The 55,473-nt window shown below is 71.7% G+C and carries 54 protein-coding genes (2 of these 54 cut by a window edge); 30 read left to right on the top strand and 24 right to left on the bottom strand.

The genetic code is table 11. The features are described from left to right. Together ACZ4TW_RS03620 and ACZ4TW_RS03615 are read right to left on the bottom strand one after the other, a co-directional pair. Positions 1 to 249, bottom strand: the 5' portion of a protein-coding gene (locus ACZ4TW_RS03620) for an SHOCT domain-containing protein (protein WP_465540205.1). The gene continues 102 nt to the left of window position 1, outside the view; the window shows 249 of its 351 coding nt (coding positions 1-249); it begins with the start codon at positions 247 to 249; the stop codon falls past the left edge of the window. Between the two features lie 11 nt (positions 250 to 260). Then, positions 261 to 692 (bottom strand): DUF6325 family protein, encoded by a 432-nt coding sequence (locus ACZ4TW_RS03615; RefSeq protein ID WP_465540203.1) that lies wholly within the window; start codon positions 690 to 692, stop codon positions 261 to 263. 179 nt (positions 693 to 871) lie between these two features. Between ACZ4TW_RS03615 and ACZ4TW_RS03610 the strand changes: the two genes are divergently transcribed. Then, positions 872 to 1,270: an SHOCT domain-containing protein gene (locus ACZ4TW_RS03610; protein ID WP_465540200.1), complete on the top strand. Its 399-nt coding sequence runs from the start codon at positions 872 to 874 to the stop codon at positions 1,268 to 1,270. A gap of 51 nt (positions 1,271 to 1,321) precedes the next feature. On the opposite strand, the gene ACZ4TW_RS03605 is transcribed toward ACZ4TW_RS03610, so the two are convergent. From ACZ4TW_RS03605 to ACZ4TW_RS03580, 6 genes are all read right to left on the bottom strand, one after another. Then, on the bottom strand, positions 1,322 to 2,431 hold the full coding sequence (locus ACZ4TW_RS03605) for a hypothetical protein (RefSeq protein ID WP_465540198.1): 1,110 nt from the start codon (positions 2,429 to 2,431) through the stop codon (positions 1,322 to 1,324). A gap of 73 nt (positions 2,432 to 2,504) precedes the next feature. Further along, positions 2,505 to 3,002, bottom strand: a complete 498-nt coding sequence (locus ACZ4TW_RS03600; protein WP_465540195.1) for a DUF2017 family protein — start codon at positions 3,000 to 3,002, stop codon at positions 2,505 to 2,507. Continuing rightward, positions 2,999 to 3,295 carry an ATP-dependent Clp protease adapter ClpS gene (clpS, locus tag ACZ4TW_RS03595; protein WP_465540193.1) on the bottom strand — a complete coding sequence of 99 codons (297 nt, stop codon included), beginning with the start codon at positions 3,293 to 3,295 and terminating at the stop codon, positions 2,999 to 3,001. The genes ACZ4TW_RS03600 and clpS overlap by 4 nt, the downstream gene beginning before the upstream one ends. 65 nt (positions 3,296 to 3,360) lie before the next feature. Beyond that, positions 3,361 to 6,006: a winged helix-turn-helix domain-containing protein gene (locus tag ACZ4TW_RS03590; RefSeq protein WP_465540192.1), complete on the bottom strand. Its 2,646-nt coding sequence runs from the start codon at positions 6,004 to 6,006 to the stop codon at positions 3,361 to 3,363. Between the two features lie 8 nt (positions 6,007 to 6,014). Beyond that, positions 6,015 to 7,154, bottom strand: a complete 1,140-nt coding sequence (locus ACZ4TW_RS03585; RefSeq protein WP_465540190.1) for a class I SAM-dependent methyltransferase — start codon at positions 7,152 to 7,154, stop codon at positions 6,015 to 6,017. 1 nt (position 7,155) lies between these two features. Next, a complete protein-coding gene (locus ACZ4TW_RS03580; protein ID WP_465540188.1) occupies positions 7,156 to 7,542 on the bottom strand; it encodes a hypothetical protein in 387 nt (128 codons plus the stop codon). A gap of 134 nt (positions 7,543 to 7,676) precedes the next feature. Between ACZ4TW_RS03580 and ACZ4TW_RS03575 the strand changes: the two genes are divergently transcribed. The 5 genes from ACZ4TW_RS03575 to ACZ4TW_RS03555 all read left to right on the top strand — a co-directional run bounded on the left by ACZ4TW_RS03575 (position 7,677) and on the right by ACZ4TW_RS03555 (position 11,140). Further along, entirely contained in the window at positions 7,677 to 8,147 is a 471-nt protein-coding gene (locus ACZ4TW_RS03575) for a DUF4383 domain-containing protein (protein WP_465540186.1), read from the top strand. An 83-nt stretch (positions 8,148 to 8,230) separates the two neighbouring features. Continuing rightward, positions 8,231 to 9,016 carry a hypothetical protein gene (locus ACZ4TW_RS03570; protein ID WP_465540184.1) on the top strand — a complete coding sequence of 262 codons (786 nt, stop codon included), beginning with the start codon at positions 8,231 to 8,233 and terminating at the stop codon, positions 9,014 to 9,016. Between the two features lie 42 nt (positions 9,017 to 9,058). Continuing rightward, the gene (locus tag ACZ4TW_RS03565) at positions 9,059 to 9,952 is read left to right on the top strand and encodes a metalloregulator ArsR/SmtB family transcription factor (RefSeq protein ID WP_465540182.1); all 894 of its coding nucleotides are present in this window, start codon (positions 9,059 to 9,061) and stop codon (positions 9,950 to 9,952) included. A gap of 112 nt (positions 9,953 to 10,064) precedes the next feature. Continuing rightward, entirely contained in the window at positions 10,065 to 10,481 is a 417-nt protein-coding gene (locus ACZ4TW_RS03560; protein ID WP_465540180.1) for an arsenate reductase ArsC, read from the top strand. Continuing rightward, positions 10,478 to 11,140 (top strand): arsenate reductase ArsC, encoded by a 663-nt coding sequence (locus ACZ4TW_RS03555; RefSeq protein WP_465540179.1) that lies wholly within the window; start codon positions 10,478 to 10,480, stop codon positions 11,138 to 11,140. Before ACZ4TW_RS03560 ends, ACZ4TW_RS03555 begins: the two co-directional genes overlap by 4 nt. A gap of 150 nt (positions 11,141 to 11,290) precedes the next feature. Here ACZ4TW_RS03555 and ACZ4TW_RS03550 read toward each other — a convergent pair whose 3' ends face one another. Further along, positions 11,291 to 12,676, bottom strand: coding sequence for an NAD(P)-binding domain-containing protein (locus tag ACZ4TW_RS03550; protein WP_465540177.1), 1,386 nt, complete (start codon positions 12,674 to 12,676; stop codon positions 11,291 to 11,293). Positions 12,677 to 12,775: 99 nt separating this feature from the next. On the opposite strand from ACZ4TW_RS03550, the gene ACZ4TW_RS03545 reads away from it, so the two are divergent. Next, on the top strand, positions 12,776 to 13,138 hold the full coding sequence (locus ACZ4TW_RS03545) for a metalloregulator ArsR/SmtB family transcription factor (protein WP_465540175.1): 363 nt from the start codon (positions 12,776 to 12,778) through the stop codon (positions 13,136 to 13,138). Positions 13,139 to 13,174: 36 nt separating this feature from the next. Here the strand turns inward: ACZ4TW_RS03545 and ACZ4TW_RS03540 are convergent, their stop codons facing one another. Both ACZ4TW_RS03540 and ACZ4TW_RS03535 read right to left on the bottom strand, forming a co-directional pair. Beyond that, entirely contained in the window at positions 13,175 to 14,266 is a 1,092-nt protein-coding gene (locus ACZ4TW_RS03540; RefSeq protein WP_465540172.1) for an esterase, read from the bottom strand. Further along, positions 14,263 to 16,698, bottom strand: a complete 2,436-nt coding sequence (locus ACZ4TW_RS03535; RefSeq protein WP_465540171.1) for a GMC oxidoreductase — start codon at positions 16,696 to 16,698, stop codon at positions 14,263 to 14,265. Before ACZ4TW_RS03535 ends, ACZ4TW_RS03540 begins: the two co-directional genes overlap by 4 nt. Before the next feature lie 298 nt (positions 16,699 to 16,996). Here ACZ4TW_RS03535 and ACZ4TW_RS03530 point away from each other — a divergent pair, with 298 nt between their 5' ends. The 5 genes from ACZ4TW_RS03530 to ACZ4TW_RS03510 all read left to right on the top strand — a co-directional run bounded on the left by ACZ4TW_RS03530 (position 16,997) and on the right by ACZ4TW_RS03510 (position 20,315). Further along, positions 16,997 to 17,818: an alpha/beta fold hydrolase gene (locus ACZ4TW_RS03530; RefSeq protein ID WP_465540169.1), complete on the top strand. Its 822-nt coding sequence runs from the start codon at positions 16,997 to 16,999 to the stop codon at positions 17,816 to 17,818. Continuing rightward, positions 17,815 to 19,266 (top strand): sensor domain-containing protein, encoded by a 1,452-nt coding sequence (locus tag ACZ4TW_RS03525; RefSeq protein WP_465540168.1) that lies wholly within the window; start codon positions 17,815 to 17,817, stop codon positions 19,264 to 19,266. The genes ACZ4TW_RS03530 and ACZ4TW_RS03525 overlap by 4 nt, the downstream gene beginning before the upstream one ends. Positions 19,267 to 19,347: 81 nt before the next feature. Continuing rightward, positions 19,348 to 19,656, top strand: a complete 309-nt coding sequence (locus ACZ4TW_RS03520) for a DUF7882 family protein (RefSeq protein WP_465540165.1) — start codon at positions 19,348 to 19,350, stop codon at positions 19,654 to 19,656. Positions 19,657 to 19,684: 28 nt separating this feature from the next. Further along, positions 19,685 to 19,999, top strand: coding sequence for a DUF7882 family protein (locus ACZ4TW_RS03515; RefSeq protein WP_465540163.1), 315 nt, complete (start codon positions 19,685 to 19,687; stop codon positions 19,997 to 19,999). Between the two features lie 43 nt (positions 20,000 to 20,042). Continuing rightward, complete coding sequence (locus ACZ4TW_RS03510; protein WP_465540162.1) at positions 20,043 to 20,315, top strand: hypothetical protein; 273 nt, start codon at positions 20,043 to 20,045, stop codon at positions 20,313 to 20,315. Here ACZ4TW_RS03510 and ACZ4TW_RS03505 read toward each other — a convergent pair. From ACZ4TW_RS03505 to dnaK, 5 genes are all read right to left on the bottom strand, one after another. Then, the gene (locus tag ACZ4TW_RS03505) at positions 20,300 to 21,082 is read right to left on the bottom strand and encodes an EAL domain-containing protein (protein ID WP_465540160.1); all 783 of its coding nucleotides are present in this window, start codon (positions 21,080 to 21,082) and stop codon (positions 20,300 to 20,302) included. The two genes, ACZ4TW_RS03510 and ACZ4TW_RS03505, sit on opposite strands and share 16 nt — an antisense overlap. A 118-nt stretch (positions 21,083 to 21,200) precedes the next feature. Next, the gene (locus tag ACZ4TW_RS03500; RefSeq protein ID WP_465540263.1) at positions 21,201 to 21,623 is read right to left on the bottom strand and encodes a heat shock protein transcriptional repressor HspR; all 423 of its coding nucleotides are present in this window, start codon (positions 21,621 to 21,623) and stop codon (positions 21,201 to 21,203) included. Next, a complete protein-coding gene (locus ACZ4TW_RS03495) occupies positions 21,623 to 22,606 on the bottom strand; it encodes a DnaJ C-terminal domain-containing protein (protein WP_465540158.1) in 984 nt (327 codons plus the stop codon). The genes ACZ4TW_RS03500 and ACZ4TW_RS03495 overlap by 1 nt, the downstream gene beginning before the upstream one ends. Before the next feature lie 112 nt (positions 22,607 to 22,718). Then, a complete protein-coding gene (locus tag ACZ4TW_RS03490; protein ID WP_465540156.1) occupies positions 22,719 to 23,378 on the bottom strand; it encodes a nucleotide exchange factor GrpE in 660 nt (219 codons plus the stop codon). A 2-nt stretch (positions 23,379 to 23,380) separates the two neighbouring features. Then, positions 23,381 to 25,267 (bottom strand): molecular chaperone DnaK, encoded by a 1,887-nt coding sequence (gene dnaK / locus ACZ4TW_RS03485; protein WP_465540154.1) that lies wholly within the window; start codon positions 25,265 to 25,267, stop codon positions 23,381 to 23,383. Between the two features lie 620 nt (positions 25,268 to 25,887). Here dnaK and ACZ4TW_RS03480 point away from each other — a divergent pair. The 4 genes from ACZ4TW_RS03480 (at position 25,888) to rlmN (ending at position 30,509) form a co-directional block, all read left to right on the top strand. Continuing rightward, on the top strand, positions 25,888 to 26,601 hold the full coding sequence (locus ACZ4TW_RS03480) for a hypothetical protein (RefSeq protein ID WP_465540152.1): 714 nt from the start codon (positions 25,888 to 25,890) through the stop codon (positions 26,599 to 26,601). 171 nt (positions 26,602 to 26,772) lie between these two features. Continuing rightward, a complete protein-coding gene (locus ACZ4TW_RS03475) occupies positions 26,773 to 28,302 on the top strand; it encodes a M1 family metallopeptidase (protein ID WP_465540150.1) in 1,530 nt (509 codons plus the stop codon). 86 nt (positions 28,303 to 28,388) lie between these two features. Next, entirely contained in the window at positions 28,389 to 28,952 is a 564-nt protein-coding gene (locus ACZ4TW_RS03470; RefSeq protein WP_465540148.1) for a hypothetical protein, read from the top strand. Positions 28,953 to 29,195: 243 nt separating this feature from the next. Continuing rightward, positions 29,196 to 30,509 carry a dual-specificity RNA methyltransferase RlmN gene (gene rlmN, locus ACZ4TW_RS03465; RefSeq protein ID WP_465540146.1) on the top strand — a complete coding sequence of 438 codons (1,314 nt, stop codon included), beginning with the start codon at positions 29,196 to 29,198 and terminating at the stop codon, positions 30,507 to 30,509. A 5-nt stretch (positions 30,510 to 30,514) separates the two neighbouring features. Here the strand turns inward: rlmN and ACZ4TW_RS03460 are convergent, their stop codons facing one another. Beyond that, positions 30,515 to 32,122, bottom strand: coding sequence for an MFS transporter (locus ACZ4TW_RS03460; protein WP_465540145.1), 1,608 nt, complete (start codon positions 32,120 to 32,122; stop codon positions 30,515 to 30,517). A 282-nt stretch (positions 32,123 to 32,404) separates the two neighbouring features. Here ACZ4TW_RS03460 and ACZ4TW_RS03455 point away from each other — a divergent pair, with 282 nt between their 5' ends. From ACZ4TW_RS03455 to ACZ4TW_RS03440, 4 genes are all read left to right on the top strand, one after another. After that, a complete protein-coding gene (locus ACZ4TW_RS03455; RefSeq protein WP_465540143.1) occupies positions 32,405 to 33,292 on the top strand; it encodes a serine protein kinase RIO in 888 nt (295 codons plus the stop codon). 170 nt (positions 33,293 to 33,462) lie between these two features. After that, positions 33,463 to 34,284, top strand: a complete 822-nt coding sequence (locus tag ACZ4TW_RS03450) for an endonuclease/exonuclease/phosphatase family protein (protein WP_465540141.1) — start codon at positions 33,463 to 33,465, stop codon at positions 34,282 to 34,284. A 62-nt stretch (positions 34,285 to 34,346) separates the two neighbouring features. Continuing rightward, on the top strand, positions 34,347 to 34,925 hold the full coding sequence (locus ACZ4TW_RS03445; RefSeq protein WP_465540140.1) for a YceI family protein: 579 nt from the start codon (positions 34,347 to 34,349) through the stop codon (positions 34,923 to 34,925). Positions 34,926 to 34,981: 56 nt separating this feature from the next. After that, positions 34,982 to 36,415, top strand: coding sequence for an MFS transporter (locus tag ACZ4TW_RS03440; RefSeq protein WP_465540138.1), 1,434 nt, complete (start codon positions 34,982 to 34,984; stop codon positions 36,413 to 36,415). A 90-nt stretch (positions 36,416 to 36,505) separates the two neighbouring features. Here the strand turns inward: ACZ4TW_RS03440 and ACZ4TW_RS03435 are convergent, their stop codons facing one another. Together ACZ4TW_RS03435 and ACZ4TW_RS03430 are read right to left on the bottom strand one after the other, a co-directional pair. After that, positions 36,506 to 39,103, bottom strand: coding sequence for an ExeM/NucH family extracellular endonuclease (locus ACZ4TW_RS03435; protein WP_465540136.1), 2,598 nt, complete (start codon positions 39,101 to 39,103; stop codon positions 36,506 to 36,508). Positions 39,104 to 39,263: 160 nt separating this feature from the next. Continuing rightward, entirely contained in the window at positions 39,264 to 39,887 is a 624-nt protein-coding gene (locus ACZ4TW_RS03430) for a MarR family winged helix-turn-helix transcriptional regulator (protein WP_465540135.1), read from the bottom strand. Between the two features lie 159 nt (positions 39,888 to 40,046). Between ACZ4TW_RS03430 and ACZ4TW_RS03425 the strand changes: the two genes are divergently transcribed. Continuing rightward, positions 40,047 to 40,856, top strand: coding sequence for a MarR family winged helix-turn-helix transcriptional regulator (locus tag ACZ4TW_RS03425; protein WP_465540133.1), 810 nt, complete (start codon positions 40,047 to 40,049; stop codon positions 40,854 to 40,856). A 30-nt stretch (positions 40,857 to 40,886) separates the two neighbouring features. Here ACZ4TW_RS03425 and ACZ4TW_RS03420 read toward each other — a convergent pair whose 3' ends face one another. The 5 genes from ACZ4TW_RS03420 to ACZ4TW_RS03400 form a co-directional block, all read right to left on the bottom strand. Further along, positions 40,887 to 41,489: a nucleoside deaminase gene (locus tag ACZ4TW_RS03420; protein WP_465540131.1), complete on the bottom strand. Its 603-nt coding sequence runs from the start codon at positions 41,487 to 41,489 to the stop codon at positions 40,887 to 40,889. A 174-nt stretch (positions 41,490 to 41,663) separates the two neighbouring features. Next, complete coding sequence (locus ACZ4TW_RS03415; RefSeq protein ID WP_465540129.1) at positions 41,664 to 42,464, bottom strand: ABC transporter permease; 801 nt, start codon at positions 42,462 to 42,464, stop codon at positions 41,664 to 41,666. Positions 42,465 to 42,473: 9 nt separating this feature from the next. After that, positions 42,474 to 43,463 (bottom strand): ABC transporter permease, encoded by a 990-nt coding sequence (locus ACZ4TW_RS03410; RefSeq protein WP_465540127.1) that lies wholly within the window; start codon positions 43,461 to 43,463, stop codon positions 42,474 to 42,476. Positions 43,464 to 43,591: 128 nt separating this feature from the next. Beyond that, positions 43,592 to 44,788, bottom strand: coding sequence for an ABC transporter substrate-binding protein (locus ACZ4TW_RS03405; protein ID WP_465540125.1), 1,197 nt, complete (start codon positions 44,786 to 44,788; stop codon positions 43,592 to 43,594). Between the two features lie 92 nt (positions 44,789 to 44,880). Further along, a complete protein-coding gene (locus ACZ4TW_RS03400) occupies positions 44,881 to 45,933 on the bottom strand; it encodes an ABC transporter ATP-binding protein (protein ID WP_465540123.1) in 1,053 nt (350 codons plus the stop codon). Between the two features lie 149 nt (positions 45,934 to 46,082). On the opposite strand from ACZ4TW_RS03400, the gene ACZ4TW_RS03395 reads away from it, so the two are divergent. From ACZ4TW_RS03395 to ACZ4TW_RS03355, 9 genes are all read left to right on the top strand, one after another. Continuing rightward, positions 46,083 to 46,886 (top strand): FadR/GntR family transcriptional regulator, encoded by an 804-nt coding sequence (locus tag ACZ4TW_RS03395; RefSeq protein ID WP_465540121.1) that lies wholly within the window; start codon positions 46,083 to 46,085, stop codon positions 46,884 to 46,886. Continuing rightward, positions 46,883 to 47,671, top strand: a complete 789-nt coding sequence (locus tag ACZ4TW_RS03390) for a PDC sensor domain-containing protein (RefSeq protein ID WP_465540119.1) — start codon at positions 46,883 to 46,885, stop codon at positions 47,669 to 47,671. The genes ACZ4TW_RS03395 and ACZ4TW_RS03390 overlap by 4 nt, the downstream gene beginning before the upstream one ends. A 130-nt stretch (positions 47,672 to 47,801) precedes the next feature. Continuing rightward, positions 47,802 to 48,350: a hypothetical protein gene (locus tag ACZ4TW_RS03385; protein WP_465540116.1), complete on the top strand. Its 549-nt coding sequence runs from the start codon at positions 47,802 to 47,804 to the stop codon at positions 48,348 to 48,350. 73 nt (positions 48,351 to 48,423) lie between these two features. Then, entirely contained in the window at positions 48,424 to 50,337 is a 1,914-nt protein-coding gene (locus tag ACZ4TW_RS03380) for a vWA domain-containing protein (RefSeq protein WP_465540114.1), read from the top strand. A 48-nt stretch (positions 50,338 to 50,385) separates the two neighbouring features. Beyond that, positions 50,386 to 51,123, top strand: a complete 738-nt coding sequence (locus ACZ4TW_RS03375; protein ID WP_465540112.1) for a sirohydrochlorin chelatase — start codon at positions 50,386 to 50,388, stop codon at positions 51,121 to 51,123. 139 nt (positions 51,124 to 51,262) lie between these two features. Next, positions 51,263 to 53,056 (top strand): nitrite/sulfite reductase, encoded by a 1,794-nt coding sequence (locus ACZ4TW_RS03370; RefSeq protein WP_465540110.1) that lies wholly within the window; start codon positions 51,263 to 51,265, stop codon positions 53,054 to 53,056. Continuing rightward, complete coding sequence (locus tag ACZ4TW_RS03365) at positions 53,053 to 53,811, top strand: phosphoadenylyl-sulfate reductase (RefSeq protein WP_465540108.1); 759 nt, start codon at positions 53,053 to 53,055, stop codon at positions 53,809 to 53,811. The genes ACZ4TW_RS03370 and ACZ4TW_RS03365 overlap by 4 nt, the downstream gene beginning before the upstream one ends. Then, positions 53,808 to 54,737, top strand: coding sequence for a sulfate adenylyltransferase subunit CysD (gene cysD, locus ACZ4TW_RS03360; protein WP_465540106.1), 930 nt, complete (start codon positions 53,808 to 53,810; stop codon positions 54,735 to 54,737). Before ACZ4TW_RS03365 ends, cysD begins: the two co-directional genes overlap by 4 nt. Continuing rightward, positions 54,737 to 55,473, top strand: the 5' portion of a protein-coding gene (locus tag ACZ4TW_RS03355) for a sulfate adenylyltransferase subunit 1 (protein WP_465540104.1). Its footprint extends 589 nt past the window's final position; the window shows 737 of its 1,326 coding nt (coding positions 1-737); it begins with the start codon at positions 54,737 to 54,739; the stop codon falls past the right edge of the window. The genes cysD and ACZ4TW_RS03355 overlap by 1 nt, the downstream gene beginning before the upstream one ends.

Below are 55,473 nucleotides of genomic sequence, written 5' to 3'. Positions count from 1 at the left end.
GCCGCCGGCTGCGGCCGGCGGGGGCGGGGGTGCCGCTGCGGCCTGCGCGGCGGCGGCCTGCTGCGCCTGGTACTGCTGCGCCTCCCACTGCTGCTGGGCGGCGGCCTGCTCCTGTGCCTGCTGATCGGCGTAGCGTTCGTTCTGGCGGTGCGCGACCCTGCCGCTGACCGCCGTGGCGGTGCCGGCGACGACCGCCGTGCGCGCCGCCATGCCGATGAGTCCCGGCCGGCCTCCTCTGCCAAGTGGCATGACTGTCCTCCCTATTCCACGTCCGCCGCGGCGGCGAACACCTCGTTGACGACGGCCGCGGGGATGCGCTCCACCTGGAGCACCTCGCCGCCGGATGCGGCGAACGCCGACGCCAGCTTCTTCGCGAACAGCAGTTCGATCGCCATGATCGCCCCGGCCGTGCCGGGCGGGATCTGCCCGCCGAGTTCGTCGATGTCCTCGTCGCCGATGACACCGGACGCCTCGAGCTCGACGACCGTGAAGCCGTACTCGTCGCGGAACTCCTCGAACTCGCGCACCGTGACCTCGCCGTTCTCGCCACGCGCGACGATCAGCAGGTCGAGCAGGCGGATCTCGTCGCCCACCATGAGGTCGCCGAGCGCCGAGAGCGTCGCATCGTCGGGCCTGTCGCCCTGGAAGCTCAGGACGTAGATGTCCACCGGTCCATACTCGAACTCCGCCATCGGTCTCTCCCCTGTCGTCGCGGGTGCCCCGGGAGCGTCGGCCCCGGCGCAACCGATTCAACTCGACACGGCGCCGAGTGGATATGCCGAAAGTCCCGGCCCGGCGCGCCGCACTCGCTAATGTGACGCGCAGGGGGCGGGCTCGTCGCCCCCGTCATCGACTGGAAAGGCGCACCCCCGTGGACTTCTGGGACAACTTCTGGAACTTCGTGTGGATCTTCTTCTGGAGCTTCGCATTCATCGCCTACCTCTTCGCCCTGTTCGCGATCATCGGCGACCTCTTCCGAGACCACCAACTCAACGGATGGCTCAAGGCGATCTGGATCATCTTCCTGATCTTCGTGCCGTTCCTCACCGCGCTGGTGTACCTGATCGCTCGCGGTGACGGCATGGCCCGCCGCTCCGCCAAGCAGGCGGCCGAGATGCAGGCGCAGACCGACCAGTACATCCGCCAGACCGCCGGCAGCACGAGCCCGTCCGACGAGATCGCCAAGGCCAAGGCGCTCCTCGACTCGGGCACCATCAACGCCCAGGAGTACGAGGCGCTCAAGGCCAAGGCCCTCACGCACGGGGCCTGAGCCCCACGACCGCGAACGGCCGGGCGCACGAGCGCCCGGCCGTTCGGCGTGTCAGGCGCCGACCGCGACGACCCGGCGGGCCGCCACCGACCCGGTGTTCCGCAGGAAGAGGATGATCCAGCTGAAGATGAGCAGGCCTGCCACGAGCTCGACGGCCGTGAGGTTGTAGTACCCCACCGCGAAGAACACGCCGAGCACCACGATGACGCCGACGTACACCCAGCCGAGGATCACGAACACGCGCGGCATCGAGGGCAGGAAGCCGGGCAGGCCGACCACGAGCACCGCGTAGACCACCGCCATGCCGGTCGCCACGGTGTTGTGGACGAGGAAGAACTCGTCGACGGGGAAGATGCCCACGCACGCGAGCAGCACGCCGATCAGCGCGAGCCCGTAGCGCACCACGTCGCGACCGCGACGCTCCTCCGGCGTGCCGTCGGGAAGCGCGGCCGTGGCGTACCGGGCGACGATGGTGACGATCGCGCCGGCGATGACGAGGGTCAGGTTGAAGGCGAGCGCGGAGATGTCGTCGGTCATCCCGAGCGCCGAGAGGTTCTCCTGCCACCACAGGGGGTCGCTCGCGCTGAGCATCGCGGTGATCACGCCGACCACGAGGAACACCGCGAGCACGAGACTGAGCAGCATCGGGGTCATCCGCACCGACGAGAGGAAGCTCACGTAGCCGGTGAGCGCCAGCGCCACGCCGAACAGGAGCGCCGCCGGGATCGTGTAGACCTCGGCGCCGAGGAAGCTCTGCTCGAGCACGTCGGCGAGGCCGGTCCAGCCGAGCAGGGCGATGACGGCGTGCGCGATCGACAGTGAGAGCACGTCGAACCAGTGCAGGCCGGGCGAGACTCCCTGGACCGGCGTGGGCGGGGCGGCGTCGGCCCCGGCCACCGGCAGCGAGCCGAACCGGCGCCGCAGCACGAACTGACCGGTGGCGAACGCGAGGGCCGCGACGACGGCCGCGCCGATCGCGACGGCCGCTCCGAGGGAGCCGCGGCCGGCGATCGGCAGCGCCGTGCCCCAGAAGAGCACGAGTCCGAGCAGACCCGACACGACGAACGCGAACGCGCCGACGATGAGGGCCGACGACTCGACCGATTCGGTGGTGCGCGTGGGCTCCCTGAGGATGACCGCGATGGACGATGGCTGCGACATGAGTCCTCCACTCGCGCCGCCCGTCGCGCCGTCCCCCGGCGCAGGACCCGGGCCCGCGGCACCAGCCTGCCAGTCAGCGACCGATCGGGTCGAGTACCTCGAGCATCGATCCCTGCACGATGCCCGCCCATTCGTAGGCGGCGCGGAGGTAGTCGTCGCGTTCCTCGTCGGCCGGCTCGGCCTCGTCGGGGTCGGCCACGCCGACCCGCTCGGCGAGGATCAGCCGCAGGTCGGTGAGGAAGGTGAGCCATCCCCACGCCTGAGCCTGGTCGAGCTCGATCTCGACGAGTCCCTCGCCGCGGTCGGTCGCCGTTGCATCGCGCACCGCCTGGGCGGCCTGCCGCTTGCCGTCGACGAGGCTCTCGCGGGTGTACCGCGCGAACTCGTGGGCGGATGCCTCGTCATCCTGGTACGCCGACGGGAAGAGCCGGCCCAGCGCGGGGTCGTCCTCGCCGCCGAGCAGCAGCACCGAGTCGACCTGGTCGGCGAGCTCGGAGAGCAGCATCGCCTCCTCGGTCTCCAGCACGATGCGGACGCCGTCGGCGCCCCCCTCACGACCGGCGACGATCACGGTTCGGCCTTCGAGACGGTGGCCTGCAGCCCGTAGCCGTGCATCGCGTGCACGTGCCGCTCCATGGCCTCGCGGTTGCCGGATGCCACGACCGCGCGCCCCTCGTGGTGGACCTGCAGCATGAGGCGCTCGGCCTCCTCGCGGGGGTAGCCGAAATAGCTGCGGAACACGTACGTGACGTAGGTCATGAGGTTCACAGGGTCGTCCCACACGATGGTCTGCCACGGCAGGTCGGGACGCACGGCCTCGTCGGCGACGAGGTCGGCGTCGAGCTGCTCGAGGGTGGACGTCACGATCCCAGCCTGACACGGTCGCGGCCCGCTCGCACGCCCCCAGTCGGCCGGACCGGGGCGGCACGTCACGTCGCGACGGCACGGCCGAGGGCGTAGGCGACGGCCCGGTCGAGATCCATCTCCATGCCCTCGCGGTAGGCGGCCGCGAGGTCCTCGCGGGTCGCGTCGACCTCGTCGATGGCGAGCCCCCGGATCTGCGTGAGCTCGTGGTCGACGATCTTCGCCCCCGACGCGTTGCGGAGGCCTCGCGTGGCGCCGGCGAGCCGCGCCATCCGCTCATCGTCACCGGCCGCGCGGGCGAGCCCGGCCGCGAGCGCGATGAAGAGCACCACTGCCGACACGTCGCGATGCCGCGCGAACAGGTCGAGGCCCTGGACGAGGTACTCCTCTGCGGTGGCGAAGTCGTCGCTCCTCGCCGAATACATCGCGACCTCGAACAGCCCCCATCCCATGCCGAACTCGTTGCCCGCCCGCCGGTAGTGTTCGATGCTCTCGCGGAACAGGCCGAGCGCCCGGGGGATGTCATCGTCGAGATCGGAGACCGCGAGGGCCCGGCCCCAGACGATGTTCCCGAGGCCGTTCTCGTCGCCGAGCCCGCGGTAGATCTCCTCGCCCTCGTCGTAGAGCGCATAGACCTCGCGTCGCACCTCGTCGGTGACCCCCGCGGTGTTGGCGGCGACCCCCTGGGCGATGGCCGCGTTGTAGATCGCGTTCGCGATCGCAGCCGGGTCGCCGAGCTCCCGCTGGATCGCGAGGGCCTCCCGGTACGGCTCGACGCACCGGTCGATCTCGCCCTGCCACCAGCACACGCCGCCGAGGGCCTCGAGCGCGGCGGCGCGGTGGGACGCCGATCCCCCGCGCAGCGACAGCACCGTCTCCAGCCGGCTCCGACCCTCGTGGAGGTGCCCGCGGGACTGCCAGAACCGCCAGGACGCGGCGGCGAGCCGCAGCGCGAGATCGGTCTCGCCGTGCACCGCCGCCCAGTCGAGCGCGGTGCGGACGTTGTCGTGATCGACGTCGAAACGGTCGAGCCAGTCCTTGCGGTCCTCGCCCAGGAAGTGGGTCGCCAGATCCTCGGCCCACGCGACGTACGCCTCGAGGTGCCGGCGGTGCACGGCGTCGCTCGCGCCGCTCGCCTCGAGCTTCAGGAGCGCGACCTCGCGGATCACGTGCAGCATGCGGAAGCGCGCCCGGCCGCCGGGCGCCGTGACCTGCTTGAGCAGCGCCTGGTCGACGAGCTCCGCGAGTCCGCCCAGCAGGTCGACCCCGGGCTCGGCGCAGACGAGTTCGACCTGCTCGAGGTCGGCACCGCCCGCGAACACGCCGAGCCGCGCGAAGAGCTCCTGGACGGGCGGATCGAGCAGGTCGTGGCTCCAGGCGATCGCGCCCTCGATGGTGCGCTGGCGCTCGGGCAGGTCGACGGCGCCCGTGCCCGGGCTCGCGGGGTCGAGCCGCGCGACGATCTCGGCCACGGGCAGCAGGCGCACGCGCGAGGCGACGAGCTCGATCGCGAGCGGCAGGCCGTCGAGGCCCCGCACCAGCTCGGACACAGCCGCGGCGTTCTCGCGGGTCACCACGAAGTCGGGGCGCACCGCGGCGGCCCGGTCGACGAAGAGCGCGACGGCGTCGGACCGCGTGATCGTCGCCGGGTCGGCGGCCGCCGGGAGCTGCATCGGCTCGAGCGGCAGCTCGCGCTCGGCGGCGATCCGGAGCGGACCGCGCGACGTGACGAGGAAGCGCGACTCGGGGGACGCGGCGACCAGGTCCGCGACCAGCCCGGCGGCCGCGACGACCTGCTCGAAGTTGTCGAGGATGAGCAGCACCTCGCGGTTCGCGACGTGCTCGAGGAGCACGTCGCGCGGCGCCCCGGTCCCCGCCGTCGACGCGGCACCCAGGGCGCGGAGCACCTGGGACGGCACCAGCCCGGCGTCGCGCACGGGCGCGAGGTCGACGAAGAAGACGCCGTCGCGGAACCGCCCGCCGATCTCGGCGCCGACCTGCAGGGCGAGCCGGGTCTTGCCGGTGCCGCCGGTCCCGGTGATCGTCACGACCCGCGACGCCTCGAGCAGCTCGCGCACGCGCGCGCATTCGGCGCGGCGACCGACGAAGCTCGTCACCTGCAGGGGAAGGTTGTTCGGCACCGCCTCGACGGTCCGGAGCGGCGGGAACGCCGCGACGAGGCCGTCGATCTCGAGCTGGAAGATGCTCTCAGCCTGCGACAGGTCCTTCAACCGGTGGCGGCCCAGGTCGCGGAGCGTCACGCCGTCGGGCAGGTCGTGCTCGACCAGCGCCGCCGTCGGCGACGACAGCACCACCTGCCCACCGTGGGCCGCGGCCGTGATCCGGGCCGCTCGGTGGATGTCGATGCCCACGTAGTCGTCGCCGCCGAGCATGCCGAGCCCCGTGTGCAGCCCGATCCGCACCCGCGGCGCGAGCGCTTCGGGCCACGCGTGCGCGGCGAGCGCGCGCTGGATGGCGGTCGCCGCCGCCACCGCGCCGACGGCGGACGTGAACACGGCGAAGAACCCGTCGCCCTCGGTCTTGACCACCGTGCCGCCGCCGCCCGCGATGGCCTCGCGCAGCAGCCGATCGTGCTCGGCGAGCAGCGAGGGCCACCGGTCGAGCGCGGACTGCGCCAGGCGCGTCGACCCCTCGATGTCGGTGAACAGGAAGGTGACGGTCCCCGTCGGCAGACGCGACCTCGTGGTCATGCGTCAATTCAAGCAGTGACAGTCGACGCGGTCACGGTGAACTTCGGGTTGCGCGCGACCTGGCGCGTGGGCCCGACGAGGCGCTCGAGCGACGGACGGTACCGCAGGTGCGAGTTCCACACGCACCACAGCTCGCCGCCGGGCTCGAGCACTCGGGCGGCCTCGGCGAAGAGGTGCTCGGCGATGCCGGTGTGCACCGCCGCGTCGGAGTGGAACGGCGGGTTCAGCACGACGAGCCGCTCGCTCGCATCGGCCAGGTGCTCGAGGCCGTCGGCGCGCGTCACGCGCACGCGGTCGGCGACGCCGTTGGCCTCGGCGGTCAGGCGAGCGGATGCCACGGCCGCGGCGCTGCGATCGGACGCCTGCACCACGAGGCCCTCGCGTCGGCTCGCGAGCCACGCCGCGACGACGCCCGAGCCGCACGCGAGGTCGACGGCGGTCGTGGCATCCGGGACCGCGTCGGCGAGCACACCGAGCAGGAACCGCGTGCCGATGTCGACCCCGGCGCCCGCGAAGACGCCGCCGTGGGCGACGACCTCGAGTCGGAGGTCGTCGTCGTGCGCGTGTCGCGGCCATCCCGGCGACGGAGCAGCGCCCTCGCCGGCCCGCGGGCCGGACGCGACCAGCACGCGCGACTTCTGCCGCGCGTGCGTCACGTCGACCCGCTCGAACCATCGGCCGAGCACGTCGTTCATCGCGAGCGACATGTGCTTGAGCCGCCCGCCCGCGAACACGCGCACGTCGCGGGCCGCATGCCGCGCGACGAGCTCGGCGACCTCGTCGAGCCGGTCGAGCGAGCGCGGCAGGCGCATCAGCACGACCCTCGCGCCCGACGCGAGGGCGGCCGCCAACGGCATGGCACGGGGTCGCTCGGCGTCGGGCACGCCGAGCCGCGCGGCGTTCGCGGCGAGCGCGCGCTCGCCGGTGATCGGGTCCTGGTGCACGCGCACCTCGCGGCCGCCGGCGGCGACGGCACCGAGCGCGAGCGCGCCGTATGCGTCGTCGACGACGACCACGGCGCCCGGCTCGTGCGCCGCGGCGAGCGCGGCCGCGGCCTCGTCGAGGATCAGGCGGTCCGCGGCATCCGCTGCCCGCAGCCCCGGGGCCTCGAGGTCGGGATGCCGCCGGAGCGCGTCGAAGTCGATCACGTCACCGGGTCTCGGAGTGGTCGTCGGAGCGCCGGGTCGGCCCCGGTTCCATGATCGGGCGCGTCGACGGCAGGTCGCGCAGCGCGGTGCTCCGCGGATGCGCCGGCGCCGGCGGGGGTGTCGGGGCCGGGAGCGTGTCGAGGGAGGTCGGGACCGACCGACGCGCGATCCGCGCGGGCCGCCCTCCGGGCGGTGAGAGCTCTCCGACGAACTCGCTCCACTCGGGCCGCTCGAACCGTCGGGTCGCTCCTCCGATCAGGACCGTCCAGCCGTCGTCGTCCTCGGCGATGCGCCGGCCGCGGCGGACGTCGGCGACCCAGCCGTTCTCGACCGCGCGCCATCGCACGAGTTGCACGCCGTGGCCCCGAACCAGCCGAACCCGTCCCATACCCTCATTCTCCCCGGTCCCGGATGTTCCGAAACGCGCCCGCCGCGAAACGCAACCCCCTCGCGGACGGGGCGGGATCGTCAGCAGGATGCGGCCATGGCCTCCGCATGCGCGGAGCGGAAGGAGAGGCGATCATGAGCACCACCGACAGGTCCGTCCGGCGGTACGCCGACACACCGGTGCAGAAGGCGGCCCTCATCGTGGGCGTCGTGTTCCTGGTGGTCGGCATCGCGGGATTCATCCCCGGCCTGACGTCCGGCGTCGACCGGATCCTCTTCGTGGGCCACGAGTCCGAGGCGCTGCTGCTCGGCGTGTTCCAGGTGTCGATCCTGCACAACCTCGTGCACCTGCTGTTCGGCGCCCTCGGCCTCTGGGCGGCGACGTCGTCCGCCGTCTCGCGCAACTTCCTCATCTGGGGCGGCGCGGTCTACGGGCTGCTCTGGCTCTACGGCCTGCTCGTCCCGGTCGACAGCGCGGCGAACTTCGTCCCGATGAACGACGCCGACGACTGGCTGCACCTCGCGCTCGCGATCGGCATGATCCTGCTCGGGGTCCTGCTCGGCCGCCGGACGGCCACCGGGGCTGCGGGCCGACGCGCCGTCTGACGCGCACCCGACGACGGGAGGGACGCCTCGCCAGGGGTTCGGCGGATGCGGCACCCAGACCGGTTTGCTACCCTCGGCCCCCGATGCGACATTCGGCGCAGTTTCAGGGGGAGCGCCGCGCGGCGATCAGGTCGACCGCACGGCGCTCGTCGCGTGCGCACGCGGCGCCGTCGGCGAGCCCGTCGCGCTCACTGCGCCCGGATCGCGAACCCGGTCCGCGCCCGGCCCGGCGCCGCAGCGTCGTCGCGCTCGCCGCGACCATCGCCGTCGCCGGGCTGCTCGCCACCGTGGCGCTCGCCCCGCTCCCCCGTCCGTCGGTCGCCGTCGCCGATCCGGCCGTCGCCGCGCTCTCCCCCTTCGCCGGCGCGGTGCAGGAGGTCGCGGTCGACGGGGACATCACGACGGCCGGAGTCTCGCGCGAGGGCTACTCGGCCGCGACCGGGCCCGACACGCTCGTGGCATCCGGCACCAACTACGACTGGGCCAAGCTCGTGCTCGTCTTCGGCGACTGGCCGGTGACCGACGAGAACGTGACCCTCATGGTGCAGTGGATGCGCGAGGAGAACGGCCCCGACAACTGGTGGAACCGCAACAACCCGATGAACAACGGCTACGGATCGGGCGGCGGCAGCGGGCTCGGCAGCTACGCGAACCTCGTCGACGCGGCGGAGTACGCGGCATCCAACCTGAAGAAGCGGTCGTTCTACGTCGACATCGTCGCCGGACTCGAGGCGGGAACGTCGGCCGAGGTCACGGCGCGCGCGATCTGGGCGTCCCCCTGGGCCGAGAGCCACTACGGCAACGGCGCGTGGTGGTCGACCTCGCCCGTGCCCGTCGTGGCGGCGCCCGCGTCGGCGTGGGGACGTTGATCCGCGCCCGGCGGGCAGCGGCACACCCATAGACTGACATCTATGGGCAAGGACGGGTCGGATGGCACGGCCGGCGGTCTCGCGCTGATCGCCGATCCGACGCGGGCCCGCATGCTCGCGCTCATCCTTGCGAGCCCGGAGGGTCGCGCCACGGTCACCGCGCTCGCCGACGAGCTCGGACTGCGCCAGCCGACGGTCTCGCACCACGCCAAGGCGCTCCACGACCAAGGGGTGCTCGAGCGAACGCCCGACGGGCGACGAGCGTGGTACTCGATCGCGCCGGCACACGTCGAGCGGGTGCAGGGCGTGCTCGGCACACCCCGGGCCGCGCCGCCCGACGACGCCGTCGCGCACCGGATCGTCGACGACCTCGCGCAGCGTTTCGCCGGCACCTTCGGCCGCGAGACCGTCGAACGGTACGTGCGCGAAAGCCTCGAGCTCGTCTCCGGGCATGCGGCGGGCTCGCCTCGACTTGCCTCGCGGACGGCCGGCTTCGCCGCGGAGCGCCTCTCGGCGCTCGCCTCCCAGCGGGCGGAGCTCGACGCGACGCCCGAGGTGCTCTTCGTGTGCGTGCAGAACGCGGGCCGGTCGCAGATGGCCGCGGCGATCCTGCGTCACCTCGCGGGCGCGCGGGTGCACGTGCGCACGGCCGGGTCGCAACCGGCCAGCGAGGTGAGTCCCGCCATCGTGAGCGCGCTCGACGAGATCGGCGTGCCCGTGGGCGGCGAGTTCCCGAAGCCGCTGACCGACGAGGTCGTGCGCGCCGCCGACGTGGTGATCACGATGGGGTGCGGCGACGCATGCCCGGTGTATCCGGGGAAGCGATACCTCGACTGGGAGCTCGACGACCCGGTGGGACAGCCGGCGGCGCGCGTGCGCGACATCCGCGACGATATCGACGGGCGCGTGCGGGGACTGCTTGCAGAACTGGCCTGAGGACGGCGGCCGGCAGCCGGCGAGGTGAACACCTGCTGAACCCGTCGGCATCCGCATGGCCATCACATAGATCTTGATCTATGCTTTGGAAGAACCCGCGAGAGAGGTCGCCATGTCCGACAAGCCCACCGTCCTGTTCGTCTGCGTGCACAACGCCGGCCGCTCGCAGATGGCCGCAGGCTACCTGCGCGAGCTCGGCGCCGACCGCGTCGAGGTCCTCTCGGCCGGGTCCGCGCCGAAGGACGAGATCAATCCCGTCGCGGTGCAGGCCATGGCCGAGGAGGGCATCGACATCGCCGGCAACACGCCGAAGGTGCTGACCACCGAGGCCGTGAAGGACTCCGACGTGGTCATCACGATGGGCTGCGGCGACGCCTGCCCCATCTTCCCCGGCAAGCGGTACGAGGACTGGGAGCTCGACGACCCGGCCGGCCAGGGCATCGAGGCGGTCCGCCCCATCCGCGACGAGATCCGCCGCCGCGTCGAGGAGCTGCTCGGCGAGATCCTGCCCGAGGCTGCGCGGGCATGAGCACGCGCGACGGCCAGCTCGCCCTCGACGATCCGCACGCCGTGCTGCTGCGCAACGCCGAGCATCTCGCCGCCCGCTTCGACGGCATCGTCAACGCCGAGACCGTCGAGCGCGTCGTCTTCGAGTCCTACGCCGCGCTCCTGCGCAGCGCGAGGATCACCGTGCACCTGCCGAGCCTCGCCGCCCGGTTCGCGAACGAGCGCCTCACCGCGCTCGCGCAGTCCAAGGGCGTCATCCCGAAGGCGGTGCCCGAGGTGCTGTTCGTCTGCGTGCAGAACTCGGGCCGGTCGCAGATGGCGGCCGCGCTCATGCGCGAGCTCGGCGCGGGCCGCGTGCACGTGCGCTCGGCCGGGTCGCTGCCGGGCGGCGACATCCTGCCGTCGGTCGTGTCGGTCATGGCCGAGTCGGGCATCGACCTCGGCGACGAGTTCCCCAAGCCGCTGACCGACGACGTCGTGCGCGCCGCCGACGCCGTCATCACGATGGGCTGCGGCGACGCCTGCCCGGTCTACCCCGGCAAGCGGTACCTCGACTGGCACCTCGAGGACCCGGCCGAGCTCGACCTCGACGGCGTGCGCCGCGTGCGCGATGAGATCCGGGCGCACGTCGAAGGGCTGCTCGCCGAGATCCTGCCGGCCTCGTCCCGCGCTCGCGCGTGAACCGGAATGTAGGACGACAGCCGGAATGCAGGACGACAGCCGGAATGCAGGACGAACCCCGGCGATCACGTCCGACGAAGCGGTCCTCGTCCTACGGCGCCTGGCTCGTCCTACGAACTCCCGTTCGCGTGCTCGCCGCGACCGGATCGCTCAGCCGCAGCAGCTCGACGGGGCAGCGCCGGAAGCCGCGGCAGCGGGGCCGGCACCGGCGTCGGTCGCGCACGAGCTGACGGACGCGCCATCCGCCGCCAGGCTCGTCGAGCAGACGCCCGTCGCGGGCAGCACCAGCTCGACCTTGCGCGCCGCGTCGAGGTCGCCGGCGATCCACGCGGTGATGGAACGGACCTGCTCGTACCCGGTCGCGAGCAGGAACGTCGGCGCGCGGCCGTAGCTCTTCATCCCGGTGAGGAAGAAGCCCTGCTCGGGGTGCTCGAGCTCGGCGAAGCCGTGGGGCTCGACCGTGCCGCACGTGTGCACGTTGGGGTCGATGAGCGGAGCGAGGCGCCTGGGCGCCTCGACGATGTCGTCGAGCTCGAGGCGGATCTCGCGGAGCATGTCGAGGTTCGGGCGGAAGCCGGTCGCGTTGACGACGAGGTCGGTCTCGTGCTCGACGAGGTCGCCGCCGCGGAGCCCGTACAGGCGGACGCCCCCGTCGGTGCGACCGAGCCGGGCGATCTCGAACCCGTCGACCAGCTGGATCCGGCCGGCGTGCACGAGCGCGTCGACCCGTCGGCCGATATCGGCGCGAGCGGCGAGCTCGTCGTCCTCCGACGTGGTGACACGGATGGCACGGGCGTTCCGGATGAGCCAGGTGACGCGCGTGCCCGGCTCCTGCTCGGCGAGCTCGGCGAGGGCGAGCAGCGTGTTCGCGGCGGAGTGCCCGGCGCCCACGACGGTCGTGTGACGGCCGGCGAAGCGCGCGCGCTCGCGGCCGAGCACGTCGGGCAGGGCGTGGGCGACCCGATCGGCGACCTCGGCGAGCCCGAGCGGGTCGAGGCCTGACGACGCCAGGCTGTTGGGCTGCTCGTACGTGCCGGAGGCGTCGATGACCGCGCGCGCGGTCGTCTCCTGGACGCCGTCGGCCGAGTGGGTGCGGAGGAGGAAGGGCGTAGAGGCGCGGTTCGCGGTACGCGTACGGTCCATGCCCCGGCGGGTGATCGCGTCGACGGTGACGCCCGTGCGGATGCGCGAGGCGATCGGCTCGAGTGCGGCGAGCGGCTCGAGGTACTGCTCGACCAGCTCGGTGCCGGTCGGGAGCGAGTCGGGGGCGGGCACTTCCCAGCCCGTGGCCTCGAGCAGCCGGCGCGATGCCGGGTCGACGACGTGCTTCCACGGCGAGAACAGCCGCGTGTGCCCCCACTGCCGGATGCTGCCGGCGATCTCGTCGCCGGCCTCGTAGACCACGAAGTCGATGCCGCGTTCGACCAGGTTGGCGGCGGCCGCGAGCCCGATCGGCCCAGCGCCGACGATGGCGACGGGCAGGGTGTCGAGCCGGCGCTCCTGCAGGCTGCGGACGGTGAGATCGACCAGGGTCATGTCGGGCTGCTCCTCGCTGTGGCACATCCATTGATGAACTTCGATATTGAGTGTGCCCAATTCATCGAAGTTTGTCAATATTCGGGTAGGATGGCTCGCATGACGGTGAACCTGCTCCCGATGGTCGAGCCCGAGGCTGCGGTCTGCTGCGCGCCGCTCACCCGCGAGACCATCGAGCCCGAGCAGGCCGACGTCCTCGCTCGCAAGCTGAAGGCGCTGGCCGACCCCACGCGGCTCCGGCTCGTGTCGATCGTCGCGGCATCCGACGGCGAAGAGGCCTGCGTGTGCGACCTCATCGACCCCGTCGGGCTCAGCCAGCCGACCGTGTCGCACCACCTGAAGATCCTCATGGAGGCCGGGTTCCTCACCCGCAGCAAGCGCGGCACGTGGGCGTACTACAAGCTCGTGCCCGGCGCGCTCGGCGAGCTGTCCCAACTGCTCGACGTCACCGCCTCCCGGTGAGTTTCGCGCTCACTCGCTCCATCCACTGGCTCGCACTCAGCGGCGCAGCTCGTCGACGATGATCGGGTGCGTGTCGCGCCACGCGTCGGCGCCGAAGATCACGTCGAGGTGCCCGTACCCGGGGATCCGGTGCAGGGCATGGCGGCCGGGCGCCATCCGCTCGAAGTGCTCGTAGCTCAGCTGCTGGCTCTCGGGCAGGAAGCACCGGTTGTCCTCGCCGGCGATGAACGCGAAGCGCGCCTCGGTGCGCGGCGGCACGGTCAGCACCGGCAGGATGCCGGGCGCGGTGCCCGCCGGCACGAGATGGCCGGCTTTGACGCACTCGCGCATCTGCAGGAAGAACGTCATGGGTGCGCCCGCGAACTCGCCGGTGATCCAGTCGTGCGTGGCCGCGTCGATGTTGCGGTGGGCCCACAGCGCCGGATGGCCGCTGCCGTACGTGAAGCTCACCATCGCGCACACCGGGTTGTCGCACTCGGGATGCACCGCGACGACGCCCGTGCGCAGCGCGCGCGCGAACGGCCCCTCGGACTTGTAGCCCCACTTCGGCGACAGCACCGGCGAGATGCGGCTGATCGCCGGCGCGAGGCCGAGGATCTTCGCGCGCGAACCGAGGGGCAGCACCGGATGCAGCGACACGGCGTTGGTCACGATCGTCGACACGTCGGGCAGCAGCCCCGAGATCGCCGCCATCGTGAACGAGGTCGACCCCTGGCAGTGCACGAACGCCTTCACGGTCTCGGCGCCCGTTCGCTCGCGGACCAGCGCGATCGCAGCCGGGTAGTCGTACGCAGCCGCGTCGTCGAGCGTCCACGCGACCGGCTCGAGGTCGATCGACGCGCGCCAGTTCAGCATCCACACGTCGAAGCCGTCGTCGATGAGCGCGTCGACCAGCGTGCGCCGCAGCGGCGGTAGGAAGATCTCGGCGCGCACGCCCGCGCCGTGCACCAGCAGCACCGGGCCGCGGGTCGGCGTGATCGCGGGGTTCTCGACGTGCAGCATCGTGAGCCACTGCCCGTCGAGCGCGCGGAACGGGACGTGCTCGGTGCGGTGGTCGTCGCGTGTCGTGCGCGCAGGTACCGGCTGGGGCAGTCCGGTGGCGGATGTCGCTGCGCCGCCGCCGCTCATGCGTCCTCCCTCGCGAGCCGCCCGTAGGTCGACCACAGCCGCCCGAGGAACAGCGACCCGAAGCGCGCGATCGCCTGCGCGCCGTCCGGCCCGGTCGTCGTGAACGTCGTGAGCTGCTCGGCGAAGTCGACGGGCAGGATGCGCAGGACCCCCGCGCCGAGCACCGACGGGTCGGCCGCGTCGAGCAGGCCCGTCGCCGCGACATCCGCCGGGGGAGGCACATGGCCGTCGAGCACCTGCACGAACAGGGTCGTCGTGTCCTCCCAGAGGTCGAAGCCCGGGTCGTCGCGGACCTCCTTGCACCCCACGAACGTGATCGGCGATCCCGCGTCGGTCGTGAGCCACAGGCGGTACTTCATGAGCCGTTCCTCGCCGCGATCCGAGGCGACGAAGAGGTTGAACCATCCGCGTTCGACCTCTTGCCGGCCGCCGAGCGCGTCGGACTGAAGGTAGCCCGTCGCGATGCCCTCGTGCGCCTCGCCATCGACGAACGCGTCGATGTCGGGCGCGGTGATGGTGAGCTCGAACATCATGCGCTCGTCGCGCACGCGCGCATCCTTCGCCGCGGAGCGGGGGTCGCCCTCGCCGAGCAGGAAGAAGCCCTTCATCTGCTCGGTGAACGCGACGGAGGTGGGGGTCTCGGTGCGCGTCCTCTCAGCGCGATCACCGGCGGGCGCGGCATCCATTCGCGTTCCCTTCGCAGTGGCGGATGGCGCGACGGCGGTCTTCCCGGCGGCCGGCCGTCGGGTGCCGCGGCGGCGCCCCGCCGGCCAGGCGTCGATCATGCGGTCGGCGGCGCGGTCGGCGAACGCGGCGATGGTGAGCGCCGGATTGGGCCCGACGGGTCCGGGCATGGCCGAACCGTCGACGACCGACAGCCCGGGATGGCCGTACACCTCGCCCCACGGGTCCACCACGCCCTCGAACTCGTTGCGGCCCATCGGCGCGCCGCCGAGCGGGTGCACCGTGACCACCCGCTTGGCCAGCCAGAGCGGGTTGTCGACGTACCTCGCGCCGAGCGTCGTCGCGAAGTCGGACATCGTCTTGCGCATGGCGCCGAAGTACTCGAGCGAGGTCGCGGTCGTCCAGTCGATCGCCAGCCGGCCGCGGTCGAGGTACATCCTGCCGTCGGGCACGTCGCGGCCCATGCCGAGCACGGGCAGCGAACTCGTCGAGAGCGCGGTGTGCCCGAGCACGTGGGCGAGGTCGGCCGAGATGTTCGACTCGCCCGCGAGGCTCAGTCGCTTGGCGAGCATGGTGAGCGCGACGCGAGTGGAACGCGAGACCACCGACTTCAGCTGCGCCGTCTCGAGCAGCCAGTTGAGGAAGCCCGGGTAGCCGGCCTCCTGCACGTAGTATCCGCGACCGGTGCTGCCGTCCCCGTCGAGGCGGTCGCCGATGCGGATCGAGCTCGTGATGACGGGCCCGCGGCTGCCCGCGATGCGGCGAGCGCGGGCGACCCTGTCGATCTGCTCCTTCGCGCCCATCAGGAACCCGATGAGGTCGCCGTTGCCGCAGAACCGCGTGCCGAGGGCCGGGGAGAGGTTGCGCAGCGAGGCCCGGTTGCGCAGCAGCAGGTAGGTCGACCCGAACGTGCCGGCGGCGAGCACGACGCGGTGGGCGCGGATCACGCCGTCGGTCGGCGGCCCCTCACCGGGTCGGTGCGCACGGTACCGCACCTCCCAGGCGCCGTCGACGGGCCGCACGGCCTTCACCTCGTGCAGCCTCCGCACGTCGGCGCCGTGGTGGGCGGCCGCCGACACGTACGTGTGGTCGAGCGAGTTCTTCGCGCCGTAGTTGCAGCCGATGTCGCACTCGCCGCACTGCGAGCACGTGAATCGCGCGCGCCCGTGGATGTTGCCGTACGGCTTCGGCGCGATCGGCAGGAACGGGCCGACGTGCCCCTCGGCGTCGGCGAACGTGACCGCGATCGGCGGCCGGAACACGTGGTGCCCCGCAGCCTCGGCGCCCAGCTCGAACGCCTCGGTCTTCGGCGTGTCGGGGTACGGGTACGGCGTCGCGTCGAGCATGTCCTCTACGCGGTCGTAGTGCGGGTCGAGGTCCTCGCGGCTGATCGGCCAGTTCTCGTACCCGCCGCCGGGCAGCGGCGAGTCGTGCACGAACCATTCCGGATCCTTGCGCAGCAGCACGTTGGCGTAGATCAGCGAGCCGCCTCCGAGCCCCGACGACACGACGCCCTCGAGGCCGCGGAAGCTCCACGTCTCGAACAGGCCGTACAGCCCCTCGCCCGGCGCCCAGAAGTTCTCGCCGAACTCCGTCGGCGTGCGCGCGAATCCGCCCGGCGGGTAGTCGCGACCGCGCTCCATGAGCACGACCGAGTGCCCGGCCTCGGCGAGGCGATCGGCCGAGACGGACCCGCCGAAGCCCGAGCCCACCACCACGGCGTCCACCTGCTCGATCGACTCGACCACTCCGGCCTCCTCCGGTCAGGTGCGAGAGCGGATGCCCCGTGGTCGCACCGTGCCGGATGACGCGGCATCCCCCTCATGGGGGTCGGTCCCGATCGGCGGCGCATCCCTGAGACGATCGATCTTCGGAGGGAGACCGCGAGCGCCCCGCATTTTTCATGCTCTGAACGCCCTCGTCAACCCCCCTTGACGCGGGGCCCCAGAATGGGACCGGCGCGGCATCCGAGATAGGTTCGAATCGGTCCGCCAAGGATCCCACGTCCTCCCCCACGACGCCGAATCCCCACGGACCAGGAGCCGCATGAGCCTCACCTCCCCCGATTCCCGGGTCGACGTGCTGCGACGCAACAACGTGACGGTGTCCGGCGACCCCGCCGGCCGGCCGATCCTGTTCGCACACGGCTTCGGCTGCAGCCAGGAGATGTGGCAGGCCGTCGCGCCGCGGTTCGAAGCCGATCACCGGGTCGTCCTGTTCGACGCCGTCGGCTCCGGCAGCTCCGATCCCGCCGCGTACGATCCGGCGAAGTACGACTCGCTCCACGGGTACGCCGACGACCTCCTCGAGATCCTCGAGTCGCTCGACCTGCACGACGTCGTCTTCGTCGGGCACTCCGTCGCGGCCATGGTGGGCGTGCTCGCCGCCAACGTCGACGCCTCGCGATTCGGGGCTCTCGTGCTGGTCGGGCCCTCGCCGCGGTACATCGACGACGACGGGTACACCGGGGGCTTCCGCCGCGAGGACATCGAGGGCCTGCTCGACGCGCTCGACGCCAACTACCTCGGATGGTCCGCGTCGATGGCACCGCTCATCATGGGCCACGCCGACCGCCCCGAGCTCGGAGCGCAGCTGACCGCGAGCTTCTGCAGCATCGACCCGCGCATCGCGAGCCAGTTCGCCCGGGTGACCTTCCTCTCCGACAATCGCCGCGACCTCGAGCAGGTGACGGTTCCCACGTTGGTGCTCCAATGCTCCGACGACGTGATCGCCCCCATCGCGGTGGGCCGGTACGTGCACGAGCACATCCCCGGAAGCCGTTTCTTGCAGCTCGCGGCCACGGGCCACTGCCCGAACGTGTCCGCGCCCGACGAGCTCGCCGACGAGATCGAGGCGTTCCTGCGATGACCATCCCATCGAGCCCGCCGCCCCTCGGAAGCGGCGAGGACGAACTCCACGAGTCGTACGCCGAGCTCTTCCACGGCGCCCCCTGCGGATACCTCACGACCACCCCCGACGGCGTCATCACGCGCGCGAACCGGACGCTCGCCGCCTGGACGGGACACTCCGAGGACGACCTCCTCTGCACGTCGTTCGTCGACCTGTTGACTCCGGCCGGGCAGCTCTTCTACGAAGCGCGATACGCCACCGTGCTCCGGCTGGCCGGCGAGGTCCGAGAGGTCTCGCTGTCGATCCGGTGCGCCGATGGCCGCGACCTGCCCGTGCTCGTCAACGCAGTCATCGTGCCCGAGCGGAACGGCCGTCCCGAGGAGGTCCGCACGGCGATCTTCGACGCGACGGAGCGTCAGGACTACGAGCGGCAGCTCCTCGTCGCGCGCCGACAGGCCGAGGCGTCCGAAGCCCGCGTCCGGGTTCTGCAGGACGCCTCGAGCGCCTTCGGCCTCGCGATGAACGCGCATGAGCTCGGCGAGGCCCTCATCTCCGCCGCCCGCACCGGCCTGCTCGCCGCCGGCGCCGCCGTCCTGTTCGAGGACGAACACGGCGGGCGGGAGCTGATCGCCGACGGCGTCCAGATCGATCCGCTCATCTCGGCCGGCCTCATGGACCTCACGGCGCAGGCCATCGAGGGCGACGAGGTCGTCACCGTGTCGAGCCTCGACCAGGCCGGAAGCATCCGACCCGACCTCGACGTCGCCCTGCAGGAGCAGCGGCTCGCGGCCCTCAGCATCGCCCCGCTGCGCGGCGACTCTGGAGCGCACGGGGTCGTCATCTGCTTCTACGGACGCGACCAGGTCTTCGATACCGAGACCCGTGGCATCCATGCGACGTTGGCGCGACAGGCGGCCCAGGTGCTGCGACGCGTGCGACTCCAGGAGGAACTGGCCCACCGGGCCCTGCACGACCAGCTCACGGGCTTGGCGAATCGCAAGCTCCTGGGCGAACGACTCGATGCGGCGCTGGCGGGCGCGCAGCGCGACCGACGTCCGCTCTCGCTCGTGTTCATCGACCTCGACGGCTTCAAGCCGATCAACGACGCACTCGGCCATCGGATCGGCGACCAGGTGCTCGTCGAGGTGGCCGACCGGCTGCGCCAGGTGGCGCGCGCGTCCGACGCCGTCGCCAGGTACGGCGGCGACGAGTTCGTCATCGTGTGCGAGAACGCCGATGCCGAGGCCGCCGGGGTCATCGCCGAGCGGTTCAGGTTCGAGGTGGGTCAGCCGTTGACCAGCGTCCCGCCGAGATACGCGGTCGCCGCGAGCATCGGCGTGGCGACCTGGATGCCCGACGACGGGCGGGATCCACCCGAAGTCGACCGATTGCTGCGGCTGGCCGACGAGGCGATGTACGCCTCGAAGCGGCAGGGTCGCGATCGCGTCACGTCGGTGACGGCGTAGCCGAACGCTGCGCGGGCCGATCGGCTCGTCCGATCGCGCCGCGTGGCGGCACCCGTTCCGTTCCCGAGGAAAGGAGGCGACATGGGAACACTGGAATACAACTCGAAGCTCACTGCGACGTTCGACGACCGGACGCTGGCGCACCTGCAGGTGGTGATCTGGTCCAAGCTGCGACGAGGCGAGCACTTCGCATTCACCTGGGTCGACGAGGAGGTGTCGCCGCCCCGGACCTCGGTCTGGTGCAGCCCCACCATCCCGATGACCTTCCAGTTCGACCAGGCCGAGCCGTCGGAGCTGAACCCGCAGTGGGTGGATGTTCTGACGAAGGCGGCGAACTCGGCCGGCGGGCTGCGACTGGTCGCCGAGCCGGTCGCCGCACCGGCACGATGACCTCGAAACGGACAGGAGGAGGAACGCTATGGGAATGCTGACCTACGGACCGCGGATCTCGGAGTTCGAGATCGAGGATCGCACGCTCGCACACCTGCAGTTCGTCATCGCGGCGAAGCTGCAGCGCGGTGAGCAGTTCATGTTCACCTGGAGTCACGGGATGGAGCGCGGCAGCGGCCGGAGCGCCATCTGGATCAGCCCCTCGGCGCAGGTCCACTTCCGATTCAGCGGCAATCGCCCGCCGAAGCTCAACCGCGCATGGCTCGAGATCCTGATGGACAGCGCCAACAGCCGAGCCGGGCTGCACTGGATGCCGGAACCCACGGAAGCGGTTCCAGCGTGACGAGTCGAGACGCACGACGGACACGAGAGAACGGAGCCTCCCTGTGAAGATCCACCGACTGACGGTCGATGGCAAGGACTACTTCCTGCCCGACCCGATCGACGAGTTGCGCGCGCAGATCCTCGCCGCGGTGCAGAGCGGCGGAGGGTACGTCACCATCCCGCCCCTCAGGGGTGGGCCCGGGATCGACATCCTCTTCTCACCGGGCATGCCGGTGACATGGGCGCAGCTCGACATCGGCGAGGCCGGCGGGTCGGCGTCGGGCGACGGGCACGACGCCGACGAGACGTTCGAGGACCCCTACAGCTCGCTCTGAGCCGGACCGCCCGCCTCCGCCCGGAGGCGGGCGGTCATCCGTTCGGGCGCGGTCGGCCGACCGAAGAGGAATCCCTGTGCGCGATCGAAGCCGAGCTTCCGCACGGCCTCCCACTGCCGCTCGGTCTCCACGCCCTCGGCGACCGCGCGCAGGCCACGCTCGCGGGCGAAGCGCACCAGGCGAGCGGCGACGCGCTCGTCGTCCGGGAGCCGCTCGATCACCGACCGGTCCACCTTCAGCTCGGTGATCGGCAGGGCACCCGTACGGAACTCGGCCTCCTCGAGGGTGCGCACGTCGTCGAGGGACACCCCGATGCCGTGCGCGCGCACCCGATCGAGCGTGCCGCGGGCCGTCGCCGGCGAGGGCCGCGATTCCGTGAGTTCCAGGGTCAGCAGGCGTGCGAGGTGGCCGGCGCGCATGAGCCGGTCGAGCACCCGCTCGGCGAACCGCGGCTGCTCGAGCTGGACGGCGGCGACATTCACGGCCACTTCGAGCGGTCGGCCCGAACCGGCCAGCTCGGCGCCGTACCGGCACGCCGCTTGGATCATGGCGTCGCCGACGGTGTCCATCGACCGGGTCTCCTCGGCCATCGGGATGAAGTGCTGCGGTCCGAGCACCCCGCGCTCCGGATGGCGCCACCGGCTCAGGGCCTCGACGGCCACGGTGCGGCCATCCTGCGCGTCGACCTGCGCCTGGTACTCGGCGATGATCTCGCCGCGCGCTGCGGCACGGCGCAGCTCACGCAACCCGCGCTGATCTCCGTGCACGTCATCCTCCCCCGGCCCGATGGGCCAGTGGCCATTGTGCGCGCGATGGCCGCTTTCGGTCAAAAGGAGGACAAGAGGGCACCGGGTCCGTATAATCTCGCGTCGCCGACCGCGGGGCTCACCCGCGCTCGAGCGGACGCCACACGACGAGCGCGTTCTCGCGACGCACGCGCGTGCCGGCGCGCAGCGAGACGACCTCGCCCTCGCTGCCGGCCGCGAACACGCGGCGTCCGGGGCGATTGAGCATCTCGTCGGCGAGCGCGCGCTCGAGCTCGCGTACGCGTGCGCGGAGCTCGGTCACCTCGTTCTCGAGGCCGAGCACCCGGCGGATGCCCTCGAGGCTCACGCCTTCGCTGGAGAGCTGCTGGATCTCGCGGAGCTGGGCGACATCCCGCATCGTGTAGCGTCGCGACTTGCCGGCCGTGCGCTTCGGCGAGACCAGGCCCATGCGGTCGTACTGGCGGAGCGTCTGCGGGTGCATCCCGGCGAGCTCGGCCGCGACCGAGATCACGAACAGTGGGCTCTCGCCGTCGACGTGCATCACGCGCCTCGAGCCTTGGCGAGCAGGTCGTCGCGCGGGTTCTCGGCGGGCAGTTGCGAGGCGAACTCGCGCAGCTTCTCCTCGGCCTCCTTCGAGAGGTGCGACGGAACCGCCACCTGCACGACCGCGAGGAGGTCGCCCGTGCCCTTCGAGGACGACACGCCGCGGCCCTTGACGCGCAGCACGCGCCCGCTCGGCGTACCGGGCGCGACGCGCAGCTTGACGGGCTCGCCGCCGAGCGTGGGGACCTGGATGGTCGCGCCGAGGGCGGCCTCGGCGAACGTGACGGGCACGTTGACGCGGAGGTTGAGCCCGTCGCGCTCGAACACCGGGTGCTTGCGCACCTTCACCGTGAGCACGATGTCACCGGCCTCGCCGCCGTCGGGCGAGGGATGGCCCTTGCCGCGCAGGCGGATCTTCTGGCCGTCGGCGACGCCCGCGGGCACGTTCACGGTGATCTCGCGACCCTCGGACGTCTGCAGCGTGATCCGGTCGCCCTTGGTCGCGGTGACGAAGTCGAGCGTGGTCGTCGCGGTCACGTCGCGCCCCTTGGTCGGCCCGCCGAAGCCGCGGTAGCCGCCCGTGGGCTGCCCGAACCGGCCACCGCCGAACAGGCCGCCGAGCAGGTCGTCGTACTGCCCGCCCTGCTGGTACGTGTAGCGCGTGCCGCCCGGCCCGCCGAACATGCCGCCGAAGACGTCCTCGAACCCGCCCCCACCACCGCCGGGCGCGGTGAAGCGAGCGCCGCCGCCCATGGCGCGGACCGCGTCGTACTCCTTCCGCTCCTCCGGGTCGGCGAGCACCGAGTGGGCCTCGCTGATCTCCTTGAACTTCGCCTCGGACGCGGCGTCGCCGGGGTTCTGGTCGGGGTGGTACTTGCGCGCGAGCTTGCGGTAGGCCTTCTTGATGTCGGCGTCGCTCGCGTCCTTGGAGACGCCGAGGATCGCGTAGAAGTCCTTGTCGAACCAATCCTGGCTGGCCATCGGCGCCTCCTTCCTGCTGAATCTAGTGCGGTCCGTCCGGTGGTCGAGTAGGGCCGACGGCCTGTACCATGACCCGCGCTACTCGACCACCGGCGGGTGGTGACGGATGCCGCTACGCCGGCGTCTTGACGACGACCTTCGCCGCTCGCAGCAGCGTGCCGCCGAGCGTGTAGCCCGTCTCGACGACATCGGCGACGGTGTCGGTCTCGACCTCGTCGGAGTGCTGCTGGAAGATCGCCTCGTGGCGCTGCGGGTCGAACGGCTCGCCGACCTCGCCGAAGGGCACGAGTCCGAGCTTCTCGACGGCCCCCCGGAGCTTCGCCGCGATCGTCGCGAATGGGGCGTCGCCCTCGAGGTCGCCGTGCTTCTCGGCCCGGTCGAGGTCGTCGAGCACGGGCAGCAGCACGGCCACCGCCGCGCCGACCGCGCGCTCGCGCTCGACCTCGCGATTCGCCTCGGTGCGCTTGCGGTAGTTCGCGTACTCGGCGGTGACGCGCTTGAGGTCGGCGAGGTGCTCGTCGCTCGGCTCCTGGACCTCGGCCTGGGCCGCGTTCAGGATGTCGTCGACGGTGAGCACCTCCTCGTCGGCGTCGGCCTCGGCGACGGCGTCGGTCGACGCGGATGCCGCGGCATCCGTCGCCTCGGGCGCCGCCTCGGGGGCGGGCTGCTCACCCGCCCCCTCGGTCGGCTTCCGAACCTCGCCGGTCTCGGGGTCGATGCGCCGCTTGTCGCGGATCACCGGCTCCTCGTGGTTCTGGTTCTCATCCGACATGATTACTTCTTCTCGTCCTCGTCGTCGATGACCTCGGCGTCGACCACGTCCTCATCGGAGGACGACGCGCCCTCGGCGCCCGACGCGTTCGCGTCCTCTCCGGGGTTGGCGCCTGCCGTGGCATCCGCCGTCTGGCTCTGACCCTGGGCGTAGATCGCCTCGCCGAGCTTGCCCTGCGACTGGTTGAGCTTGTCGAACGCCGACTTCACCGCGTCGTCGTCGTCGCCCGCGAGAGCGGTCTTCAGCGCGTCGACGTCGCCCTGCACCTCGTTCTTGACGTCGGCCGGGAGCTTCTCGTCGTTCTCCTTGATCAGCTTCTCGATCGAGTACACGAGCTGCTCGGCCTGGTTGCGGGTCTCGGCCGACTCGCGGCGCTTCTTGTCTTCCGCCGCGTGCTCCTCGGCGTCGCGCACCATCCGCTCGATGTCGTCCTTCGGCAGGCTCGAGCCGCCCGTGATCGTCATCGACTGCTCCTTGCCGGTGCCCTTGTCGCGGGCCGACACGTGCACGATGCCGTTCGCGTCGATGTCGAAGGTGACCTCGATCTGCGGGATGCCGCGGGGCGCCGGGGCGATGCCGGTCAGCTCGAACGTGCCGAGCGGCTTGTTGTCGCGAGTGAACTCGCGCTCGCCCTGGAACACCTGGATCGCGACCGACGGCTGGTTGTCGTCGGCGGTCGTGAAGGTCTCGCTGCGCTTGGTCGGGATGGCCGTGTTGCGCTCGATGAGCTTGGTCATGATGCCGCCCTTGGTCTCGATGCCGAGGCTCAGGGGGGTGACGTCGATGAGCAGCACGTCCTTGCGCTCGCCCTTGAGGACGCCCGCCTGCAGGGCGGCGCCCACGGCGACGACCTCGTCGGGGTTCACGCCCTTGTTGGGCTCCTTGCCGCCCGTCTCCTGCTTGACGAGCTCGGAGACGGCCGGCATGCGCGTCGAGCCGCCGACGAGCACGACGTGCGCGATGTCGGACACCTTGATGCCCGCCTCGCGGATGACGTCCTCGAAGGGCTTCTTGGTGCGGTCGAGCAGGTCGGAGGTCATGTTCTCGAACTGGGCGCGCGTGAGCGTCTCGTCGAGGTTGGCCGGGCCCGACTCGGTGAGCGAGAGGTAGGGCAGCTGGATGCTCGTCGACATGCTCGACGAGAGCTCCTTCTTGGCCTGCTCGGCGGCCTCCTTCAGGCGCTGGAGGGCGATCTTGTCCTTGGAGACGTCGACCCCCGTCGTGTCCTTGAAGCGCTTGATGAGGTGGTCGACGATCCGCTGGTCCCAGTCGTCGCCGCCCAGGCGGTTGTCGCCCGCGGTCGCGCGGACCTGGATGGTCGAGAAGTCGTCGTCCTTGCCCACCTCGAGGAGTGAGACGTCGAACGTGCCGCCGCCGAGGTCGAAGACGAGGATCAGCTCGTCCTCCTTGCCCTTGTCGAGGCCGTACGCCAGCGCGGCCGCGGTGGGCTCGTTGATGATGCGCAGGACGTTCAGGCCCGCGATCTCGCCGGCCTCCTTGGTCGCCTGGCGCTCGGCGTCGTTGAAGTACGCGGGCACGGTGATGACCGCGTCGGTCACGGTGTCGCCGAGGTACTGCTCGGCGTCGCGCTTGAGCTTCTGCAGGATGCGGGCCGAGATCTCCTGCGCCGTGTACTGCTTGCCGTCGATCTCGCGCTTCCAGTCGGTGCCCATGTGGCGCTTGACCGACGCGATGGTGCGGTCGACGTTGGTCACCGCCTGGCGCTTGGCGGTCTCGCCGACGAGCACCTCGCCGTCCTTCGTGAACGCGACCACCGACGGGGTGGTGCGGAAGCCCTCGGCGTTCGCGATGACGACGGGCTCGCCGCCCTCGAGGACGCTGACGACCGAGTTGGTGGTGCCGAGGTCGATTCCGACTGCACGTGACATGTGTGATTCTCCTTCTGCCAGGAGGTTCGCGGATGCCGCTCCCGGCGATCGGTCCGGCGGTTCCCGCCCGCGACCGAAGTTCATGGCGGCCGGAACTTGAGTCCCGGCCGCTCAAGTGTCCCAATCCGCCGTGACGGGTGTCAAGTCGGCGAGGCAGAACTTGAGTGCACTCGACTCAACTCACGGCGGGCTCTCAGCATTCCCGGTTCACACCCTGCTCCTCATTTCCGTGACCCTTGCCTGCCCTCTCCGCCCTCCCCCTTCGCCGAGTTGCCACTTTCGCCGGGTGCCAGAGCCCGGGACACCGCGAATCCGGCAACTCGATCCGGGGTGGGTTCAGCTGACTCGTCCTCCACACGTCGGCGAACGGGGCGTATGTCGATCTCGAGGCACTCGTGGCGCGGGGTTGGCGGCGCCGCGACGCACGATCTCGAACATGCGCGCGACACCCCTGCCGCCCCGGCTCGCCGGCCGCCCGTTCCGCACTGCCCGAGCCCTGAAGCTCGGGGTCACGCGCGGACGGGCTCGGCGCGTCGGACCTCGACGCTCCGTTTCGGGGCGTTCGGTTGCCGGCAGGCCCCGCGACCGTGTTCGACCTGTGTGGCGCATACGCGCAGCGGATGCCTCGAAGGCACGTCTTCAGCCACGCGACCGCCGCACGGCTGTGGGGACTGCCGCTTCCCGACGAGGTCCTGCTACCGCTCCACGTCTCGGCGCCGGCGCCGCTGAGGCAACCGCGCGTGGTCGGCGTGATCGGTCATCGGCTGGGCAAGGGCATCGGCGTCGCCCGCACGAGCGGACTTCCGGTCGTGGCGGCGCCCGATGCCTGGTGCCAGCTCGCGACCAGCCTGTCGCACGACGACCTCGTCGCGGCGGGCGACCGTCTCGTGGGTTGGCCGAAGCCCCTCACCACTCTCGAGGCGATCGACGCCGCGATCGAACGATTCGGTTCACGGCGAGGCGTGATCCGCCTTCGGGCGGCACGAGCCGACCTCAGGCCCGGGTCCGCGTCGCGCCGGGAGACCCGGCTCCGACTGCGCGTGCTCCGTGCGGGGTTCCCCAAGCCCGAGCTCAACACGCCCATCGAGCTCGCCGGAGGCCGCACGACGCCCGGCGACCTCGTCTTCCGGCAGTACCGTGTGCTGCTCGAGTACGACGGCGAGCAGCACCGTGACGACGACGCGCAGTTCCATCGTGACGTCGAGCGGCTCAACGACCTCGCCGCCGCCGGATGGATCGTGGTCCGCGTCGGCCGGATGCTGCCCCTGCCGCGGGCGCTCGATCAGCTCGAGCGCGCACTGCGGGCGAGGGGGTGGGGTGGCATCCGCTCGTGACGAACGAGGTGCCGGTTCCGCCGGGTCGACGAGCGCCATACCCGGCGGAATGGGCAACTCGGCCCGGGGCGGAGCGAAGACGCAGGATTCGTGCGCGGATCAGCGCTTCGCGGTCTTCCGTGATCACGTGCGCCCGCCGTAGGGTTCAGCCACCGGCGTGAGAGGGAGACCATGATCCGCAATAGGACGAGGGTGATCGGCGGCGCGACCGCCATGGTGGTGGCGCTCGGCGCACTGGGTGCGTCGGCCGCGTCGGCGGCCCCGGGCGGAAAGGGTCCCGATGATGCCGGGCCGCGCTACACCGCGGGCGCGGCGGGCGTCGGGGACGCGTACTTCCCGTTCGCCGGCAACGGCGGCTACGACGTGCAGCACTACGACCTCGACATCACCTACACCCCGCCCGCGCCTGCGCCTGCGCCACTCCAGGGTCAGTTCACGAGCGTCGCGACGATCGACCTCGTCGCGACCCAGGATCTCGACCGGTTCAACCTCGACCTGCGGGGCATGGATGTCTCGTCTCTGACGGTGAACGGCAAGCCGGCCGCCGAGGTCGCACCGCCCGCAGCCGGCGTCGAGGTCGAGGGCGCCGCGTACTGGCAGGTGCAGGATGACGCGGCGCGCGTCTGGGAGCTCACGGTCCAGCCGCGACCCAAGATCAAGGCGGGCGACGCCGTGCAGGTGGTCGTCGAGTACGGCGGCGCGACGACCAGGCCGCGGGACATCGAGGGCTTCCTCTACGGCTGGGTGACCACGCGGGATGGCGCGCTGGTCGCGAGCGAGCCCGAGGGCTCGATGACCTGGTACCCGGTCAGCGACCACCAGACCGACAAGGCGACCTACTCGTTCGAGATCACGGTGCCCGAAGGCAAGGTCGCAGTCGCGAACGGCATCCCGGCCGGCGCCCCGGTCAGCGAGGGCGGCTGGACCACGTGGTTCTGGGACGCGCCCGATCAGCAGGCGAGCTACCTGACGACGGCGTCGGTCGGCGACTTCGACCTTCGATCGGCGTACTCCTCGACCAGTGGGGTGCCGATCCTCGACGCGGTCGACACGAAGCTCACCGCAGCGCGACTCGCCACGACGAACGCGAGCCTCGCTCGGCAGGTGGCCATGATCGACTTCTTCGAGTCGACGTTCGGACCATACCCGTTCGTGGCGTACGGCTCGATCGTCGACAACGACAGCGTCGGCTACGCACTCGAGACGCAGACTCGCCCGGTCTACTCGGGTCAGGCCGTGGAGGGTACCGTCGCGCACGAGCTGGCCCATCAGTGGTTCGGCAACGCCGTGAGCCCCGAGCGGTGGCAGGACATCTGGCTCAACGAGGGCTGGGCGACCTACGCCACCTGGCTGTGGAACGAGCAGCGAGACATCCGCACCGCTCAGGAGGCCTTCGACGAGGTGGTTTCGATCCCGGCCGACGACGAGTTCTGGGAGACCCCCATCGGCGATCCCGGACCGCTCGGGCTCTTCCTCGACCCCGTCTACGATCGCGGCGCCGCCACGCTGCACGCACTGCGGCTCGAGGTCGGCGACGAGGCGTTCTTCGACGCGACGCGCCTGTGGCTGGAGCGGCACAACGACTCGACAGGGTCGGCCGATGACTTCCAGGCGGTGTTCGAAGAGGTGTCGGGAGCGGATCTCGAGGAGTTCTTCGAAGTCTGGCTGGGCGAAGGGAAGCCGGGCCCCGACTGGATCTGATGCTGACGCCGCAATGATCGGCGGTCCCCGGCGTGCCGTTGCCGCGATGCGGCGGCACGCCGGAGGGCCCGCGTTAGCGTTCCCCCATGACCCGACGAACCCTGCGCCGCAACGCTGCGGCGACCCCGCTCCTGATCGCGCTCGCGCTCGGTCTCTCCGCCTGCACTGCAGGCGCCCCCGCGCCATCCGACACCGCCGAACCGAGCCCGTCGCCCCCCGCCTCGGCGTCCGAGACGCCGAATGCAGGCCCGAGCCAGGCGCCCGCCATCGGGGCGACCTGCGACACCCTCCTGACACCCGAGGCCTACGCCAAGCTCGAGGCCGACGGTCTCGAGCCCACGCCGTTCACGCCGTTCGACCCGATCGAGGTGCGGATCGCCGACGCGGGCGGGCTCACCTGCTCGTGGGGCCGGCCGCAGACCGATCTCGTCGTCGCCGTCGCCCAGGCGCCGATCGGTCCCGACGAGGCGGCCTGGACCGACGCGCTCGCCGAGGGCGGCTACACCCGCACCGACGACCCGGTGCCGGGCGCTTACGCGGGCCAGCCCGACGCCGCGAACGGGATCACGCCGACGGCGATCGTCGCCGGCGGCACCATCACGTTCGTCAGCGTGCCGGCCTACGCCGGGTGGGTCCGCCCCGTCAGCTGACCGGGTCCGATCCGAGGTGCCAGTTCCGCCGGGTGGACGAGAGACGACTCCGGCGGAAGCGGCAACTCGGCGAGATGTGCAGCAGCGCCCTCGACCGCCCGGAGCATCGAGATGCCACTTCCGCCGGGTGGACGAGAGCCGAGTCCGGCGGAAGCGGCAACTCGGCCAGAATGGGCGGCGCACCCAGGGCTGGGCGCCGGGCATCCAGCGGATGCTCGGGCGCCCGCGCGTACCCTAGGGGACATGCCGATCGATGCGCCCGAGACTCCCGCACGCCCCGCGGAGACTGCGGGGACGCCGAACGGCGGCGCGGTGCGCGAGACGCGCGCGAGCGACATCCGCTCGACGAAGCCCCGACAGGTGCGGCCGAAGACCGAGGGATGGCAGCAGCAGAAGGGCCCCGACGGGCGCCCGCTGCTCCAGTTCGCGTCGCCCAAGCGCGGCAAGCCACCGGCGCACCTCGCCGATCTCGCGCCCGAGGAGTGGAAGGCGAGGGCCGAGGAGCTCGGCGTGCCCGCGTTCCGGCTCAAGCAGGTCGCGCGCCACTGGTTCACGCGTTGGACCAGCGACCCCGCCGAGATGACCGACCTCCCGGCCTCCGGCCGTGAGGTGCTCGTCGCCGGGCTGCTGCCGCCCCTGCTGACCGAGGTGCGCCGCCTCGAGACCGACCGCGGCGACACCATCAAGTTCCTCTGGAAGCTGCACGACGGCGCGCTGGTCGAGTCGGTGCTCATGCGCTACCCCGGCCGCATCACGCTGTGCGTGTCGAGCCAGGCCGGCTGCGGCATGAACTGCCCGTTCTGCGCGACCGGGCAGGCGGGCCTCACGCGCAACATGTCGGCCGCCGAGATCCTCGCTCAGGTCGTCGAGGCGAACCGCGTCATCGCGTCGGGCGCCCTGCACGGCAAGCGCGCCGACGACGGCACGCCCGAACGCGTCTCGAACATCGTGTTCATGGGCATGGGCGAGCCGCTCGCGAACTACGCCCGCCTCATGCGCGCCGTGCGCACCATGGCCGCGCCCGCACCGAACGGCCTCGGCATGTCGGCGCGCAACATCACCGTCTCGACGGTCGGCCTCGTGCCCGCCATCCGCAAGCTCGCCGACGAGCACGTGCCGGTCACGTTCGCGCTCAGCCTGCACGCACCCGACGACGGCCTGCGCGACGAGCTCATCCCGGTGAACTCGCGCTGGAAGGTCGACGAGGCGCTCGACGCCGCGCGCGAGTACTTCGAGAAGACCGGTCGCCGCGTCTCGATCGAGTACGCGCTCATCAAGGACATGAACGACCACGGATGGCGCGCCGACCTGCTCGCCGAGAAGCTCAACGAGCGCGGCCACGGTTGGGTGCACGTCAACCCGATCCCGCTGAATCCGACGCCCGGCTCCATCTGGACCGCGTCTGAACTCGACGTGCAGCAGGAGTTCGTGCGGCGCCTCACGGCCGCGGGCATCCCCACCACCATCCGCGATACGCGAGGCAAGGAGATCGACGGCGCCTGCGGGCAGCTCGTCGCGACCGAGGAGGACGAGGCGGTCGCCGCCGCCACGCCCTGAGCGAGCTATCCCCCGAGCACGCCCTCGGCGGCCGCCGACGGCTTCGGATCGGGCAGGCGTCGCATCCGCAGCGCATTGAGCAGCCCGAGCAGCCCGGCCAGGATCGGGATGCCGAGCGCGACCTGCAGGGCGATCGGCCGCGACTCGGTGTTGATCGCGATGATCTCCTCCTGCACCGCGGCCGGCTCGTCGGCGAGGAGCTCCTCGAGCCCCGTGTTCGACATCAGCTCGGCGTCCTCCTCGAGGACCGACGCCACCTGCTGCTGCTCCTCGGGTGAGAGCACGGTGCTCGCGTCGGCCTTCGCGGTGAACGTGAACGCGAGCGTGGCGAGCATGATCGCACCGGCGAAGGCGAGGCCGAACGACAGGCCGAACGAGCCGGCCGCCGAGTTCACGCCCGCCGCCTCGCTCACGCGCTCGTCGGAGATCGGCGACAGCGTGTAGTTGTTGAGCTGCGAGACGAGCAGGCCGAGCCCGGATCCCGAGATCACGAGCGGGATCGTCAGCCACCAGCCGGAGTCCGCGCGGGGGACGATCGGGACCAGCACGACGAGCCCAGCCAGGAGCAGGATGAATCCCCAGAGGATCACGTTGGCCGGCCGGCCGAGCCCTCGCCGCCCGGCGAGCAGCGCCACCACGAACATGGTGAGCGAGAGGGGGGCGATCGAGAGGCCCGCCCAGAGCGCGTTGTACTCGAGCACGAGCTGCAGGTAGAGCGGCAGCACGATCATCGTGCCGCCGAGGGCGACCTGCTGCAGCAGTTGCCCGCTTACGCCGGCGCGGAACAGCCTCGACTCGAAGAGCGCCGGATCGATGAGCGTGGCGCGGCGGCGCTGCTTCCGGCTGCGCAGCCACCAGACGAGTCCGGCCATGGCGATCGCCCCGATGCCGATGATGAGGCCGACCCATTCGCCGCCCTCCTGCCAGACGAGGATGCCGAGCACGATCCCGCCCATGCCGACGACCGACAGCGCCGCGCCCACCCAGTCCACCGCGCGCGAGCCCGTGTACGGCACGTCCTTCACCAGGCGGATGCCGGACAGCACGATCGCGATGATCACGGCCTCGAGGAGGAACCCGACCCGCCACGACAGGAAGGTGGTGATGAACCCGCCGATGAGGGGGCCGACCGCGGCGGCGATCGCGGCCGACGCACCGACGAGCGCGTACACCCGCTTCTGGTGGGCGCCCGCGAAGTTGCCGTGGATGAGCGACTGCATCGACGGCAGCAGGAGCGAGGCGCCGATGCCGCCGATGATCGCCCAGAAGACGATGATGGCCGTCAGGCCCTGCGCGAGCGTCATCGCGATCGCGCCGATCGCGTACCCGAGCAGGCCCAGGACGTACGCGAGCTTGCGTCCGATCAGGTCGCCGGTCTTGCCGCCGATGAGGATGAACGCGGCCGAGACCAGCGCCTCGAGCGCGATCGCGCCCTGCACCCCGCTGGCGGTCGTGTCGAGGTCGCGCACGACGGCCGAGATCGAGACGTTCATGATCGACGTGTCGACGACGAGCACGAACATCGCCATCGCGAGCAGGATGGCGAGCCTCCTGTTGAACGCGCCGCTCTCGGGGGCCGCGGCCGCATCGGGCCCTGGCGTTGAGGTTGCCATGGCGCCCATCCGAGCATGCGGGCCGCCGCGGACCGGGGACCAAAGGCCCCTGCCGGCTCTTTACGGATGGCGTGGCGCGGGCGTATGCTCGTGCGCGGCCGCGGCTCCGCGGCATCCGTCGCCCAGCATGGCGACCAGCACCCGCGTCGAGCGGGCCGAGACCGGAAGGAGTGAGCGATGACCACCGTCCTTGTCGCGCGTATCGCAGACACCCTTCCCTGCGAGGCCGCCCGCTAGCAACGCTCCGGTGGCCTCCACGATCTCGGAGACACCACCGTGAACATGCTGTCGTCACTCGACGATTCCGCCGCGCACCGCGCGGCATCCGCTGCGCCGTTCGGCGCGGCACTCGATTCCCTCGCCTTCGCCGACGTCGAGCCCGGCGACGGCCAACGCTGGTCGACGTGGCCGGCGACCCAGCCCGGCGAGCGCGGGCCGGAGCCCCGGCCCGGCTGGCTCGTCACCTCCGCCGCCGCGATCGACACCGAGCTGGGAATCGTGAAGACCGGCAAGGAGGCCGACCTGTGGCTCATCGAGCGGGCCGTGCCGGGTGCGCCCGCCGACGTGCCGGGCAACTCGGCGCTGCTCGCCGCGAAGCGCTACCGCGGGGCCGACCATCGGATGTTCCACCGCTCGGCGATCTACACCGAGGGCCGCGGCACCCGCCGCAGCCGCGACGTGCGTGCCGTGCAGCGCTCGTCGACGTACGGCCGTGAGGTCGCGCGCACCGAGTGGGCGTACGCGGAGTTCGCCGCGCTCAGCCGCCTGACGGAGCTCGGCGCGCCCGTGCCGTATCCCGTGCAGGTGAGCGAGACCGAGGTGCTCATGGAGTTCGTCGGCGAGGGCCGGACCGCGGCGCCGCGTCTGGCTCAGGTCCGTGCGACGCGCGGGGAACTCCGCGACCTGTTCCACCAGGTCATGGACCTCATGCGCACGCTCGCGCACGCCGGGCTGGCGCACGGCGACCTCTCGCCGTACAACCTGCTCGTGCATCGCGGACAGGTGGTCGCGATCGACCTGCCGCAGGTCGTCGACGTGGTCGCGAACCCGAACGGGTTCGACCTGCTGCACCGCGACTGCGTCAACGTGTGCGACTGGTTCACCCGGCAGCGCCTCGAGTGCGACGCCGAGGCGCTGTTCGCCGAGCTCGTCGGCGACGTCTACCGGTGATCGGGGCCGAGGGGGGGGGGGGGGGGGGGGGGCGGCCCCCACCCCCCCCCCCCCCCCCCCCCCCCCCCCCCCCCCCCCCCCCCCCCCCCCTCCCCGCCCCCCCCCCCCCCCCCCCCCCCCCCCCCCCAAGGCCCTCCCGGCCGCTCACGCCCGCACCTACGCTGCGGCACATGCGGCTCGTCACCTGGAACGTGCTCTGGCGGTTCGCGCCCGATTGGCGGGCGCGAGAACGCGGCATCCTCGCGACCCTCGACGACCTCGACCCCGACGTCGTCGGCCTGCAGGAGTGCTGGGCCGACGCGCACGAGACGCAGGCCGACCGCGTCGCCGAGCGTCTCGGAGGGTACGCGGCGTTCGCCGGGCCGTCGCTCCCGCCGGTTCCGGAGCCGCCCGAGCACGCCGACCAGGCCGGCGTGCGGATGGGCGTCGGACTGGTCTCCCGCTGGCCGCTGACCCGGCTCGTCGAGCACGCGCTGCCCGTGAGCCACCGGCAGGTGGCACCGGTCGCCCTCGAAGCGGAGGTCGCACACCCGGGGACGCCCTTCCGCGTCATCGTCGCCGCGACCGAGTGGGAGCCCGCGTTCGCCGACGACCACCTGGCGCAGACGACGCGGCTCGCCGAGTTGCTCGCTGCGCCCGGCCGACCGACGTTGCCGTCGTTCCTCCTCGGCGACCTCAACTGCGACGTCACGCAGCCCGAGTTCGCACCGCTCGGCGCGGTGGCCGTCGACACGTGGGCGGCCGGCGGCGGTGCGACCGACGCCGTCACGCTCAGCTCCGACGTGCCCTTCGCCCCGCTCGAGGCGGTGAAGGAGATCGATCGCCGCATCGACCACGTGCTGATCCGTCGCGGCGACGACGTGGCGGTGGACGCCGTCGCGATCCGAACCGCGCCGGTGCAGGGGCTCTATCCGTCCGACCACTTCCCCGTCGTGGTCGACGTGCGCCTGCAGATGCCGCGGCCCGCCGGACCGCGGCATCCGGCGCCGTGAGCATCCGACCAGCCCGCGGATGAGAGACTGGGGAAGTTCGTGCAACGACCTGTGGGGAGATCATGACCGACAACCGACCCGACCTGAGCGGCGACTGGGACCTCGACCCGGCGCACACTCGCATCGGCTTCTCGGCGAAGCACGCCATGGTGGCGAACGTCCGGGGCGCCTTCAACGACGTGACCGGCAGCCTGCACGTCGACTTCGACGACCCGGCGAAGTCCACCGCCGAGATCGTGCTCAAGGTCGCGAGCATCGACACCCGCAACGCCCAGCGCGACGAGCACCTTCGCAGCGCCGACTTCTTCCACGCCGAGAAGTGGCCCGACATCGTGTTCCGCAGCAACCGCATCGAGGAGGTCGGCGAGAACGCCCTCGTGGTGTCGGGCGACCTGACGATCCGCGACATCACGAAGCCGATCACCATCCCGATCGAGTTCACCGGCGCACAGGTCGACGCCTTCGGGGCGCTCCGGGCCGGGTTCGAGGGCACGCGACGCATCGACCGCCGCGAGTACGGCCTCGAGTGGAACATGGCGCTCGACTCGGGCGGATGGCTCGTCTCGGAGAAGATCACCCTCGAGTTCGAGATCTCGGCCGTCAAGCGCGACGCCGACGCCGACGCCTCACAGGCCGCCTGACGGGGCCGCGGCGCGCCGTCACCGACCGTTCACCGCTCGTCGCCAGACTGCGTCCCATGACCGACCCCCTCACCCCGCCGGCGCCGGCGCCCGATCACCACGACCACACCGCGGTCGAGCCGCTCACCGGGCTCGAGCTGCAGGGCGAGCGACCGATCCCGCGCAAGCAGGTGTGGTCGTGGGCGCTGTGGGACTGGGCGACGCAGCCGTTCAACTCGGTCATCACGACGTTCGTGTTCTCGGTGTACATCACGAGCACGCTCTTCCTGCCTCCCGAGCTCGTCGACGCGCCGGCCGAGGATCCCGCGGTCGAGCGTGCGCTCGCCGACCTCTCGAGCTGGCTGGGTCTCGCGGTCGGCCTCGGCGGCATCCTCATCGCGCTGCTCGCGCCGGTGCTCGGCCAGCGCGCCGATGCCACGGGCCGCCGCAAGTTCTGGCTCGCGCTCGCGACCGGCGGTGTGATCCTCAGCATGGCGATGATGTTCTTCGTCGAGGCCGAGGCGCAGTTCTTCTGGCTGGGGGCCGGGCTGCTCGCGGCCGGCACGGTCTTCGGCGAGATCGCCGGCGTGAACTACAACGCGATGCTCGTGCAGGTCTCGACGCCGCGCACGGTGGGACGCGTGAGCGGCCTCGGCTGGGGCTTCGGGTACCTCGGCGGCATCGTGGTGCTCGCGCTGGTGGTGGTGGCCCAGCTCAGCGGATGGTTCGGGCTGCCGACCGAGGACGGCCTCAACATCCGGCTGGTCGCCCTCTTCTGCGCGGTGTGGACGCTCGTGTTCTCGCTGCCGATCTTCCTCAACGTGCCCGAAGCGCCGCCCGCACCCGGGCGCGAGCGCGTGGGGTTCTTCCGCTCCTACGTCGTGCTGGTGAAGGACGTCGCGCGGCTCTGGCGCGAGTCGCGGCCGACCTTCTGGTTCCTCCTCGCGAGCGCGGTCTACCGCGACGGCCTCGCCGGTGTCTTCACGTTCGGAGCGGTCATCGCGAGCATCACCTTCGGCTTCTCGTTCAACGAGGTCGTGATCTTCGGCGTCGCCGCGAACGTGGTCGCTGGTGTCTCGACGATCCTCTCGGGCCGGCTCGACGACCGGTTCGGGCCGCGGGCCGTGATCCTCGCGACCCTCGGCGGGCTCGTCGTCTCGGCGGTGGTGGTGTTCGTCGCGCACGACGCGGGCAAGACGGTCTTCTGGGTCTTCGGCCTGTTCCTCTCGGCCCTCGTCGGCCCGGCGCAGGCCGCGAGCCGATCGTTCCTCGCCCGGGTCACGCCGGCCGGCCGCGAGGGTGAGATCTTCGGCCTCTACGCGACCACCGGCCGAGCCGCCAGCTTCCTGGCCCCGCTCGCGTGGGCGGGCTTCATCGCGGCGTTCGGGGCGCAGTACTGGGGCATCCTGGGCATCGCGCTCATCCTCGCCGCCGGCTTCGTCATGATGCTGTTCGTGCGCGTGCCGAAGCGGGTCACGGATGCCGCGTCCGCGTCCGCCGCGGCCGAGTAGCCGCCCGCCCGGCTCGCGGTCCGCCCGCACAGACGACGGCGCGCCGCCCCCGAACGGGAGCGGCGCGTCGTCTTCTGGGGGCGCTGCCGGTCAGGGCAGCACGCGGATGGTCACGACCTCGGTCGTGGCGTTGCCGTAGGGATCGGTCGCCTCGAAGGTGACCGTGTAGACGGCGCCCTGGCGGGCGAGGATCTCGACCGCGGTGTCCGAGACCTCTCGGATGTCGGCCTTGTGGCCCTCGGCGGTGACGTCGATGATCTCGACCTCGACCTCTCCCGAGCCGTCGGTGGCGTCGACGTCGAACGTGACCGTCTTCCACTGCGCGTTCGGCGGGAACACCGTGTCGGGCTCGGCCGTCACCCCGAGCTCTGGGGCGAGGAAGTCGAAGCCGACGATGACCGGGTCATGGTCGCTCGAACGGTAGGGGTCGGGTGCCCAGAGCGCGTCCTGCGCGGGCTGCTTGAACTGCATCGTGTAGTCGAGCAGGTCGGGCTCGTCGGCGTTGATCGCCCAGTCGGCGGCACCCGTGACCTTCGGCAGGAGGGCCGGGCCGGCGAGCGCGTAGTCGAGGTAGCCGAGCTGGCCGTCGAACACGTACGAGTAGGCCTCCTCACCCTGCTCCCGCAGCAGCAGGTCGGTGTAGCCGGCTTCGACGAACACGTCGATCGGGTCCTCCTTGTCGTACGAGTTCAGGTCGCCGATGATGAGCTCGCGGCCGGGCTCGGCGCCGGTCGGGCCGGTGGCGAGCCAGTCGACCATCGCCTCAGCGGCGGCCGTGCGCGTGAGGTTGCAGTTTCCCTGGCCGTCACCCGTGTCGGGATCGCCGGCGCACGCCGAGCCCTTCGACTTGAGGTGGTTCACCACGACGGTGACCTCCTCGCCGGTCTCGACGTCGGCGAAGGTCTGCGCGAGCGCGGGCCGGTTCGCGTCATCGTCGAAGCGGGGGTCCACCGACGAGTCCAGCACCGCGAAGTCGCCCACCGGCGTCACCGCGGACGGCTTGTAGATCAGCGCCGTCGTGATGACGTCGGTACCGAGCACACCCGTGGAGATGAAGTCGTAGGTGCCGGCGCCGACCACGTCGTTGAGCGCCTGGACGAGGGTGGCGACGGCGATGTCGCCGTTGTTCTCGATCTCGATCAGGCCGAAGACGTCGGCGTCGATCGCGGCGAGCGCGGCGACGATCTTCGCCTCCTGCCGGTCGAACTCCTCCTGCGTGATCGCTCCGCGCGAGCCGAGCGTCGTGAAGTAGTTGAGCACGTTGAAGCTCGCGACGGTGAAGTCACCGCCGACCTCGGGCACGTCGGGCCGCTCGTTGACCGATTCGTAGTCGGCGCCCTGGGTCGGCTGGATCCGCCAGAGGCCGAACGCGAAGTCCAGCACGCCCGTGACGTTCGTCACGAGGTCGCCGCCTCGGAAGGTGTGCTCGAGCGTGAACTCCTCGCCGTCGGGGTGGATGGCCGGATCCGGGTTCTGCGTGCTCCGGCCGTCATCGACCGTGATGCGGTTCGCCGCGTTCTCGGCCGCGAGCTCGACGGCCCCGGGCGAGCCCGGGTCGAAGATCGCGGTCGGCTGGTACTGCCGCTCGGTGCCGAGCACGATCTCGCCGAAGCGGTCGTAGTTGAAGTACTCGAGGATGGTGAGGGTATCCGGCATCGTCACGTACATGCCCTCGAGCGACTCGTAGCGCACCGCATCGATCGGCAGCTCGAGTTCGGCCGCCGCCGGCGGCTCGAGGCCGTCGGGGCATACCTCCGCGTCGATCGCCGTGATGCGGGTCAGGCCGTTGCTCTCGCCGGCCGTGCCGACGACGTGGACGGTGTCACCCACCGCCACCGCTTCTGCGGAGAGGATGAAGACGCCGTCGGAGGTCGCGGAGTCGCCATCGCCCGCGTCCTGCAGGAAGTAGCCGCCGAGTCCGCCGGTGCCCTGGAAGTCGCCGACCACGACGCCCTCGACCCGAACGGTCTGGCCCGGCACCGGCGTCGACGCGCCGCTGCCCTGCACCGAGCCGATCGTCACGATCTCGGCGTCGCAGTCCGCCACCGGCGTCGGGTTCGGCTGCGCACCGCAGGTCGAGACGTGTGCCCCGAGACCGTCGAACGTGTCGGTCGCGAACCCGACCCAGCCGACCGACGGGTCGAACGCGTCGCTCGGGTTCGTGTCGCCCTCGCAGGAGTCCGCGGCGCGGCGGAGCGTGTTATCGGCGGTCGAGGTGAGCCCGGTGCCCCATTCGGTGCCGGGGTCGACTCCGACCTGGCCGAACGAGTCCACCACTGTCGCCGTCGCCCCGCCCTTGGTCAGGGTGAGGGCGTCGTCGCCGTTGAACAGTCCGGCTCCGCTGGTCTGGTCGGCCTGCGCGAGGATGGTCGCGTTCGCCGACGAATGCGCGAGCACCCACACCTCACCGCTCGGCACCGTCCCCGTGAGGTTGATGGTGACGCCGACGGTGGCGCTGCCGTTGGAGTACTGGCGGATGGCGTAGCCCCCGGCCCCGAGGTCGATGGTGCTCCCCGTGGGGTTGTAGAGCTCGATGGCCTTGTTGTTCGACGTGCCCTCGACATACTCGCTGATGACGAGGTCGGTCGGCGCAGCTTGGGCGACCGTGACCGGAACCGCGGCGAGCCCGATGGCCAGCAGCGAAGCGGTCGCCACGGCGATGGCCGGACGACGTAGGGGACGTTTCATCGGGGCTCCTCACGCACTCCGGCGTGGGCCACCGTGACCCCCCGGACGGGCGTCAGCATAGGCACGCTCGGGACGCCGGGGGAAGGGTCGTCACACGACGTTCACGCGATGCACGCAAATGTGCAGCATGACCCCGGGCTCCTGCTCAGATGAGCAGCAGTCAACTCCGATCCCTCCGCAGCCCGTCGACGAACCGGGCGAGCAGCGCGGCGAACTGCTCGCGCTCTTCGGCCGAGAAGCCGTCGAGCGCCGCTTCGATCGCGCGGCGCCGACTCGACGTGGCACCTCGGACGGCCGCGCGGCCCTCGTCGGTGAGCCGGATGCGCGTGCGCCGGGCGTCGTCGGGGTCGGCCTCCCGCACGACCAGCCCCTCGTGCACGGCCGCCTGGACGAGGCGACTCGCGCGCGGCTGATCCACCCCGATCGCGGCCGCGAGCTCGGTGACCGACATCGGCCGGTCGGCGCGTTCGAGCGTCGCCAGCAATCGGAAGCGCGCGATGGGCCCGACGCGGAAGTCCCATGCTCCCCGCGGCCCGCGGCGCGACCACGGCGGCGCTCCGGCCTCGCCGTGCGACCCGGAAGACCAGGGCGGGCCGCCCATGGGGCCCGGACCCCGGTTCGCGTGACCGCGCGATCGCTCGGCGTGGTCGTGCGGGCCCTCGTGCTCATGGGGGCCGTGCGCGTGCGGGCCGCCGTGGGGGCGCCCCCGGCGGAGGGCGCCGAGCGACTGCTCGATGCGGTCGACCGGGTCGCGCTCAGCTGGGCCGGACGGCGAATCGGTCATGCCCTCATAGTACATGTCACTTGACATGCATTCGGTTTGCATGTCATGCTGCATGTACATGTCAGACGACATGCATTCGGTCCGGATGGCTCCGGACCCACAACATCCGCCGGATCCCTCGCGCACGCCCCGACCGCATCCGGCCACGAAAGGATTCCCATGAACACCCACGACCAGCACCACGACCACGACCACGACCACGACCACGACCACGACCACGACCACGCTGGAATCAACGGCGACGCGCAGCGTCCCGACACAGACGAGCCCGCCTCCGCCCGTCCCCTCGGCTTCTGGCTGAAGACCGTCGACGGCCTCATCGACCGCGAGTTCGAGAGCGCGTTCGCCGACCTCGGCGTGACCCGCCGCGACTGGCGGCTGCTGAACCTGATCGCCGGCGAGGCCCGCGACGACCGCCTCCGGTCGAAGCTCGAGGCCCGCCCGCACAGAGTGCTCCCCCTCGTCGAGCGCGGCTGGGTCGTCGGCGAGCCCGGCGCCTGGACGCTCACCGACGAGGGGCGCGACGCGCTCGAGCGCCTCGGCGAGCGCGTGCGCGGCATCCGCTCGCGCATCGGCGGCGCCGTGTCATCCGACGACTACGCGACGACCCTTGCCTCGCTCGAGTCGATCGCCCGCGAGCTCGGCTGGACCGAGGGCGACGGCCAGGCCTGGCGCTCCGCCGGCCGCCGCGGCCGAGGCGGCTGGGGCATGCGGCCCGGGTTCCGCCGCTTCGGCCGTCCGCCGTTCGGCGCCGTACCGCCCGGCGTACCGACCCCCTGGATGGCCGGCGACCTCGACGACTGCGGGCACCACGGGCACGGCCACCGCCACCCCGGGCACGAGCGGGCCGGCCGGGCCGGCTTCGACCGCCACGGCGACCTGCACGTGCACGTCCACCTCGACGACCCGCGCGAACACCGCCACGGGCGCCCCGGGCATCGGGGCCACCGCGACCACGCGGAGCACTGAACCCGCGTCATCGCAGCGGCCGGTCCCGGACTACGGTTCGGACCGGCCGCGCGCGTTGTAGACGACCGCGTCGGAGGCGCCGAACGCGCGGAACACCTCGATCGACTCCGCCCGGCGCACGCCCGAATGCACGCGGATGCCGCGGCGCTCGAACTCCCCGATCCAGTCGTCGGGCATCGGCCCCTCGTCGAATCCCGTGAGCTCCTGGCACTCATCGCCGTGACCGGCGAGCACGAGCCGGCGCACGCCCGACCACATCGTGGCGCCGTAGCACATCACGCAGGTCGCCCAGTTGACGACGAGCTCGAGCTCGGCGCCGTCGGCCCCCAGGTCCCATCGGCCGAGGCGCGCCTGTGCGAGGCTGAGCGCGGTCACCTCGGCGTGCGCCGAGCTGAGCCCGCTCGAGAGCACGACGTTCACGCCCGCCGAGACGAGCTCGCCCGAGGCCGCGTCCACCACGAGCGCCGCGAACGGGCCGCCGTTGCCCGCGCGCCAGTTGCGGTCGGCCAGCTCGATCGCGAGCCCGACCCGCGCGTCGTCGTCGGGCAGCGGCGACGCGGCCAGCCGCGGGAGCTCGTCGACCAGCCACGCGGGCAGTGACGCGGCGAACGAGGTCGGGAGGGCGCCATCCATGCCCCTCATTCTGCCCCTCGGCTCCACCCCTGGGCTGCGTGATCGGCTCCGGCGGACTCGAGTTGCCGATCCAGCGGGGTTCCCGGCGGCGCAACCGGACGGAACCGGCAACTCGGCGACGGGATGACGGACCGCCGCACTGCGAGGCCTCCCGCGACGCGAGCGCAGGGCAGGTCAGGGCGCCTTCTGCTCGTCGCCGGAGAGGCGCTGCGCGAGCCAGATCGGCACGATCGAGACGATCACCAACACGACCGCGATGACCGCGACGATCGGCGCCTGGCTCGGCCGGAACATGTTGTTCAGGATGAAGATGGGCAATGTCGTCACGCCCGAGCCGGCCGTGAACGTCGTCACGATGATCTCGTCGAACGACAGCGCGAACGCCAGGAGCCCGCCCGCCAGCAGCGCAGACCGCAGCTGCGGGAAGGTCACGAGCCGGAACGTCGTGAACACCCCCGCGCCGAGGTCGGCGGACGCCTCCTCGAGCTTCGTGCCGGTGCGGCGCAGGCGCGCGATCACGTTGTTGAACACCGTCACGATGCAGAAGGTGGCGTGCGCGATCACGACGGTCCAGATCGAGAGCGGGATGCCCATGATCGTGCGGAAGAAGTTGTTCAGCGCGATACCGGTGATGATGCCGGGCAGTGCGATCGGCAGGATCACGAGCAGGTTCACGGTCTGGCGCCCGAAGAAGTCGAAGCGCTGCAGCGCGAACGAGATGAGCGTGCCGAGCACGAGCGCGATCGCGGTCGAGATGATTGCCACGACGACGCTCGTGCCCACCGCCTCCATCGCGCCCGCCGACGCGAACGCGCGCTGCCACCACTCGAGCGTGAAGCCGGGCGGCGGCCATGACAGCGAGGTCGACGTCGAGAACGAGTTGACGAGCACCACGAACAGGGGCACGTACACGATGACGAGGATGATGCCGGCCACGACGGCGAGCGTGGTCCGTGAGAGTCGCGAGAGTCGCATCCGTCGCCCCTAGAGGTTGTCGAGGGCACCCGTGCGACGCACGAGCGCGAGGTAGCCGAAGATGATCGCGATCGGGATGAGCGCGATCGCCGCCGCGAGCGGCAGGTTGTTCGCCGCGCCGACGTTCGTGTACACGAGGTTGCCGAGCATCTGGCTCGCGCCGCCGACGATGTTCACCGTGATGTAGTCGCCGAGCGAGAGCGAGAAGCTGAAGATCGTGCCGGCGATGATCGCGGGCATCGCGAGGGGCAGCACGACGTGCCGGATGGTGGGCCACGCCTTGCCGCCCAGGTCGGCCGAGGCCTCGAGCAGCGAGTCGGGCACCCGCTCGAGCCCCGCGTAGATGGGCAGGATCACGAACGGTAGCCACAGGTAGGACAGCGTGATGATCGTCGCCGGCAGCCCGTAGCCCGGCGTGTGCAGGCCGAAGGGCGCGAGCACCCATTCGAGGATGCCGTCCTGCGAGAGCACCGACCGCCACGCGTACGCCTTGACCAGGTAGCTCGCCCAGAGCGGCATGAGCACCGCGACGACGAGGATGCGGCGAGCGCGCGGCGACGCGACCTTCGCCATGTAGAACGCGATCGGCAGGGCGAGCGCCACGTCGATGATCGTGACGAGCAGCGCGACGCCGATCGTGCGGAGCGTCACCGTCTGGTAGAGCGAGCCGGTGAGCACCGTGATGATGTTGTCGAGCGTCCACTCGGTCGTGATCTGGCCGGTGAAGCTGTCGACCGACCAGAAGGCGGTGACGAGCAGCGCGGCCAGCGCGACCACGTACACGAGGCCCAGCCAGAAGAGCGGGGCCGAGAGCAGCAGGGCGAGCCGCAGCCTCGGGTGGGTGCTGAGGAACACCGAGGTGCGGCGGGCCGCCGTCGGCTTCGGGCGTCGGATGGCGCGGCCGGGCGTGCCCCCGGGCCCGTCGTCGGGCGCCGCGGGCTCGGGCGGCCCGGATGCCGCGCCGCGAGCGGATGCCGGTGCCGTGGCGTTCATCGTCATGCTGCTTCCTGTGGGGTTCGGGGGGAGAGCTGAGGGTCGAGGAGCCGGCGGAGCCGGCGTCCCGAGACCCGGAGGAGGGTGCGGGTCGAGGAGCGGGGGTAGGGCTCCTCGACCCGCCCGGGGCGGGATCAGCCCTTGATCTCGGACCAGGCCTCGGTCCACTGCGCGTAGTCGACGCACTCGACGTCGGTGCGACCGTCGACGCACTCCGCGATCGGGGTGGTCCAGTACCAGATCTGCGACGCGTACTCCTCGTCACCGGCGTGGAACGCCTCGCACGAGCCCTCGCTGCGGAACTCGCAGGCCTCCTGGTTCGACGGCGCCTCGCCGAAGTACTCGGTCGCCATGGCGTTCGCCTCGGGGCTCGCGATGTAGTTCAGCCACTCGTAGGCGCAGTTCACGTTCGCGGCGTCGGAGGCGATCATCCAGGTGTCGGACCATCCGGTCGCGCCCTCCTCGGGCAGGACGACCTCGGTCGTCGCACCCGAGCCGGCGAGCACGTTCTGGATGACCTGCCACGTGGTGCCGACGACCGAGTCGCCGGTCTCGAACGCCTGGATCTCCTTCAGGTAGTCCGACCAGTACTCGCCGATGTGCGCGCGCTGCTCCTTGAGCAGGTCGACCGCGGCCTGGAACTGCTCCTCGTCGAGCGCGTACGGGTTCTCGATGCCGAGCTCGGGCTGGTGGTGCATCAGGTAGACCGCGGCATCCGCGATGTAGATCGGCGAGTCGTACGCCGTCACCTTGCCGCTGTTCTCGCTCGCCTTGTCGAACACGACGTCCCACGAGGTCGGGGCCTCGGCGAAGGTCTCCGTGTTGTACATGAGCAGGTTCGCACCGTAGCCGTGGGGCACGCCGTACGAGACGCCGTCGACCGAGTTCCACTCCTTCTCCTTGAGGAAGTCGTAGATGCCCTCGTAGTTCGGGATGAGCTCGGTGTTGACCGGCTGGACCTCGCCGCCCGCGATGAGGCGGAGGGTCGCGTCGCCGGAGGCGGCGACCACGTCGTACTCACCCGTCTTCATGAGGTTCACGGCCTCATCGGAGGTGCCGTAGGTCTTCGAGGTGACCTCGCAGCCGGTCTCCTCCTCGAAGGGCGTGACCCAGTCGACGGCGGGGTCGTTCGTGCCGTCCTCCACGTAGCCGGGCCACGCGAGGATCGAGACCTGGCCCTCGGTCTCGCCGAGCTCGGTCACGGCCTCGTCGCCGCCGGCCGCGGTGCCGGTGCCGGAGGTGCCGCAGGCGGTCAGGGTGAGCAGGGCGATCGAGCCGATCGCGATGCCGACGGTCGCGCCGCGGCGCGCCGTGCGCGGAATGCGCATCATGGTTCTCTCCTGGTTTCTCTGTGCGGGTGGTGGGTGTGGTGCAGGTCGGTGCAGGTCGTGGGAGGGTGGACGCGGGACGACGTGCCAAGCCGCTACGCGGCCGGTGCGCTCGCGACATCCGCCCCGCCGAGCGCGACGACGTCGTCGTCGTGCCAGCTGACGATGACGCGGTCGCCACGGTCCTCGTCGTGGGAGCGGTTGCGGTCGTTCTGCTCGAGCACGCTGACGCGCGGCCCGGCGTCGAGGTCGACGACGATGCGGATGCCGCTGCCGAGGTAGATCGTCTCGACGACGGTTCCGGGTGCCGAGTGGACGCCGTCGCCCGCGGCGGGGCCCGCGTCGACGGTCATCTTCTCGGGGCGGACGGAGTGCGTGCCGCCGCGGCCGAGGAGCGCCTGCGACGCCCGGTCGTCGAGCAGGTTCGACGTGCCGACGAAGTCGGCGACGAACCTGGAGACGGGCCGCTCGTAGAGCTCGGCGGGCGTGCCGAGCTGCTCGATGCGGCCGTTGTTGAAGACGGCGACGCGATCGCTGAGGGTGAGCGCCTCCTCCTGGTCGTGGGTCACGAAGATGAAGGTGATGCCGAGCTCGCGCTGGATCTGCTTGAGCTCGACCTGCATCTGCTCGCGGAGCTTGAGGTCGAGGGCGCCGAGCGGCTCGTCGAGCAGCAGCACCTTGGGCTGCACGACCGTCGCGCGGGCGAGCGCGACGCGCTGCCGCTGGCCGCCCGAGAGCTGCGCGGGCCGGCGATCGCCCATCTGCTCGAGGCGCACCGACGCGAGCGCGCGGCGCGCCCGTTCGAGGCGTTCGCGCCGCCCGATGCCGCGGACCCGCAGCCCGTAGGCGACGTTCTCGAGCACCGACATGTGCGGGAAGAGCGCGTAGTCCTGGAAGACGGTGTTCACGTCGCGGTCGAAGGGCGCGCGCTTGGTGACGTCGTCGCCGAAGAGCTCGATCGTGCCGTCGGTCGGCTGCTCGAAGCCGGCGATGAGCCGCAGGACAGTGGTCTTGCCCGACCCGGAGGGACCGAGCATGGAGAAGAACTCGCCCGCCGCGATCTCGAGATCGACGTGGTCGACGGCGGTGACGGCGCCGAACTCCTTGGTGAGCCCGGTGAGCCGGATGGCCGGCTGCTGGTCGGTCATGACGATCTCCTTCGATGTCGTGGTCTAAATCATATGGATTCATATGTCATAGTCCAGAGGCCCGTGTTACGGTCGCATCACGGATCCGCCGGACGGCGCCCCCAATCCGGGGGTGACGGATACCGCGGGCGCACGATCGAGGAGGACCGATGCCGCAGGCCACCGCGCGCGCCGACGCCGCCCGCGCCGTGATCTTCTCCCCGCTCGAGGGCGCCGGCCGGGCCGAGCTCGTCGAGCAGCGACTCACCGATGCGATCGTCTCCGGCGTGCTCCACGACGGCGAGCGCCTGCCCAGCGAGGCCGAGATCGCGCGCAGCCTCGGGGTGGCCCTGGTCACCGCGCGCGAGGCGCTCGTCGCGCTCCGCCTCAAGGGCCTGGTCCGCACGCGGCGCGGCCGCGAGGGCGGCAGCTTCGTGACGTACGACCGCGACACCTCCACGCGACTCATCGACGAGCGCCTGCGCGCGACGAGCCGCATCGAGCTGCGCGACCTCTCGCTGCACGTCGCGGCGATCGCCGGGATGGCCGCCGACGTCGCGGCCGACCGGGCCAGCGACGACGACGTGCAGAGCCTCGTCGAGATCGACGCGCGCGCCGACCTGACCTCGACCGGCGGCGCCCGCCGCGCGGTCGGCCGCTTCCAGCTCGAGGTCGCGGCGGTCAGCCAGTCGCCCCGGCTCGTGCACGAGGAGCTGCGCCTCCAGGCGGAGACCGGCGTCCTGCTCTGGCTCTGCCTGGGGCAACAGGAGTACCGTGACCGCAGCAGGGAGGCTCGCCTCGAGGTGATCGACGCGATCCGGCGAGCGGATGGCGCATCCGCCCGCCTCGCGACCGTCGAGCACATCACGTCGGCCGTCGAATGGCTCGTCGACGAGAAGGTCCGGCTCGAGGGGGCATCCGTCACCGACGCCGCGGCGACGCGGCCCCGATCGACCGAAGGGAGCCCGTCATGACCCTCGTCGACACCGCCGCAGGCATCGCGCAGCGCGTCGCCGCGACGATCGACCCGGTCTTCGCCGTCATCGACGAGTGGCAGGTGCGCGTCGAAGGGCGGCTCGCGGCCGAGGCCGAACCTCGCGCCGCCGCATTCGACCCCGTCGTCGCCGAGCTCGTCGCGGGCGAGCTCGAGCGCCCCGGCACGCTGATCACCGGGGCCGGCTTCGTGGCCGCCCCGGGCTTCCTCGTCGACGCGCCGTGGCACCTCGCCTGGTGGCTCTCGGGGGCCTCGCCGTTCGGCATCGAGCCGGCGGCCGGCGCGCTGCGACGCCTCGACGCGGTGAGCGACCCCGATGCCGAGGCGTTCCGCGACTACACGACGCTCGAGTGGTGGCGCGTCCCCGCGCGCACCGGCCGGCGTCACCTCACCGGCCCCTACGTCGACTACCTCTGCACCGACGACTACACCGTCACCATCACCACGCCCGTCATGCTCGACGGCGAGATGGCAGGACTCGTCGGCGCCGACGTGTACGTCGCCCGGCTCGAGCAGGCGCTGCTGCCCGTGCTCCGCGAGGCCGACCGGACGTGCACGATCGTCAACGCGTCGGGTCGCATCGTCGCGTCGACCGACCCGCACCGTGCGACCGGGGCGCTGCTCCGCCTCGACGGCCTCGCCGAGTCGCTCGCCCCGCTCCGCGAGGCCGAGGCCGAGGGTCGAGTGACGGATGCCGCGCCCCTCCCGGGCGGCGCCGACGTCGTGGCCTGCGGCGACACGTCGCTCGCGCTCGTGGTCGAGTAGCGACATCAGCCGACCCAGCCGCGCCCGCACGGCGCCGCCCTTCCGTGCCGATACAGTGAGGGCCTACGCAAACGGACGCGTGTCCGTGCGAGCGGACCCGCAGGACGAGACCGGCGGTCGACTGGTGACGATGACCATCAGGGAGAAGCAGGCCCGCAGGCGGCGCCGGCGATCCGCCGCGTACGTCGGCGTGACCGCCGCCTGGGCGCTGACCATCTGGGCGAGCACGATGATCGCGCCGCCGGAATGGCTCCACCTCGTGGCGCTGTTCGTGCACCTCGCGGCCCTCGTCGTCGGTCTCGGCGCCGTCCTCATGATCGAGTGGCACGCCCTCCTGTGGGCGACCGGATGGAGCAACCTGCGCGAGCTGCGCCAGGCCGACCGCACGATGATCCTGCCCGTGTGGGTCGGCCTGGGCGGGCTCTTCGTGAGCGGCGCGCTGCTCCAGCCGCACCTCGACCAGCCCCTCACGCTCGTGAAGCTCGGCGCGGTGCTGGTGCTCAGCCTGAACGGCGTCGCGCTCACGCGATGGACCTCCGACCTGGCCCGCCTGCCGACTCGCGCGACCTTCGGCTCGCTGCCCGCGCGGGCCCGGAACGGGTTCGTCGCGAGCGCGGTCGTGTCGCAGCTGAGCTGGTGGACCGCGGTCGTGATCGGCATGCTGAACTCCACGACGTGACGCGGTCCCTGCGCTCGCACAGGCGGCTGAGCTAGGCTCACGAACGAGCCAGCCGCCCGACTGGAGGACCCCGATGCGCGACGCGAACGAGACCCTACCGGCCCGACGCGACCGTCGTCGCCTGCGCGAGGAGGGTCGCCGCCGTCGCCGCCGCGTGCTGTGGATGTCGATCGCCGGCGTCGTCGCGGCACTGCTCGTCGTGGGCGGCGTGGCCACCGCGGCGCTGCTCGCCGAGCCCGGCGGCACGAGCGCGGCGCCCAGCGAACCCGCCGAGGCCGAGCTCGTCGTGTTCCCCGAGGACGAGCCCGCCGAGGCCGACGGTGCGGCACCGTGCACGACGGTGCGCGCGCTGTCCTCGTTCGAGAACGCCGAGATGGTCGTCCAGCTCGCCGAGGCGTACAACGCCCAGCCTCGCGACGTCGGGGGCAACTGCGTCGAGGTGGTCGCGACCAAGGACAAGTCCGGCGTCGCCGCCGAGGAGGCCGCCGTCGGGTTCACCGAGCAGCCCGAGGCCGAGCGCCCGACGCTGTGGATCCCCGACGCGAACTCCTGGCTCGGCGTCGCCCGCGAGGCCGGCGGATCGGCGAACGTGCCCGACGCGGGCGAGAGCATCGGCTCGTCCGACGTCGTGCTCGCGATGCCCGAGCAGCTCGCGACGGCGATCGGCTGGGACGAGGAGCCGCCGAGTTGGTCCGAGGTGTTCGCGACGGCCGACGACGCCGAGGTCTGGGCCGACCTCGACCACCCCGAGTGGGGCGAGTTCAAGCTCGGCAAGACGAGCCCGCTCGTCGCGAGCTCGGGCGAGGCCGCGATGCTGGCCTCGTACGGATCGGCCGCGGGATCGGTCGCAGAGCTCTCGACCGAGGACATCGCCGACGACGAGGTGACCGACGAGGTCCGAGCGCACGAGCTGGCCACGAGCCACTACATGGCCACCCCCGAGCACTTCCTCTGGCACGCGCGGCAGTCGGAGGACAAGGGCGGTTCGGCCGCCGACTTCCTCTCCGCGGTCATCGTCGACGAGAAGTCCGTGTGGGACTACAACCGCGGCATCACCAGCCGCGACGGCGTGACCCGCATCGAGGCCGAGCCGCCGCAGGAGCAGCTCGTGCCGATCTACCCGACCGACGGCTTCTACGTCGCCGACAACCCGGCGGTCGTGCTGACCGGGGCGTGGGTCGACGACGCCGAGGCGGTCGCCGCCGAGGACTTCATCCGATTCGCGGGCACCAAGGAGGGCCAGGAGGTCGTGCGCGCCACCGGCTACCGCGACCTCAACGGCGAGCTCGATCCCGAGGTCGCCGAGGTGGGCGCGCTCGCGGAGTCGCCGAGCGGCGGTCTCGCGTTCCCCGAACCGCCGGTCGTCGTCGCAGTGCACGAGGCGTTCCCCGAGGTGCGCAAGCGGGCGAACGTGCTCTTCCTCGTCGACGTGTCGGGCTCGATGGGCAATCCGATCGGGACGGGCGAGTCCAAGCTCGACGCCGCGAAGGGCGCCATCTCGCAGGCCCTCGACCACTTCGCCGCCGGCGACGACGTCGGACTCGCGGCGTTCTCCGAGGTCGACGCGAACGAGCTGGCGCCCGGCGAGGTGAGCGCGGTCGAGGACATCGCCGCCACGCGCGACCGGTTCGAGACGGCGCTGGCCGGCCTCGCGCCGATCGAGTGGACCCCGCTCTACGAGGCCGTCGACACGTTCTCGAAGCGCCAGGCGAACGCGTACGACCCCGACCGGATCAACGCGATCGTGCTCCTCAGCGACGGACGGAACGAGACCGAGGCGCCGAGCGTCACGGCCGACCAGATGCTCGCCACGCTCGAGGGACTCCACCACTCGACGCCCGTGCTCGTCTTCACGCTCGCGTACGGCGCCGACGCCGACGTCGCGACGCTGCAGTCGATCTCGAGCGCCACGGGCGCGCACTATTACGACGCGACCGATCCGACCGAGGTCGACGAGGTGCTGGGCGACCTCGTGACGAGCTTCTGATCCCCGTCGTCGCGTGCGCCGAGTCCATGTCTCTGCGAGCATGAACGGATGACGCAGCCTCCCGCCCTCGTCGGAATCTCCCACGGCACCTCCTCGCCCGAGGGGCAGCGGGCGGTGCGCGGGCTGCGCGACGCCGTCGTCGAGGCGGCGGCGCAGCGGCATCCGGACGCCACGCCGAGCGTGCGGCTCGGGCACGTCGACGTCGAGCAGCCCGACGTGCCGGCCACGCTCGCCTCGCTCGAGCCGGGCGAGCCCGCCGTGGTGGTGCCACTGCTGCTCTCGGCGGGGTACCACGTCTACGTCGACCTGACCGAGGCGGTCGCCGACGAGACCGCGCGGCCCGTCGTGCTGGCCGGCGCGCTCGGGCCCGACGACCGGCTCGCGACGGTGCTGCTCCGCCGGCTCGAGGAGGCCGGGCTGCGCGACGACGACCGGATCGTGCTCGCGGTGGCGGGCTCGAGCGACCGGCGGGCGGTCGAGGACTGCCACGACCAGGCGCGGCGGCTCGCCGCGGCATCCGGCCGTGCCATCGCGGTGGGCTTCCTCTCGGCGGCCCATCCGCGACTGCCCGACGCCGTCGCGGCCGCACGCGAGGCCGCGGTCGCCGACGGCCGGGTGGTCGTGGCGAACTACCTGCTCGCGCCCGGCTACTTCGACGACCTCGCCAGGGCCGCCGGCGCCGACGTGACCGCGCGGACCCTGCTCGTGCCCGACGAGCCCGCTCCCGCCGACGTCGTCGACGTCGTGCTCGACCGCTACGCCGACGCCGCCGCCGTGCTCGCCTGAGCCGACCGCGCGACGTTCCGTTACGCGTCATGTGACGGCGCGTGACCCACCGTGACGGGCTCGCCTACCGTCATCCGCCCGAGTTCCGTACCTTCGAGCCCACGCACCCCGGACGGGGTACGCGAGCAAGGAGGACTTCGTGACGATCGAGACGACGGATGCCGCGACGCGGCCGCCGCGCGCCGAGCGTCCCGCAGCGGCCGGCGGCGCCGCCGAGCGCGGGGCCGTCCGAGGCGAACGCCCGGCACGCGACATCCGCCCGCCCCGGCCCTCGGCGAAGCCCAACGGGCAGTGGAAGGTCGACGGAACCACGCCCCTGAACGGCAACGAGGAGTGGAAGCAGGCCGACGGCGGCCTCGCGGTCCGCGAGCGCATCGAGTCGACCTATGCGGCCGGCGGCTTCGCGTCGATCGACCCGACCGACCTGCACGGCCGTTTCCGCTGGTGGGGCCTCTACACGCAGCGCAAGCCGGGCATCGACGGCGGCCGCACCGCCACCCTCGAGCCGCACGAGCTCGAGGACGAGTACTTCATGCTGCGCGTGCGCATCGACGGCGGGCAGCTCACGACCGAGCAGCTGCGCGTCATGGGCGGCATCTCGACCGAGTTCGGCCGCGACACCGCCGACCTCACCGACCGGCAGAACGTGCAGCTGCACTGGATCCGCGTCGAGGACGTGCCCGAGATCTGGCGCCGCCTCGAGGCCGTCGGGCTCGGCACGACCGAGGCGTGCGGCGACGTGCCCCGCGTCATCCTCGGCTCGCCCGTCGCCGGCATCGCCGCCGACGAGCTCATCGACCCGACGCCGCAGATCGACGAGATCACCTCGCGGTTCATCGGCGACGAGTCGCTCGCGAACCTGCCGCGCAAGTTCAAGTCGGCGATCACCGGCCACCCGAGCCAGGACGTGGTGCACGAGATCAACGACGTCGCGTTCGTCGCGGTCGAGCACCCCGAGCTCGGCGTGGGGTACGACCTGTGGGTCGGCGGCGGGCTGTCGACGGCGCCGCGGCTCGCCGAGCGGCTCGGCGTGTTCGTCGCGCCGTCGCAGGTCGCCGACGCGTGGCACGGGGTGGCGCAGATCTTCCGCGACTACGGCTACCGCCGCCTGCGCAACAAGGCGCGGCTGAAGTTCCTGCTCGCCGACTGGGGCGTCGAGAAGTTCCGCGAGGTGCTCGAGACCGAGTACCTCGGGGCGCCGCTGCCCGACGGGCCGGCCGCACCGACGCCCACCACGGTCGGTGACCACGTGGGCGTGCACCGCCAGAAGGACGGTCGGTTCTACATCGGCGCGACGCCGATCGTCGGGCGCGTCTCCGGGCCGATCCTCACGAAGCTCGCCGATCTCGTCGAGGCCCACGGCTCGAGCCGGCTGCGCACCACGCCGCACCAGAAGGTCGTCATCCTCGACGTGCCGGAAGACCGGGTGGAGTCGCTCATCGCGGGCCTCGACGAGCTCGGGCTGCAGGCGCGACCGAGCCTCATCCGCCGCGGCACCATCGCGTGCACCGGCATCGAGTTCTGCAAGCTCGCGATCGTCGAGACCAAGGCGTATGCGACCGCCGCCGTGCTCGAGCTCGAGGAGCGGCTCGCGGCCCTCGACCTGCCGCACCCGATCGCGCTGCACGTGAACGGCTGCCCGAACTCGTGCGCGCGCATCCAGACCGCCGACATCGGCCTCAAGGGCCAGCTCGTCACCATCGACGGCGAGCAGGTGCCCGGCTACCAGGTGCACCTCGGCGGCGGGCTCGCGTCGAAGGACCGCGACGAGGCCGGCCTCGGTCGTACGGTCCGCGGCCTCAAGGTCGCCGCCGACGGCATCGCCGACTACGTCGAGCGCGTGGTCACGCGATTCATCGAGCAGCGGGATGCCGCGGCCGGCGAGACCTTCGCCCAGTGGGCTCACCGCGCCGACGAGGAGGCCCTGCGATGAGCGCGCGCAACATCGGCCTCGCTGCCGTTCCGACCGCCGGCTCCCGCCGCTCCGCCGACGAGCTGCGCGCGCTCGCCGAGGCCGGCAACGCCGCGCTCGGCAGCCTCACCGACCACGAGGCGTCCCCCGCCGAGATCGTCGCGTGGGTCGCGGCGAACTTCGCGACGGATGCCGCGGCGGTCGCCTGCTCGATGGCCGACGCCGCGCTCCCGCATCTCGTGGCGCAGTACCTCCCGGGCGTCGACGTGCTCTTCCTCGACACCGGGTACCACTTCGCCGAGACGCACGCCACGCGCGCGGAGGTCGCCCGGCAGCTCGACGTGCGCATCGTCGACGTGCTGCCCGAGCAGACGGTAGCCGAGCAGGATGCCGAGTTCGGCGCCGAGCTGTTCGCCCGGGATCCCGGCCTCTGCTGCGCACGCCGCAAGGTCGAGCCGCTGCAGCGCGCGCTCGGCGGGTACGAGGTGTGGTTCACGGGCGTCCGTCGCGAGGAGGCGCCGACCCGCGCCCTCACCCCGCTCGTCACGTACGACGAACGGAATGGGCTCGTGAAGGTGAACCCCGTCGCGGCATGGACCTTCGAGGACCTGCTCGACTACGCGGGCGCGTTCCAGGTGCCGGTGAACCTCCTGATGTCGCAGGGATACCCCTCGATCGGCTGCGAGCCGTGCACGAAGCCCGTCGCCGCGGGCGAGGACCCGAGGTCCGGCCGCTGGGCCGGCCTCGCCAAGACGGAATGCGGGTTGCACCTATGACCGACACGAACGTGACCGCGCCGGCGACCGCCGCGGGGCTCGACGCGCTCGATGCGCTCGAAGCCGAGGCCATCCACATCATCCGCGAGGTCGTCGCCGAGTTCGAGCGCCCCGTGCTGCTCTTCTCGGGAGGCAAGGACTCGGTCGTCGTGCTGCACCTGGCGACGAAGGCGTTCTGGCCCGCGAAGGTCCCGTTCCCGGTGCTGCACGTCGACACCGGCCACAACTTCCCCGAGGTGCTGCGCTTCCGCGACGAAACCGTCGAGCGCCTCGGAATCCGCCTCGAGGTGGCGTCGGTGCAGGACTACCTCGACGACGGGCGCCTGCAGGAGCGAGCGGATGGCACGCGCAACCCGCTGCAGACCCAGCCCCTGCTCGACGCGATCGCCGCCGGCCGGCACGACGCCGTCTTCGGCGGCGCACGTCGCGACGAGGACAAGGCCCGCGCGAAGGAGCGCATCATCTCGCTGCGCGACGAGTTCGGCCAGTGGGACCCGCGCAATCAGCGCCCCGAGCTCTGGAGCCTGTACAACGGTCGCCACACGGTCGGCCAGCACGTGCGCGCATTCCCGATCTCGAACTGGACCGAGCTCGACGTGTGGCGCTACATCGAGCGCGAGGGCATCGCGCTCCCACCGCTGTACTTCGCACACGAGCGCGAGGTCTATGCGCGCGACGGCATGTGGCTCGCGGTGAGCGACGTCTCGGCGCCTCGCGAGGGCGAGACCGTCGAGCGCCGCACCGTCCGCTATCGCACGGTCGGCGACCTGAGCTGCACCGGCGCGGTGCTGTCGGATTCGGCGACGGTGTCGGACATCGTGCGCGAGGTCGCGGCATCCACCCTCACCGAGCGCGGCGCGACCCGCGCCGACGACCGCCTCTCGGAGGCGGCCATGGAGGACCGCAAGAAGGACGGGTACTTCTGATGAGCGCGACGACCACCGCCACCGGGTCGCTGTTCCGCTTCGCGACCGCAGGCTCGGTCGACGACGGCAAGTCGACGCTCGTCGGCCGCCTGCTGCACGACTCGAAGGCGATCCTCGCCGACCAGCTCGAGTCGGTCGCGCGCACGTCGGCCGAGCGCGGCTTCGGCGGCGAGCCCGGCGCGATCGACTTCGCGCTGCTCACCGACGGCCTGCGCGCCGAGCGCGAGCAGGGCATCACGATCGACGTCGCCTACCGCTACTTCTCGACCGGTCGCCGGTCGTTCATCCTCGCCGACTGCCCGGGCCACGTGCAGTACACGCGCAACATGGTCACCGGCTCAGCCACAGCCGACGCGGTCGTCGTGCTCGTCGACGTGCGAAACGGCGTGCTCGAGCAGACGCGCCGCCACCTGGCGGTCGTGCAGCTGCTGCGCGTGCCGCACATCATCGTCGCGGTGAACAAGATCGACCTGGTCGACTACGACCGCGCGGCGTTCGAGACGGTGGCGGCGGATGTCGCGACGCTCGCGCGCGACCTCGGCCTCCCCGACGCGCACGTGGTGCCGGTCTCGGCGCTCGCGGGCGACAACGTCGTCGAGCGCTCGGCGAACACGCCCTGGTACGACGGGCCGAGCCTGCTCGAGCTGCTCGAGGGACTCGCCACGATCGACGAGCTCGAGACCGACCTCGAGGCGCTCCGCCTGCCGGTCCAGCTCGTGGTCCGCCCGCAGGGCGC

The organism is Agromyces sp. NPDC029043, assembly GCF_055564615.1.
This window is presented reverse-complemented; position numbering and strand designations above follow the sequence as displayed.

Excerpts from the sequence above, each read along its gene's own strand:
- ACZ4TW_RS03615 (WP_465540203.1), bottom strand. The coding sequence starts at position 692 with ATGGCGGAGTTCGAGTATGGACCGGTGGACATCTACGTCCTGAGCTTC.
- ACZ4TW_RS03605 (WP_465540198.1), bottom strand. The coding sequence starts at position 2,431 with ATGTCGCAGCCATCGTCCATCGCGGTCATCCTCAGGGAGCCCACGCGC.
- ACZ4TW_RS03590 (WP_465540192.1), bottom strand. The coding sequence starts at position 6,006 with ATGACCACGAGGTCGCGTCTGCCGACGGGGACCGTCACCTTCCTGTTC.
- ACZ4TW_RS03580 (WP_465540188.1), bottom strand. The coding sequence starts at position 7,542 with ATGGGACGGGTTCGGCTGGTTCGGGGCCACGGCGTGCAACTCGTGCGA.
- ACZ4TW_RS03575 (WP_465540186.1), top strand. The coding sequence starts at position 7,677 with ATGAGCACCACCGACAGGTCCGTCCGGCGGTACGCCGACACACCGGTG.
- ACZ4TW_RS03570 (WP_465540184.1), top strand. The coding sequence starts at position 8,231 with ATGCGACATTCGGCGCAGTTTCAGGGGGAGCGCCGCGCGGCGATCAGG.
- ACZ4TW_RS03565 (WP_465540182.1), top strand. The coding sequence starts at position 9,059 with ATGGGCAAGGACGGGTCGGATGGCACGGCCGGCGGTCTCGCGCTGATC.
- ACZ4TW_RS03560 (WP_465540180.1), top strand. The coding sequence starts at position 10,065 with ATGTCCGACAAGCCCACCGTCCTGTTCGTCTGCGTGCACAACGCCGGC.
- ACZ4TW_RS03555 (WP_465540179.1), top strand. The coding sequence starts at position 10,478 with ATGAGCACGCGCGACGGCCAGCTCGCCCTCGACGATCCGCACGCCGTG.
- ACZ4TW_RS03550 (WP_465540177.1), bottom strand. The coding sequence starts at position 12,676 with ATGACCCTGGTCGATCTCACCGTCCGCAGCCTGCAGGAGCGCCGGCTC.
- ACZ4TW_RS03545 (WP_465540175.1), top strand. The coding sequence starts at position 12,776 with ATGACGGTGAACCTGCTCCCGATGGTCGAGCCCGAGGCTGCGGTCTGC.
- ACZ4TW_RS03540 (WP_465540172.1), bottom strand. The coding sequence starts at position 14,266 with ATGAGCGGCGGCGGCGCAGCGACATCCGCCACCGGACTGCCCCAGCCG.
- ACZ4TW_RS03530 (WP_465540169.1), top strand. The coding sequence starts at position 16,997 with ATGAGCCTCACCTCCCCCGATTCCCGGGTCGACGTGCTGCGACGCAAC.
- ACZ4TW_RS03525 (WP_465540168.1), top strand. The coding sequence starts at position 17,815 with ATGACCATCCCATCGAGCCCGCCGCCCCTCGGAAGCGGCGAGGACGAA.
- ACZ4TW_RS03520 (WP_465540165.1), top strand. The coding sequence starts at position 19,348 with ATGGGAACACTGGAATACAACTCGAAGCTCACTGCGACGTTCGACGAC.
- ACZ4TW_RS03515 (WP_465540163.1), top strand. The coding sequence starts at position 19,685 with ATGGGAATGCTGACCTACGGACCGCGGATCTCGGAGTTCGAGATCGAG.
- ACZ4TW_RS03500 (WP_465540263.1), bottom strand. The coding sequence starts at position 21,623 with ATGCACGTCGACGGCGAGAGCCCACTGTTCGTGATCTCGGTCGCGGCC.
- ACZ4TW_RS03495 (WP_465540158.1), bottom strand. The coding sequence starts at position 22,606 with ATGGCCAGCCAGGATTGGTTCGACAAGGACTTCTACGCGATCCTCGGC.
- ACZ4TW_RS03490 (WP_465540156.1), bottom strand. The coding sequence starts at position 23,378 with ATGTCGGATGAGAACCAGAACCACGAGGAGCCGGTGATCCGCGACAAG.
- dnaK (WP_465540154.1), bottom strand. The coding sequence starts at position 25,267 with ATGTCACGTGCAGTCGGAATCGACCTCGGCACCACCAACTCGGTCGTC.
- ACZ4TW_RS03480 (WP_465540152.1), top strand. The coding sequence starts at position 25,888 with ATGCCTCGAAGGCACGTCTTCAGCCACGCGACCGCCGCACGGCTGTGG.
- ACZ4TW_RS03475 (WP_465540150.1), top strand. The coding sequence starts at position 26,773 with ATGATCCGCAATAGGACGAGGGTGATCGGCGGCGCGACCGCCATGGTG.
- ACZ4TW_RS03470 (WP_465540148.1), top strand. The coding sequence starts at position 28,389 with ATGACCCGACGAACCCTGCGCCGCAACGCTGCGGCGACCCCGCTCCTG.
- rlmN (WP_465540146.1), top strand. The coding sequence starts at position 29,196 with ATGCCGATCGATGCGCCCGAGACTCCCGCACGCCCCGCGGAGACTGCG.
- ACZ4TW_RS03460 (WP_465540145.1), bottom strand. The coding sequence starts at position 32,122 with ATGGCAACCTCAACGCCAGGGCCCGATGCGGCCGCGGCCCCCGAGAGC.
- ACZ4TW_RS03455 (WP_465540143.1), top strand. The coding sequence starts at position 32,405 with ATGCTGTCGTCACTCGACGATTCCGCCGCGCACCGCGCGGCATCCGCT.
- ACZ4TW_RS03450 (WP_465540141.1), top strand. The coding sequence starts at position 33,463 with ATGCGGCTCGTCACCTGGAACGTGCTCTGGCGGTTCGCGCCCGATTGG.
- ACZ4TW_RS03445 (WP_465540140.1), top strand. The coding sequence starts at position 34,347 with ATGACCGACAACCGACCCGACCTGAGCGGCGACTGGGACCTCGACCCG.
- ACZ4TW_RS03440 (WP_465540138.1), top strand. The coding sequence starts at position 34,982 with ATGACCGACCCCCTCACCCCGCCGGCGCCGGCGCCCGATCACCACGAC.
- ACZ4TW_RS03435 (WP_465540136.1), bottom strand. The coding sequence starts at position 39,103 with ATGAAACGTCCCCTACGTCGTCCGGCCATCGCCGTGGCGACCGCTTCG.
- ACZ4TW_RS03430 (WP_465540135.1), bottom strand. The coding sequence starts at position 39,887 with ATGACCGATTCGCCGTCCGGCCCAGCTGAGCGCGACCCGGTCGACCGC.
- ACZ4TW_RS03425 (WP_465540133.1), top strand. The coding sequence starts at position 40,047 with ATGAACACCCACGACCAGCACCACGACCACGACCACGACCACGACCAC.
- ACZ4TW_RS03420 (WP_465540131.1), bottom strand. The coding sequence starts at position 41,489 with ATGGATGGCGCCCTCCCGACCTCGTTCGCCGCGTCACTGCCCGCGTGG.
- ACZ4TW_RS03415 (WP_465540129.1), bottom strand. The coding sequence starts at position 42,464 with ATGCGACTCTCGCGACTCTCACGGACCACGCTCGCCGTCGTGGCCGGC.
- ACZ4TW_RS03410 (WP_465540127.1), bottom strand. The coding sequence starts at position 43,463 with ATGACGATGAACGCCACGGCACCGGCATCCGCTCGCGGCGCGGCATCC.
- ACZ4TW_RS03405 (WP_465540125.1), bottom strand. The coding sequence starts at position 44,788 with ATGATGCGCATTCCGCGCACGGCGCGCCGCGGCGCGACCGTCGGCATC.
- ACZ4TW_RS03400 (WP_465540123.1), bottom strand. The coding sequence starts at position 45,933 with ATGACCGACCAGCAGCCGGCCATCCGGCTCACCGGGCTCACCAAGGAG.
- ACZ4TW_RS03395 (WP_465540121.1), top strand. The coding sequence starts at position 46,083 with ATGCCGCAGGCCACCGCGCGCGCCGACGCCGCCCGCGCCGTGATCTTC.
- ACZ4TW_RS03390 (WP_465540119.1), top strand. The coding sequence starts at position 46,883 with ATGACCCTCGTCGACACCGCCGCAGGCATCGCGCAGCGCGTCGCCGCG.
- ACZ4TW_RS03385 (WP_465540116.1), top strand. The coding sequence starts at position 47,802 with ATGACCATCAGGGAGAAGCAGGCCCGCAGGCGGCGCCGGCGATCCGCC.
- ACZ4TW_RS03380 (WP_465540114.1), top strand. The coding sequence starts at position 48,424 with ATGCGCGACGCGAACGAGACCCTACCGGCCCGACGCGACCGTCGTCGC.
- ACZ4TW_RS03375 (WP_465540112.1), top strand. The coding sequence starts at position 50,386 with ATGACGCAGCCTCCCGCCCTCGTCGGAATCTCCCACGGCACCTCCTCG.
- ACZ4TW_RS03365 (WP_465540108.1), top strand. The coding sequence starts at position 53,053 with ATGAGCGCGCGCAACATCGGCCTCGCTGCCGTTCCGACCGCCGGCTCC.
- cysD (WP_465540106.1), top strand. The coding sequence starts at position 53,808 with ATGACCGACACGAACGTGACCGCGCCGGCGACCGCCGCGGGGCTCGAC.